The sequence below is a fragment of the Pseudomonas sp. HP_12 genome (assembly GCF_055283955.1).
Genome location: NZ_JBTOQG010000061.1, coordinates 115,343 through 172,734, shown reverse-complemented (window position 1 = coordinate 172,734; position 57,392 = coordinate 115,343). Strand labels below are relative to the sequence as shown.

Annotated in this window: 55 protein-coding genes and 1 pseudogene (2 of these 56 running past the window's edge); 31 read left to right on the top strand and 25 right to left on the bottom strand. The window is 59.8% G+C overall.

All coding sequences use genetic code 11. From position 1 onward, the window contains the following. Both ACYASU_RS25790 and ACYASU_RS25785 read right to left on the bottom strand, forming a co-directional pair. Positions 1-172, bottom strand: the start of a protein-coding gene (locus ACYASU_RS25790) for an HNH endonuclease signature motif containing protein (protein ID WP_463584502.1). It extends 608 nt beyond the left edge of the window; the window shows 172 of its 780 coding nt (coding positions 1-172); it begins with the start codon at positions 170-172; its stop codon lies beyond the left edge, outside the window. 29 nt (positions 173-201) lie between these two features. Beyond that, positions 202-462, bottom strand: a complete 261-nt coding sequence (locus tag ACYASU_RS25785) for a hypothetical protein (RefSeq protein WP_463584501.1) — start codon at positions 460-462, stop codon at positions 202-204. 97 nt (positions 463-559) lie between these two features. Between ACYASU_RS25785 and ACYASU_RS25780 the strand changes: the two genes are divergently transcribed. Beyond that, complete coding sequence (locus tag ACYASU_RS25780; protein WP_463584500.1) at positions 560-2,233, top strand: DUF262 domain-containing protein; 1,674 nt, start codon at positions 560-562, stop codon at positions 2,231-2,233. 649 nt (positions 2,234-2,882) lie between these two features. On the opposite strand, the gene ACYASU_RS25775 is transcribed toward ACYASU_RS25780, so the two are convergent. From ACYASU_RS25775 to ACYASU_RS25745, 7 genes are all read right to left on the bottom strand, one after another. Next, entirely contained in the window at positions 2,883-4,040 is a 1,158-nt protein-coding gene (locus ACYASU_RS25775; protein ID WP_463584499.1) for a glutathionylspermidine synthase family protein, read from the bottom strand. 14 nt (positions 4,041-4,054) lie between these two features. After that, a complete protein-coding gene (locus tag ACYASU_RS25770; protein ID WP_463584498.1) occupies positions 4,055-4,786 on the bottom strand; it encodes a DUF1190 domain-containing protein in 732 nt (243 codons plus the stop codon). Positions 4,787-4,814: 28 nt separating this feature from the next. Beyond that, positions 4,815-5,240 carry a DUF350 domain-containing protein gene (locus tag ACYASU_RS25765; RefSeq protein ID WP_074886933.1) on the bottom strand — a complete coding sequence of 142 codons (426 nt, stop codon included), beginning with the start codon at positions 5,238-5,240 and terminating at the stop codon, positions 4,815-4,817. Between the two features lie 13 nt (positions 5,241-5,253). Further along, on the bottom strand, positions 5,254-5,913 hold the full coding sequence (locus ACYASU_RS25760) for a DUF2491 family protein (RefSeq protein ID WP_463584497.1): 660 nt from the start codon (positions 5,911-5,913) through the stop codon (positions 5,254-5,256). A 50-nt stretch (positions 5,914-5,963) separates the two neighbouring features. Then, positions 5,964-6,527, bottom strand: a complete 564-nt coding sequence (locus ACYASU_RS25755) for a rhomboid family intramembrane serine protease (RefSeq protein WP_463584496.1) — start codon at positions 6,525-6,527, stop codon at positions 5,964-5,966. A gap of 76 nt (positions 6,528-6,603) precedes the next feature. Further along, positions 6,604-7,311, bottom strand: a complete 708-nt coding sequence (locus ACYASU_RS25750; protein WP_074886925.1) for a PspA/IM30 family protein — start codon at positions 7,309-7,311, stop codon at positions 6,604-6,606. Positions 7,312-7,326: 15 nt separating this feature from the next. Next, a complete protein-coding gene (locus tag ACYASU_RS25745; RefSeq protein ID WP_463584495.1) occupies positions 7,327-7,947 on the bottom strand; it encodes a YjfI family protein in 621 nt (206 codons plus the stop codon). Between the two features lie 168 nt (positions 7,948-8,115). On the opposite strand from ACYASU_RS25745, the gene ACYASU_RS25740 reads away from it, so the two are divergent. After that, entirely contained in the window at positions 8,116-9,162 is a 1,047-nt protein-coding gene (locus tag ACYASU_RS25740) for an FUSC family protein (RefSeq protein WP_192173121.1), read from the top strand. Positions 9,163-9,198: 36 nt separating this feature from the next. Here ACYASU_RS25740 and ppk2 read toward each other — a convergent pair whose 3' ends face one another. After that, positions 9,199-10,110 (bottom strand): polyphosphate kinase 2, encoded by a 912-nt coding sequence (gene ppk2, locus ACYASU_RS25735; protein WP_463584494.1) that lies wholly within the window; start codon positions 10,108-10,110, stop codon positions 9,199-9,201. A gap of 249 nt (positions 10,111-10,359) precedes the next feature. Here ppk2 and ACYASU_RS25730 point away from each other — a divergent pair, with 249 nt between their 5' ends. From ACYASU_RS25730 to ACYASU_RS25685, 10 genes are all read left to right on the top strand, one after another. Next, positions 10,360-10,821: an Lrp/AsnC family transcriptional regulator gene (locus tag ACYASU_RS25730; protein WP_192173123.1), complete on the top strand. Its 462-nt coding sequence runs from the start codon at positions 10,360-10,362 to the stop codon at positions 10,819-10,821. Between the two features lie 142 nt (positions 10,822-10,963). After that, on the top strand, positions 10,964-12,658 hold the full coding sequence (locus ACYASU_RS25725; RefSeq protein WP_192173124.1) for a flavin monoamine oxidase family protein: 1,695 nt from the start codon (positions 10,964-10,966) through the stop codon (positions 12,656-12,658). A 10-nt stretch (positions 12,659-12,668) separates the two neighbouring features. After that, positions 12,669-13,469 carry a carbon-nitrogen hydrolase family protein gene (locus tag ACYASU_RS25720; RefSeq protein ID WP_463584493.1) on the top strand — a complete coding sequence of 267 codons (801 nt, stop codon included), beginning with the start codon at positions 12,669-12,671 and terminating at the stop codon, positions 13,467-13,469. A gap of 93 nt (positions 13,470-13,562) precedes the next feature. Next, on the top strand, positions 13,563-15,926 hold the full coding sequence (gene pqqF, locus ACYASU_RS25715) for a pyrroloquinoline quinone biosynthesis protein PqqF (protein ID WP_463584492.1): 2,364 nt from the start codon (positions 13,563-13,565) through the stop codon (positions 15,924-15,926). A 188-nt stretch (positions 15,927-16,114) separates the two neighbouring features. Then, positions 16,115-16,186 carry a pyrroloquinoline quinone precursor peptide PqqA gene (pqqA, locus tag ACYASU_RS25710; protein WP_008365141.1) on the top strand — a complete coding sequence of 24 codons (72 nt, stop codon included), beginning with the start codon at positions 16,115-16,117 and terminating at the stop codon, positions 16,184-16,186. A gap of 93 nt (positions 16,187-16,279) precedes the next feature. Further along, positions 16,280-17,191, top strand: coding sequence for a pyrroloquinoline quinone biosynthesis protein PqqB (gene pqqB, locus ACYASU_RS25705; protein WP_463584491.1), 912 nt, complete (start codon positions 16,280-16,282; stop codon positions 17,189-17,191). Between the two features lie 139 nt (positions 17,192-17,330). Further along, complete coding sequence (pqqC, locus tag ACYASU_RS25700; RefSeq protein ID WP_065991310.1) at positions 17,331-18,086, top strand: pyrroloquinoline-quinone synthase PqqC; 756 nt, start codon at positions 17,331-17,333, stop codon at positions 18,084-18,086. Next, entirely contained in the window at positions 18,083-18,358 is a 276-nt protein-coding gene (gene pqqD / locus ACYASU_RS25695; protein ID WP_463584490.1) for a pyrroloquinoline quinone biosynthesis peptide chaperone PqqD, read from the top strand. The genes pqqC and pqqD overlap by 4 nt, the downstream gene beginning before the upstream one ends. After that, complete coding sequence (pqqE, locus tag ACYASU_RS25690) at positions 18,330-19,517, top strand: pyrroloquinoline quinone biosynthesis protein PqqE (protein ID WP_463584489.1); 1,188 nt, start codon at positions 18,330-18,332, stop codon at positions 19,515-19,517. The genes pqqD and pqqE overlap by 29 nt, the downstream gene beginning before the upstream one ends. After that, on the top strand, positions 19,483-21,309 hold the full coding sequence (locus ACYASU_RS25685; protein ID WP_463584488.1) for a S9 family peptidase: 1,827 nt from the start codon (positions 19,483-19,485) through the stop codon (positions 21,307-21,309). The genes pqqE and ACYASU_RS25685 overlap by 35 nt, the downstream gene beginning before the upstream one ends. 279 nt (positions 21,310-21,588) lie before the next feature. Here the strand turns inward: ACYASU_RS25685 and ACYASU_RS25680 are convergent. The 11 genes and pseudogenes from ACYASU_RS25680 to bioB all read right to left on the bottom strand — a co-directional run. Continuing rightward, positions 21,589-21,687, bottom strand: a pseudogene (locus ACYASU_RS25680) (EamA family transporter); the annotation flags it as partial. A gap of 85 nt (positions 21,688-21,772) precedes the next feature. Next, a complete protein-coding gene (locus tag ACYASU_RS25675) occupies positions 21,773-21,934 on the bottom strand; it encodes a YqaE/Pmp3 family membrane protein (protein WP_037019089.1) in 162 nt (53 codons plus the stop codon). 373 nt (positions 21,935-22,307) lie between these two features. Then, on the bottom strand, positions 22,308-24,086 hold the full coding sequence (locus tag ACYASU_RS25670) for an acyl-CoA dehydrogenase C-terminal domain-containing protein (protein ID WP_463584487.1): 1,779 nt from the start codon (positions 24,084-24,086) through the stop codon (positions 22,308-22,310). Positions 24,087-24,308: 222 nt separating this feature from the next. Further along, positions 24,309-25,604, bottom strand: a complete 1,296-nt coding sequence (locus ACYASU_RS25665; protein WP_463584486.1) for a GGDEF domain-containing protein — start codon at positions 25,602-25,604, stop codon at positions 24,309-24,311. Between the two features lie 177 nt (positions 25,605-25,781). Continuing rightward, positions 25,782-27,587: a phenylacyl-CoA dehydrogenase gene (locus ACYASU_RS25660; protein ID WP_423573521.1), complete on the bottom strand. Its 1,806-nt coding sequence runs from the start codon at positions 27,585-27,587 to the stop codon at positions 25,782-25,784. Between the two features lie 348 nt (positions 27,588-27,935). Then, positions 27,936-28,232, bottom strand: coding sequence for a pyrroloquinoline quinone biosynthesis protein PqqE (locus ACYASU_RS25655; protein ID WP_192173135.1), 297 nt, complete (start codon positions 28,230-28,232; stop codon positions 27,936-27,938). Between the two features lie 124 nt (positions 28,233-28,356). Further along, positions 28,357-29,037 (bottom strand): dethiobiotin synthase, encoded by a 681-nt coding sequence (gene bioD, locus ACYASU_RS25650; RefSeq protein WP_463584485.1) that lies wholly within the window; start codon positions 29,035-29,037, stop codon positions 28,357-28,359. A gap of 87 nt (positions 29,038-29,124) precedes the next feature. Further along, positions 29,125-29,985: a malonyl-ACP O-methyltransferase BioC gene (gene bioC / locus ACYASU_RS25645; protein WP_463584484.1), complete on the bottom strand. Its 861-nt coding sequence runs from the start codon at positions 29,983-29,985 to the stop codon at positions 29,125-29,127. Further along, a complete protein-coding gene (locus ACYASU_RS25640; protein WP_282368280.1) occupies positions 29,978-30,709 on the bottom strand; it encodes an alpha/beta fold hydrolase in 732 nt (243 codons plus the stop codon). Before ACYASU_RS25640 ends, bioC begins: the two co-directional genes overlap by 8 nt. Beyond that, a complete protein-coding gene (bioF, locus tag ACYASU_RS25635) occupies positions 30,702-31,892 on the bottom strand; it encodes an 8-amino-7-oxononanoate synthase (RefSeq protein ID WP_463584483.1) in 1,191 nt (396 codons plus the stop codon). The genes ACYASU_RS25640 and bioF overlap by 8 nt, the downstream gene beginning before the upstream one ends. A gap of 182 nt (positions 31,893-32,074) precedes the next feature. Beyond that, on the bottom strand, positions 32,075-33,130 hold the full coding sequence (gene bioB / locus ACYASU_RS25630) for a biotin synthase BioB (protein WP_192173140.1): 1,056 nt from the start codon (positions 33,128-33,130) through the stop codon (positions 32,075-32,077). A gap of 110 nt (positions 33,131-33,240) precedes the next feature. Here bioB and ACYASU_RS25625 point away from each other — a divergent pair, with 110 nt between their 5' ends. From ACYASU_RS25625 to rarD, 5 genes are all read left to right on the top strand, one after another. Further along, positions 33,241-33,975 (top strand): phosphoribosyltransferase family protein, encoded by a 735-nt coding sequence (locus tag ACYASU_RS25625; RefSeq protein ID WP_463584482.1) that lies wholly within the window; start codon positions 33,241-33,243, stop codon positions 33,973-33,975. A 91-nt stretch (positions 33,976-34,066) separates the two neighbouring features. Further along, positions 34,067-34,831, top strand: a complete 765-nt coding sequence (locus ACYASU_RS25620; protein WP_463584481.1) for a TOBE domain-containing protein — start codon at positions 34,067-34,069, stop codon at positions 34,829-34,831. Positions 34,832-34,934: 103 nt separating this feature from the next. Further along, entirely contained in the window at positions 34,935-36,848 is a 1,914-nt protein-coding gene (locus ACYASU_RS25615) for a PhoX family protein (protein WP_463584480.1), read from the top strand. Between the two features lie 346 nt (positions 36,849-37,194). Continuing rightward, positions 37,195-38,169, top strand: coding sequence for a serine/threonine protein kinase (locus ACYASU_RS25610; protein ID WP_463584479.1), 975 nt, complete (start codon positions 37,195-37,197; stop codon positions 38,167-38,169). A gap of 55 nt (positions 38,170-38,224) precedes the next feature. Beyond that, positions 38,225-39,118, top strand: a complete 894-nt coding sequence (gene rarD, locus ACYASU_RS25605; protein ID WP_463584478.1) for an EamA family transporter RarD — start codon at positions 38,225-38,227, stop codon at positions 39,116-39,118. A 59-nt stretch (positions 39,119-39,177) separates the two neighbouring features. Here rarD and ACYASU_RS25600 read toward each other — a convergent pair whose 3' ends face one another. Further along, the gene (locus ACYASU_RS25600) at positions 39,178-39,696 is read right to left on the bottom strand and encodes a glycine cleavage system transcriptional repressor (protein ID WP_463584477.1); all 519 of its coding nucleotides are present in this window, start codon (positions 39,694-39,696) and stop codon (positions 39,178-39,180) included. 192 nt (positions 39,697-39,888) lie between these two features. On the opposite strand from ACYASU_RS25600, the gene ACYASU_RS25595 reads away from it, so the two are divergent. Together ACYASU_RS25595 and ACYASU_RS25590 are read left to right on the top strand one after the other, a co-directional pair. Beyond that, positions 39,889-40,176 carry a hypothetical protein gene (locus tag ACYASU_RS25595; RefSeq protein WP_463584476.1) on the top strand — a complete coding sequence of 96 codons (288 nt, stop codon included), beginning with the start codon at positions 39,889-39,891 and terminating at the stop codon, positions 40,174-40,176. Next, positions 40,169-42,346, top strand: a complete 2,178-nt coding sequence (locus tag ACYASU_RS25590) for a malate synthase G (protein ID WP_463584475.1) — start codon at positions 40,169-40,171, stop codon at positions 42,344-42,346. Before ACYASU_RS25595 ends, ACYASU_RS25590 begins: the two co-directional genes overlap by 8 nt. Before the next feature lie 97 nt (positions 42,347-42,443). Here ACYASU_RS25590 and ACYASU_RS25585 read toward each other — a convergent pair whose 3' ends face one another. Further along, the gene (locus ACYASU_RS25585; RefSeq protein WP_163022123.1) at positions 42,444-42,890 is read right to left on the bottom strand and encodes a response regulator; all 447 of its coding nucleotides are present in this window, start codon (positions 42,888-42,890) and stop codon (positions 42,444-42,446) included. Positions 42,891-43,122: 232 nt separating this feature from the next. Between ACYASU_RS25585 and ACYASU_RS25580 the strand changes: the two genes are divergently transcribed. The 12 genes from ACYASU_RS25580 (at position 43,123) to ACYASU_RS25525 (ending at position 55,522) form a co-directional block, all read left to right on the top strand. Continuing rightward, complete coding sequence (locus ACYASU_RS25580) at positions 43,123-45,057, top strand: putative nucleotidyltransferase substrate binding domain-containing protein (protein WP_463584474.1); 1,935 nt, start codon at positions 43,123-43,125, stop codon at positions 45,055-45,057. Positions 45,058-45,067: 10 nt separating this feature from the next. Continuing rightward, entirely contained in the window at positions 45,068-45,787 is a 720-nt protein-coding gene (locus ACYASU_RS25575) for a 3'-5' exonuclease (RefSeq protein WP_463584473.1), read from the top strand. Positions 45,788-45,946: 159 nt separating this feature from the next. Continuing rightward, positions 45,947-46,465, top strand: a complete 519-nt coding sequence (locus ACYASU_RS25570) for an RNA polymerase sigma factor (RefSeq protein ID WP_463584472.1) — start codon at positions 45,947-45,949, stop codon at positions 46,463-46,465. Beyond that, complete coding sequence (locus tag ACYASU_RS25565) at positions 46,462-47,454, top strand: FecR family protein (protein ID WP_463584471.1); 993 nt, start codon at positions 46,462-46,464, stop codon at positions 47,452-47,454. The genes ACYASU_RS25570 and ACYASU_RS25565 overlap by 4 nt, the downstream gene beginning before the upstream one ends. A gap of 312 nt (positions 47,455-47,766) precedes the next feature. Then, entirely contained in the window at positions 47,767-50,202 is a 2,436-nt protein-coding gene (locus ACYASU_RS25560) for a TonB-dependent siderophore receptor (protein ID WP_463584470.1), read from the top strand. A gap of 81 nt (positions 50,203-50,283) precedes the next feature. After that, positions 50,284-51,423 (top strand): PepSY-associated TM helix domain-containing protein, encoded by a 1,140-nt coding sequence (locus ACYASU_RS25555; RefSeq protein WP_463584469.1) that lies wholly within the window; start codon positions 50,284-50,286, stop codon positions 51,421-51,423. Next, positions 51,420-51,611, top strand: a complete 192-nt coding sequence (locus tag ACYASU_RS25550) for a hypothetical protein (RefSeq protein ID WP_074886829.1) — start codon at positions 51,420-51,422, stop codon at positions 51,609-51,611. The genes ACYASU_RS25555 and ACYASU_RS25550 overlap by 4 nt, the downstream gene beginning before the upstream one ends. Before the next feature lie 281 nt (positions 51,612-51,892). After that, the gene (locus ACYASU_RS25545) at positions 51,893-52,381 is read left to right on the top strand and encodes an Hcp family type VI secretion system effector (protein WP_282368310.1); all 489 of its coding nucleotides are present in this window, start codon (positions 51,893-51,895) and stop codon (positions 52,379-52,381) included. A 14-nt stretch (positions 52,382-52,395) separates the two neighbouring features. Further along, positions 52,396-52,884: a hypothetical protein gene (locus ACYASU_RS25540; protein WP_192173156.1), complete on the top strand. Its 489-nt coding sequence runs from the start codon at positions 52,396-52,398 to the stop codon at positions 52,882-52,884. After that, complete coding sequence (locus ACYASU_RS25535) at positions 52,885-53,145, top strand: hypothetical protein (protein ID WP_463584468.1); 261 nt, start codon at positions 52,885-52,887, stop codon at positions 53,143-53,145. Between the two features lie 327 nt (positions 53,146-53,472). Beyond that, the gene (locus tag ACYASU_RS25530; protein WP_282368314.1) at positions 53,473-54,786 is read left to right on the top strand and encodes an MFS transporter; all 1,314 of its coding nucleotides are present in this window, start codon (positions 53,473-53,475) and stop codon (positions 54,784-54,786) included. A gap of 106 nt (positions 54,787-54,892) precedes the next feature. Then, entirely contained in the window at positions 54,893-55,522 is a 630-nt protein-coding gene (locus ACYASU_RS25525; RefSeq protein WP_463584467.1) for a glutathione S-transferase family protein, read from the top strand. Between the two features lie 182 nt (positions 55,523-55,704). Here the strand turns inward: ACYASU_RS25525 and creD are convergent, their stop codons facing one another. Continuing rightward, a complete protein-coding gene (creD, locus tag ACYASU_RS25520; protein ID WP_463584466.1) occupies positions 55,705-57,081 on the bottom strand; it encodes a cell envelope integrity protein CreD in 1,377 nt (458 codons plus the stop codon). A 142-nt stretch (positions 57,082-57,223) separates the two neighbouring features. Next, positions 57,224-57,392 carry the 3' portion of a two-component system sensor histidine kinase CreC gene (gene creC, locus ACYASU_RS25515; protein ID WP_463584465.1) on the bottom strand. 1,262 nt of this gene lie beyond the right edge of the window, so only the last 169 of its 1,431 coding nucleotides appear in the window; the start codon falls outside the window, past its right edge; its stop codon occupies positions 57,224-57,226.

The window sequence follows — 57,392 nt, the reverse complement described above, 5'->3', positions numbered from 1 at the left end:
TGTATCTCGGCCCGTTAGAGGCCTTCGAGATTATGTGAGCGGCTTCAAATACGTCGACCTGGTACGGCCCATCATCACCGGGGCCAAGCAGGTAGCAGGAGCAGCGAGGATTAGCGCATATACCACCTGTTCGTGCCGCCGCGATGAGACGGACATCAGCTTTGAAAGGCATGGGTACTCCCTAGGTAAGCGATCAATTCCTTAAGCAATTCCACGCTCAATCATACGATCCAAAAGCGCTTGGGGATGAATGCGATAGGTGCCTGCACCAACCCGCTGCGTGAAGTGGTCATAGGTTGGACTGCTCGCGCCAGTTGTCATCTCCGAATTGGATAGGATGACGCCTGTATAGGTTTCAGCCACATCGCTGAAGAGCTGGATCACAGCTTGTCTCGTGACAACAAGACCTTTGCCTAGGTGACCGTCGATTACAGCATCCAGTACATTGGTGCGCAGACTCATGTCGTGTTCCTTCTGTCAGGGAAAACTGGGCGGGGACACTAGCTATTTTTGCTGGCCAATGGCTATTCTCTCATCATTTCTACAGCAAGGAACGCGCATGAAGCTCAATCCACTGCACCTCAAGATCGCAGGTTTGCTTGAAGGCAGACTGTTTCGAATTCCAGAATACCAACGTGCCTACTCATGGACGTCTCGTCAGCGTAAAGACTTATTCGGCGACATCGAGGAGGCATTTCGATCTGGTCGGGAGCACTTCATGGCTACTTTGGTCGCCTTGGCGAAGGAGAAAGAAACCCGCCTTCTCGGCGTTGACGAGTTCAAGACCGTTGAGCTGGTTGATGGCCAACAACGTGTTACGACCCTCATCATACTTATGAAGGCGATTGAGAAGGCTCTAGATAACGACGATGCTAAGCAAGCCAAGGTGCGGCGGGAGTTGAGTGAGCTCCTTGTAAAGGGAGACGACCATTCTCTGATTCTGCTCCAGACAAACCATGATGCGAGTCAGGTTTTCACCAACTACGTCCGCAAGGGAGTGGTGGAGGAAGGCCCAGCAAAAACTGCTGCAGATCAGAACCTGGTTGAAGCTGCCCGTGACTGCGAGCTCTTTGTGAGCAAATGGTTGGCTCGTGGAGATACGATCTTTGAGCTGTTGGTGACCATCAGGAATAAGCTAACGATCATCTACCATGAGATTTCTGACGAGGCTACGGTATATCGAGTCTTCGAGGTTCTTAACAGCCGTGGGCTGGATGTGAAATGGATCGACAAGCTCAAAAGCCAGCTGATGGCACTCATTTTCGAGCACGTTGAGGGTGGGACTCGCGACGAGGCAGTGTCTGAAATGCAAGACGTCTGGAGGGGCATTTATCGCTCGCTGGAAAACAGCACACGAATCGGAGACGAAGCTCTCCGCTTTGCAGGTGCATGGGCGTGTGACGCACGACCGAATCGGATTCCCAGTGAAGCAGACTCGACCGCATTACTAACCTTGAAGGCGGGCACGCAGCTAAAAACGATTGCAGAGGTTGGTCATGAACTCGAGGCGGTCGTGCAAGCGAACCTGCGCCTGTTCCGAGATCCGCGCCTCCGGGCTGTGACGCGAATTGTTCACGCTCGATTTGTTGCCGCAGCGATCCTCCTGCGGAAATTCGACAAGAAGACGGAGCAAGAACTACTCGGCAAATGGGAGCGCGCTACTTTCAGAATCTACGAGCTGGCAAGCCGGGATAGCCGACACAAGGTTGGGGAGTACATCCGTCTTGGCTATGAAATCTACCGGAACAACCTGAGCAAGGATCAAATCCTCAGTGGGTTGGAAAAAATCTCCAAGGGTTATTCGATTGACCAAGTTTTGGACAATATTGAGTGGCTGAGCAGCTACGATGGCTGGCAAAATCAGCTGCGCTATGTTTTGAACCGTTATGACGAACACTTGGCCCAGCTCGCAGGGCAGAAGCTAAATGAGAGCCAATGGGGAAAGATCTGGGAGCAGGATGCCGCTAGCTCAATAGAACATATCGCACCGCAGAGCAGTGGCGTTGAGTGGATGCACCATCTGGGGAATCTGACGATGCTCCCGCCTGGAACAAACTCTTCACTAAAAGCTAGGCCTCCGGTTGAAAAGATAGACGTCTATCGAAGCTGCGGACTGATTGCCACGATTCATGTCGGCCAACAGATTCATGAAGCTGGTTCTTGGACAGAAGACATGGCTTTAGCTCGAACAAAAAGCATCGAGGATTTTATAAGGCATGAATGGGCGGACTGAGCGACAAGTGGGTGGTGACTGTAGTTGATGGCGGCGCCAAAAAACGGCCGATCACTATTTTGCTCAAGGCGTGCATCCTGGAAACTCCGAGCCACACCGGCTTAGCGCCTCAGCGTAGCTGGAGGATGGCTATAGCTACCGCCTTCCCTCAGTGCAATTATGGCGGACATACTCAGCCTGTATGCCAGGCGGAGCCCGAGTCTTCGATTTGAAAGAGACGCAGGCCCATTGGCACCTTTGGAAACCCCCAACCCGCCCGGAGACTTTCGGATCATGTCGTTCATCGCCGGATTGCGCCCCGCCAACGCAAGCGTGCGCTCAGGGTTTGCGCAATCAGTTTCTCCAAGAACGAATGCTGCGTGGTGATATACCCAGTTCTAGCATCGGTAAGGTGGACGTACGGCAACAGTTATTCCAAATACAACACCGGTGTTGTATTAAAGAAATTGTGGAGAACGGGGCGACATGTGGTCACAGCACCCCGTGCTTACTGGAATCTGCTCATGTAGAACCGGACGGACAGTAGCCGAGCGACAAGTTTGAGTACCACATAATGGTTCGAGTCCGTGTGGGCCCACCAAATAAAAAGCCGCGCATTGCGCGGCTTTTTTCGTTCTTGCGCGGCACCCACACCGGGCTCATCACGATCTCAGTCAATCACCACATGCGGCAAAAACCGGCTGCTGTCCTTGGTGATCAAACTGTCATCTTCACGAATCCCGATCCCCGAAGCCGTATCACCCACCACCCAAGACCCGATCAGCGTGTAGCTGTCTCCAAAACGAGGCAGTGGCGCGAACTCTTGAAGGATGTAGGGCGCATCGTTGTAGGGCCCGTCTTCGAAAATGACCTGGTCAGTCGGGGTGCGGATTTCGATGTTGGCGCCTTCGCGGGAAAAGTAAGGCTTGCGCACCCAGCCTTTTGGCACCGCAGATTGCGGGTGCTTATCCACAAAGGACGGCAGCAGATTGGGATGTCCTTCGTTGAATTCCCAAAGCAGCGGCAGGATGCCTTTGTTCGAAATAATCGCCTTCCAGGCAGGTTCGATGAACTGCGTATCGCACTGGGGGATGGCCTGGCCGTGGGGCTCATGAAAGACATGCTCCCAAGCGTGCAGCTTGAAGATGCGTTCGATCCAGCGGCCTTCAAGATCGACGAATCTGCCATGGGCATTAAGGCCAATGTCTTCGATGTCGATGTGGCGGGTGTCGATGCCGACATGTTCAGCCATTTTGCGCAGGAATTCCGTCGTACCCCGGTCTTCGATGGAGCCTGACATACACGAAAAGTAGAACGGCCCGCCTTCCTTGATCGCCGCAAAAGCCCGGACCAGATCCTCCGCTATCGAGTTGAATTGCGAAGCGTGGGCCGGCAATACGCCGCGCTGGATCTGCTCTTCAAGCCAGATGAGCTGAAACGCGCCCGCTTCATACGCTGACGTAGGCGTGTCCATGTTGGCTTCCAGCAGCTTGGCCGGGTTTATGCCGTCATAGCTGAAGTCAAAGCGGCCATACAGATGCGGGTGGCCTTCCTTCCACGAGGTGCGAACCAGATCGAAGAACGCCGGCGGAATGGCCAGCCGGGTCAGCAGCTCTTCGCTCTCGACGACCCTTTCCACAACGTCCAGGCACATGGCATGAAGCTCCTGGGTCGGCGCTTCAATGTCGCGTGTGATCTGCGCTTCGGTGAACTGGTAGTAGGCCCGCTCATCCCAGTAGCGCTCGCCGTCGATGGTATGAAAGTTGAAGCCTTCACGCTCGGCGGTCTGGCGCCAGTCAGGACGTTCCTGGATGCTGATCCTTTTCATGGGTAACGTCCCTGTTATCCGCCGAAGCTTGAACCGCTGCTTTTGCCACCCCAACCGCTGCGAGCGGTGGCCTGGCTGCCGAAACCGCCACGCGAAACAGAAGAAGAGACGGAGGAGTTACGACCAAGGGTGCTTTTGCTGTAAGTGCCGGTCGAGCTGCTTCGCGCCTGGGTGGAGTTGCCGAAGGTTTTGCCCTGCTCGATCTGGCGCGACAGTGTGGAATACCCATACCCACCCCGCGAGTCCCGCTCCTGGTAGATGGGCTGAGCGTAGTAACGACCACCACCGCCGGTGAATCCGTTGACCATGTTGCTGACGAGCATGCCCATCAGGAATCCGTTCACCCCGGAACCGAAGCCACCGCCACCGCCACCGCCACCCGACTGGTTAGCCTGAGCCTTCGCTGCATCAACCTGTGACTTGGGAAGCTCACCGGAAACTTCCAGCTGAAAACCGCCGAGCTTGGGCGTGAACTTGCCATCGGCATTCTGCTGGCAGTAATCGGGGACGAAATCTGCTTCGCAAGCCGTCTTGTCGTCGTAGGTCGGGGCAATGCGGCGGTGCTCCGCCAGGGCGCTCATGTAAGCGTCCGAGCAGATGTCGACCGGTACTTTCTGGTCAACGCAGGACTGAACCGACGGATAGGTCTGCTGCGCGGAAACCTCGACGGTATCGGACTTGCTGCATGCGCTGATCGCTAACGGCAGGGTGCTGGCCAGGACCAGCTTGAGGGAACTACGTCTCATCGATAACTCCTTTTTCGATAACGGGCGATCAGGTCGACGGCGTCATGCAGGCCGAATTAAGAAAACCGACACTGATCGAGACGCTGGCGGCGTAGATGGCCGCGGCAAGCTCGCCTCGGGTGATGCGTGCGGACAGATCCTTGAGCACCATGCTGGTGGCGGTGAAGGCCAGCAGCTGTACGACTGCTGCGATTACTGCCCAGATCACCACATCCAGCACGCTGATGCTGTAGGTGATCACGTTGCTGGCAGGAAGAGCGAAACCGATCAGCGCACCGCCGAGGGCGACGGCGGCGGCAACATTGCCCTCACGAATCTGGGCAAATTCCTTGTGGGGGGTCAGACGCGTGTAGGCCATCTGAAACAACGAGAACAATCCGCCGGCCACAATGATGTAGACCACAAAACTCAGCAACGACTGGAAGCTGACAGACATACGAAGCGCTTCAAGCATTTTTTACTTCCTTTTAAATGACGGTGAAATCAGTGGACTGCAGGGTCACGCCGACCGACGTGGTGAAGGAGACAACGCCCTCCTCGTCCTCTTCAACGGACAGCAACAGAAACTCGCGACGATCCACCAGTTCGGTGTCCCGCGCGTACAACATGCTCAGGTGCTTGATGCGGTAGGCACCGTCAGGACTGACGACGTGCTCGTCCATGGGCGTGAGCTCGGTCTGGCCTTGTTCCGTGCCCCACTGACGACCGTACTCCCAGCCGTCATGCTCGAATACCGGCAGACCGACTTTGGACGCAGGCCCCACCAGACGCTTGAGCTCCGCCTCGCTGTTGATCGTGACGGCGCTGCTGTAACCGAACAGGATAATGTCCTGGACGTCTTCAGCGGCAGGCCCGTTCATCATGACCTGCAGCCAGTAATCTTCGTCCTCGAAGTAGAAGCGCACCAGACGGACCGATTGCCCGAGGTCAACCTGACCCACCGCCCAGACCACTTCTTCGTCAGGTACCACCAGCTCCGAATGGCCGTCGAGCATCAGCTTTAGCGAGTCGTCTAGGTCGAGCATACGACCGGTCGCCAGCCCGAACGGGTTAGCCAGGCTTGGATTGCCGAGACCGCCCGGTGGAGTGGGGGACTCCAGGCCTAACGCGCGTTTGATCCAGCTCATGTTTCATCTCCTTTGAATTCGCGCCGAGGCGATGTAAAAAATTTTTAAATTCACTGCGCCGGACCTCGCTCGAGAAGCCGCCGCGAGTGCATCAGCCAGGCCGTCACAATACCGGCAAGCGCGCCACACAGGTGTGACTCAATCGATACGCCCGGCACCGGAACGAACCCAAAAATCAATCCGCTGTAGCCCAGCAGGGTCACCAGTGCAATCGCGAAACTCGCCAGGCTGCGCTGGTACCACGCGCGGGCCAGCAGATACGCCCACAAGCCAAAGATCAGACCGCTGGCGCCCACATGGATGACCGGCCGGCCGACCGCCCAGACCATCAGCCCGCCGAGGACAACGATGAGCAGCACCACGCGGACGTAACGTTGAAGCCCCTCGGTCGCAACCAGCCAGCTCAGCACCACAAAAGGCAGCAGATTGCTCAGCAGGTGACGGACAGAGCCATGGAGAAACGGGGAGAAAACGACGCCTTGGAGTCCTGATACCGTTCTGGGCACCAGGCCGTGGAACAGCAGGCTGTTGGCGGTCAGGGAGTTAACCATCTGCACAACGATCATCACAGCGGCAAGGCAGAGTATCGTTCGTAGTCCATTTCCGATATTCATCTACACACCGCTGGAGCCCAAAAAACTGAAACCGAAAAAAGGCAGACGGAATCCGGCTGCCTATTTTTAACGGTGCTTATTGCCCAGCGTTACCGCTCTGGTTTTGCGCTTTCAAGCGGGCCAGAACATCAGCCGCGCCGCCTGTTTTTGCGCCGATCCCGGCATCCTGAAGACGCCGCTCCAGATCGCCGCCATTGGCAGCCTCGGTCAGCTCGTCGGCCGCTTCAAGCCTCGCGTCCTGCTCATCCTGACGCTGCTTGATACGGGCCAGCGAACCCACTGCGGTTTCGAGTCGGCCGTTGGCACCACCGGTTGCGGCAGCGGCGTTGATCTGCGCCTTTTGCACGCTGTCGCGGGCCTTGGCCATATCGGTCTGCTGACGCAAGCCTTTGATCTGACTTTCGGCCTTGATGACTTGCGCGGTCAGCTTGGCCACATGGACGCCAAACTGGTCGGCTGCAAGCTTCTCCTGATCACGCAGGGCCGTCAGCTCGGCCACTTTCTCAGCACACTCGAGGGCGAGGGCTTCTTCGCCTTTGTTCATCGCGGCGAGGGCTTTCTGCTCCCAGTTGGCGATGTTCTTGTCGTGCTCTTCGACGCGTTGCAGCGAGAGCTTGTGCTTGGCTTTGATCTGAATCAGCTGGTTGCGCGCCGCAAGCATAGAGGCGTCGGCGTCACGGATTTCCTGGTCGAGGATTCGCAGTGCCTGAGCATCGACGATGGCTTCACCTACCTCGGAAGCCCCACCACGCAGCGCTGTGACCATTTTTTTCCAAAGGCTCATTGATGTGTCTCCCGATTACTGTGAATCAACTGTTAGAAGGTCTTCGTAGGCATCAGCCGCACGAATCACGTTGTCTGCCAGCGTGAGGACTTCGTGGACGATGACCGTCAGCGAAGAGGCGGCACTCAGGGAGCCGAACATGCTGTAGACGATTTCGCCGTTTGGCATGGTCTCGATGCCGATCGACGACAGCGGGAAGAGATCCCGACTGCGCAACACTGTCTCGTTGAAAGACGTTGGGTCTTTGACCTGAGAGGCGTAGACCAGGACGGAATCAACCAGGATCTGGTCGCCCGCAATGGCAATGATGATGGGCAAGCCGCCGAACTGGTTCATCACCAGGCTCAGACTCGGCTCGGCGCCGTGGATAAGGGTCAGTTTGATGTCTTCGTTCTTCACCACGTCCAGTTCGGCGAAGGCCGAGTGAAGCGTGTCGATGGTCCAATTGGTGTTCTCAGTCATGAATCCCTCCAGTTTGATCCGGTTACCCAAGTAGGGCTGGCGCAGCACTTTTTCGATGTCTCTCAGCACTTCCGCGTTTTCTGGAAGTACGTACAGCTCTCGTTTCACGTACCCGGCAGCCGTCAGCCGAGCGCGCATTTCGCGCATGTAGTCGGTTGAAGTTTTCCGAGCCATTGAGGTTTTTCCTGAACATCACATGTGATAGCAACGCACCCTACGCGCAAGCATCCCGATACGCAACATCTCACATGTGATGATTTGGTGAATGAGGCAATGCCGGTGGTGACGCGCCGCGTTCGCCGGGCTTCGGATATATTCATCATCCCCATGGTCTGTAACCCCATGAACTCAGCCTCCCTCCCCTCCTGGCTTCGCCGCGCCTTGCGTCCACTGCTGGACCCATACCGCCGCTATCGCCATGCCCGCTACATTCACGCCGGCCGCATCGTGGTCGGACTGCTGGTGTCGATTCTTTTGACGACCGGTATCAATCTGCCCCACGGTGAGTGGGCGTCGGTCACGATGCTGATCGTGATCGGCGGGTTGCAGCACCACGGCAACATCGGCAAGAAGTCGGTAGAGCGGGCCTACGGGACGTTGATAGGGGCGGCCTTGGGCCTGGCGATCGTGGCGCAGGAAAGCTATCTGGGCATGCCGTTGTTGACTTACGTGATCATGTCGCTGATCTGCGGCTTTTTCGCATATCACGCCATCGGCAAGGGCGGCTACACGGCGCTGCTGTCGGCGATCACCCTGTTTATCGTGGCGGGCCACGGTGATAACCCGATCACGGACGGGTTGTGGCGGACGGTGGATATCCTGATCGGCATCGCCCTCGCCCTGGCGTTCTCATTCGCGCTGCCGCTGTACGCCGTGTATTCGTGGCGCTACAACCTGGCAAGTGGCCTGCGGGACTGTGCCCTGGCTTACGATCGCATCGCCAGCGGGCAGTCGATCACCGCAGATGAGCACGTGAAGCTGACGGCACGGATGGGCGCGACGTTGTTGCAGCTGCGTTCGCTGATGCCGTCGGTGTCCAAGGAAGTGAAGATTTCGATCGTTGAGCTGGACGCTATTCAGAGCCACTACCGAATGTGCCTGAGCATCCTCGAGATTCTTTCGAACCTGCGTCCGGCAGACGCTGGCAGCACGGGCGTGACGGCGGAGCAACGGCGCATTCGTCGCATGCTGATCGGCATGGCCCGTGCGCTGCAGACCGGTGCGACCGAGCGTTTGCAGCGGCCGACCGAGAGCTTGACCGTCGGGCCCGACGTTCCAACCGCCTCGACCGAGGTGCTCGGTTATCAGCTGATGACCCGCCAGTTCACGCAGAATCTCGAAAGCCTGCAACAGCGACTGGCGAAAACAGCGCCGGCGTGGAAAATCTGAACCACGCCAGCGCTGTAATCACATATCGGCAGAGGATCAATAAACCGGCGGAACAACCATCTCACGCGGTACCGGTGCCCGTAGGTAATTGGCGTTGTACTCGCGCTCCGGCAGCACCACTTGCGGTGTCTCGGTATCGCCGCGCGGGATCTGCTCCAGCAGGTGGTGAATGCAATTCAAGCGCGCGCGTTTCTTGTCGTCGGCCTCGACAATCCACCACGGCGCGACGTCAGTGTGAGAACGCGTGAGCATTTCTTCTTTCGCGTTGGTGTAGGCCTCCCAGCGACGACGGGATTCGAGGTCCATGGGCGAAAGCTTCCACTGTTTCAGCGGGTCATGGATGCGCATCAGAAAGCGCCGGTACTGCTCGTCATCGGTGATGGAGAACCAGTACTTGATCAGGATGATGCCCGAGCGCACCAGCATTTTTTCGAACTCGGGGACGGTGCGGAAAAACTCTTCGTACTCCTCGTCATTGCAGAAGCCCATGACCCGCTCGACGCCGGCCCGGTTGTACCAACTGCGGTCGAACAGCACCATTTCGCCAGCCGCAGGCAGGTGCGCGACGTAGCGCTGGAAGTACCACTGCGTGCGCTCGCGCTCACTCGGCGCGGTCAGTGCAGCAACCCGGCAAACCCGCGGATTGAGCCGCTGAGTGATGCGCTTGATCGCACCGCCCTTGCCTGCCGCATCCCGGCCTTCGAACAGCACGACCACCTTGAGCTTCTGGCTCACCACCCAGTCCTGCAGTTTCACCAGCTCGCCCTGCAGGCGCAGCAGCTCACGGAAATACAGGCGGCGATCAATCCCTTTGGGCACCTCCTCACCTAAGTCAGCCAACACGCCATCCAGGCGCGCGTCGTCGTACTCCATTTCCAGTTCTTCGTCGAAGCTGTCGAGGATATCGGCCTGGATGTAGCGGGCGGTTTCGGAGAAATCCAGAGTCATGACGAGGCTCCCGGCGTGGATTCAAAGGGGGTGGGGAGAGAGTTTAGGCACGCCAGGGGTGACAGAAGAATGACAAAAGCCTTACAGCGCGGAAAAGTCCTACATGACCGACGCAGGTTCTCTGACGCCCATCTCTGGTGGACGATCAACGCAGAATGCTTGGGCTTTCGCGTCGCCTTGCCATTCGAATATCACCCAAACCCCTACGGAATCTCCTAACATGCCCCGCTTGCCGAAGGAGATCCGCCCTTGCCTGACACCCGCCCACCAGCGCTCGACGACATCGACCGCAAACTGATCGCCGCGCTGCAAATCAACGCCCGGGAACCGGTCGCCAATCTGGCTCGGCAATTGGGCATCGCGCGGACGACCGTAACCTCGCGACTGGCGCGCCTGGAAAAAGCCAAAATCATCACCGGCTACGGCGTGCGACTGGGTCAGCGGCTGGTAGATGGAGGTCTGCAGGCTTACGTCGGCATAACCGTGCAGCCTCGCTCCGGCAAGGAAGTGCTGCGGCGGCTGAGTGCGCTCGCCCAGGTGCAACAGTTGTGCGCAGTGAGTGGCGAATTCGATTACGTGGCGTGGCTGCGCACGGACTCGCCGGAGCAGCTGGATCAGATGCTTGATCTGATCGGCAGCGTCGACGGGGTCGAAAAGACCACCACGTCGATCATCCTGAGCAGCAAGATCGATCGCGGTCAGCCTTCCTGACGTGCCATTTCCGACAATATGACGAAAAGCTCCGTCACTTTGCTGGGGTTCTCGACACAACGACGGCACTCTGCGTCTTATTAACGTCCCAACTGTTATCTAGACTTGTTCACTTTCGCGCCTCAGTCGAACAAGGTCAGTCATGAAGAACAATCGCCACCCCGCCAACGGAAAAAAACCGATCACGATTTTCGGCCCGGACTTCCCGTTTGCCTTCGATGACTGGATCGAACACCCAGCGGGCCTTGGCAGTATTCCTACGGAAAACCTTGGCAAAGAGGTCGCGATTGTCGGCGCAGGCATCGCCGGGCTGGTGGCGGCTTATGAGCTGATGAAGCTGGGCCTCAAGCCGGTCGTCTATGAAGCCTCCAAAATGGGCGGCCGCCTGCGTTCGCAACAATTCGAAGGCGCTGAAGGCATCATCGCCGAGCTGGGCGGCATGCGCTTCCCGGTGTCCTCCACCGCTTTTTATCACTACGTCGACAAGCTCGGCCTGGAATCCAAGCCCTTTCCCAATCCACTGACGGCTGCGTCGGGCAGCACAGTGATTGATCTGGAAGGCAGCACTCACTACGCACAGAAACTGTCGGATTTGCCTGCGCTGTTTCAGGAAGTGGCTGACGCCTGGGCGGACGCGCTGGAGGACGGCTCGCAGTTCGCCGACATCCAGCAAGCCATCCGCGACCGCGATGTGCCTCGGCTGAAGGAGTTGTGGAACAAGCTGGTGCCGTTGTGGGACGACCGCACGTTCTATGATTTCGTCGCCACGTCCAAAGCCTTCGCCAAACTGTCGTTCTATCACCGCGAAGTGTTTGGGCAGGTCGGTTTCGGCACCGGTGGCTGGGACTCGGACTTCCCGAACTCGATGCTGGAGATCTTCCGCGTGGTCATGACCAACTGCGACGATCACCAGCACCTGATCGTCGGCGGCGTCGCGCAAGTCCCTATTGGCATCTGGCGCCACGCCCCCGAACGTTGCGCCCATTGGCCCGAGGGCACCAGCCTGTCGACGCTGCACCGAGGCGCCCCGCGCACGGGCGTCAAAGGCATCAGCCGCGCCGCCAACGGCCAGTTCGCGGTCACGGACAATCTGGGTGACGTTCGCCATTACGATGCGGTTTTGGCGACGTGCCAGACTTGGTTGCTGACCACCCAGATCGAGTGCGAAGAGTCGCTGTTTTCCCAGAAGATGTGGATGGCACTGGACCGCACGCGTTACATGCAGGCGTCGAAAACCTTCGTCATGGTCGACCGGCCGTTCTGGAAAGACAAAGACCCGGAGACCGGCCGCGACATGATGAGCATGACCCTGACTGATCGCCTGACCCGTGGCACCTATCTATTCGACAACGGCACCTATTCCAACGGCGTCGAGAAGCCGGGGGTGATTTGCCTGTCGTACTCGTGGATGAGCGACGCGCTGAAAATGCTCCCTCACCCCGTGGAAAAACGCGTCAGCCTGGCGCTCGGCGCGCTGAAAAAGATCTACCCGAAGGTCGATATCGCCGCACGCGTCATCGGAGACCCGATCACCGTGTCGTGGGAATCCGACCCACACTTCCTCGGTGCTTTCAAAGGCGCGCTGCCGGGCCACTACCGTTACAACCAGCGGATGTACGCGCACTTCATGCAGAAGGACATGCCTGACGAGCAACGCGGCATTTTCATCGCCGGTGACGATGTGTCCTGGACGCCGGCCTGGGTTGAGGGCGCTGTGCAGACGTCGCTGAACGCGGTGTGGGGCATCATGACCCACTTTGGCGGCAAGACTCACGCCGAGAACCCGGGCCCGGGTGACGTGTTCCACGAAATCGGCCCGATCGTTTTGCCGGAATAAGGAAGCCACTATGCGCGTCGCCCTCTACCAATGCCCGCCGCTGCCGCTGGATGTCAGCGCCAACCTCATGCGCCTGGAAGCTCAGGCGATCAAAGCATCGGCCCAGGGGGCGAAGCTGCTGGTCTTCCCGGAGATGTTTCTCAGCGGGTACAACATTGGCGCCCAGGCCGCGCGGGAGTTGGCACAAGCAAGCAACGGCCCGGCTGCGCTGAAGATTGCCGAGATCGCTCAGGCCACGGGCGTCGCGATTCTGTACGGCTATCCGGAGTTAAGCGTCGACGATCAGGTTTACAACGCCGTGCAGTTGATCGACGCGCAAGGTGTTCGGCTCTGCAATTACCGTAAGACCCATCTGTACGGCGACCTGGACAACGCGATGTTCAGTGCGGGCGATGAGCACTTTCCGGTGATGGAATTCGGAGGCTGGAAACTCGGCTTTTTGATCTGCTACGACGTCGAGTTTCCCGAGAACACACGGCGTCTGGCCCTGGCCGGCGCCGACCTGATTCTGGTACCGACCGCCAACATGGCGCCCTACGATTTCGTCGCGGAAGTCACCGTGCGGGCCCGCGCCTTCGAGAACCAGTGCTACCTCGTTTACGCCAATTACTGTGGCAGTGAGGGCGAGATCCATTACTGCGGTTTGAGCAGCATCTGCGCGCCTGACGGCCGGCAAATCGGTCTTGCTGGACAGGATGAGGCGCTGGTGATTGCGGATCTGGACCGTGAATCGATGAGCGAATCTCAGGCGATCAATACGTATTTCAAGGATCGCCGACCGGGGTTTTATTCCGGCCTGGGTAAACCGTAAGGTAATTCTCCTGCGCCGCCCCTGCGCACGTCCCACACCTGCACGCCCGTAATCCGCTAGCATGGCCGCTCAGTCATCAAACCTCACAGCGCCATGCCCAACCCCATCAGCCAGCGATCCCTGACCCTGCCCATCGGCCTGAACGTGGTGCTTGTTTCGGCCCCACGTTTGAAGCGTTGCGCGGCGGCATTGCGGGTGGCGGCAGGCAGTCATGATGTTTCGGCCCGCTGGCCGGGCCTGGCGCATTTTCTTGAGCACTTGTTTTTTCTCGGCACCGAGCGCTTTACGGCCGACGAAAAGCTGATGGCGTTCGTGCAGCGTCATGGCGGGCAAGTGAACGCCAGCACACGCGAGCGCACCACCGACTTTTTCTTCGAGCTGCCGTGCGCCGTGTTCCCCGACGGTCTCGAGCGGCTGTGCGAAATGCTCGCACATCCGCGTATGACGATTGCCGATCAGCTGCGAGAACGGGAGGTGCTGCACGCGGAATTCATCGCCTGGTCGCGGGACGATGCCTCTCGTGACCTGCTGAAGCGCCTGCAGCCCTTGTCGGCCTTGCATCCGATTCGATGGTTTCATGCCGGCAATCGCTTCAGTCTTCCGGTTCCCCGTCAGGCATTCCAGCATGCGCTGCAGGATTTCTACCGACGGTTCTATCAGGCCGGACAGATGACGTTGAGCCTCGCGGGGCCTCAGTCGCTGGATGAACTGGAACAATTGGCCACGCAGTCTGGCGGGTGTTTCGCTCAAGGTATTCGGGTTGAGCAACAGCATCCGCCTGCGCTGCTCACTCATGCACCGAAGCCAATCGGCGAGGCTGATCAGCGTCGGATGCATCTGACGTTCGCATGCGAAGGCTTACCGGCAGGGCAGGAACAGGCCGCGGCGTTTCTCTGCACCTGGATGAATGACGCGCAAGGGGGCGGGCTGGTGGCGGAGCTGCGTGACCGAGGCTTGATTGAGTCGCTGAAAGCCGAGGTCATGTATGAGTTTGGCGGCCAGGCAGTCATCGACATTGAGGTCGCACTGGCCGCGAAGACACCCGAGGCGTCATCGCGCGTATCAGCAATGGTGTTCAGTTGGCTCGCCTTTTTCAAATCCCATTACCACCCGTTGCTCGAAGAATACGCACGACTGGAACAGCGGCGTCTGACCGTCAGCGGCGCACTTTCGCTGGCGCGGTATTTCAGCGCGGAAGCTAATGCGGCGGGCCTGTCGGTAGATGCGGTCGACGCACTGCTCAGCCAGCTCACACCAGACGCGCTGTTGCAGGCGCAAGCCGAATCTCCGGCGTACGACGCCTCAACCGTCCATTGGCGGCTGCCCGACCCCAATCCATTTTTGAACCAGACAACGCCGGCCACGGCGCCGACCGTGCCGCTGCCCGCGCTGACATTCAGCGACGCGCTGCCAGAAAACGGCGAAGCCGCTCTGTACCTGCGATGGGCGTTTGCCACGGCGCAACCAACGCTTGCACGGATGTTGGGTGAAAGCCTGAAACCGCTAACGGCCCAAGCCTGTCAAGCGGGGGTCACGCTGGCATTCAGTGCCTACGGCAGATTCTGGCAGTTGAAAGTCTCAGGCCTGGCGCAACCGCTGCCCGCCGTGCTGGAGCAGGCTCTGCTTTTGCTCGGCAAGCCGGATGCTCAGACCTTGGCGCGCTACGGTGCGCCAGCTAATGAACCGGCCCTCATCCCGATACGTCAGTTGTTGAAGAATCTGCCTGATCATTATTTGAACAACCCAATCACACATCAGACCGACAATCTGCAGCGCGCGTGGGCTGAGGCTACTTGGACAGGGTTTGCCACGGGTTTCACACCCTCAGCGCAACAGTTGTTGAGTCACGCCGCTCGGCTCATCCCCGGTCTCCCGGAGCATTCAGCACTCACAGCACCTCGGGCCACAGGCACACGGTGGGAAATCGAACCGTCAGAATCTTCCGAAACTGCGCTGCTGATCTTCTACCCAACGCCCTCCCACTCCCTTGACGACGAAGCCACGTGGCGACTCTTCGCACAGCTGATGCAGGCTCCGTTCTACCAGCGCCTACGGGTCGAGTTGCAGTTGGGTTACGCCGTTTTCAGTGGTTTTCGACAGATCGCTGGCCAGGGCGGTCTGCTGTTCGGCGTGCAATCGCCCGGCGCGAGTGCGGAGCAACTCGTTGCGCACATTGAGACGTTCATCAAGGGTCTGCCCACATTGATTAACGCCGCAGACTTACCCGGGCAGGTAAAAATCCTGCGGGATCAACTCGAAACGGCTGACATGGAGCATCTGCAAGCGGCTGATCTGCTCTGGCAAGCGCATTTGGCAGGGCACGGCAGCGACTACAGCGCCTGCCTGCAACATTCCCTTGCACATCTCCAGCAAGCCGCTCTGCTCGAAACCGCTCATCGGCTGGCCCAGCCCGACAGCCCCAGACTCTGCCTATCGAACCGCCCAAACGCCCTCTAGCCCGCCCCGACCGCAGGCCACAACCAGCTGATCATTGCCCGTTGTGCAAGGATCTTTATCGGATATTTCATCATTGGCTGTTCGATAATTTTAGTAACATAGCACCCTAAGCATTTGAACGTCTCCGCTCGCAGGAGCACTAACGAATGTACTCACCCACCGCTGCACTAACCCAGAAGGAGTCAATTATGTGGACTAAACCTGCTTACACTGATCTGCGTATCGGCTTTGAAGTCACCATGTACTTCGCAAGCCGTTGATTGTTGCGCGGTGAGAAGCCTCGGTTCGCCGGGGCTTTTTTATTAACGCGATTCTGATTCAGGGCCGGCCTGGCCCGTTGCTACGGGGTTTACATGCACATCCAGATTCTCGGTTCCGCCGCCGGCGGTGGTTTCCCTCAGTGGAACTGCAACTGCGCCAATTGCGTAGGCTTTCGCGACGGCAGCTTGCGGGCGCACGCGCGCACCCAGTCGTCCATCGCGCTGTCGGACGACGGGGTGAACTGGATCCTGTGCAACGCCTCTCCCGACATCCGCGCCCAGCTTCAGGGGTTCGCCCCGATGCAGCCCAATCGCGGCCTGCGCGATACAGGGATCAGCGCGATCATTCTGATGGACAGCCAGATCGACCACACCACCGGTTTGCTGAGCCTGCGTGAGGGCTGCCCGCATCAAGTCTGGTGCACGGACATGGTTCACGAGGACCTGAGCACGGGTTTCCCGCTGTTCAACATGCTCACCCACTGGAATGGCGGCTTGACCTGGAATCGCATCGAGCTGGAAGGCAGTTTTGTCATTCCCGCCTGCCCGAATCTACGCTTTACGCCATTTCCACTGCGCAGCGCGGCACCGCCCTACTCGCCACACCGATTCGACCCGCACCCGGGCGACAACATCGGCTTGATGGTCGAGGACCTGAGCACGGGCGGCAAACTGTTCTACGCGCCGGGCCTGGGCAAAGTCGATGACGCCCTCATGGAGAAGATGAGCGGCGCCGACTGCCTATTGGTCGACGGCACGATGTGGGACGACGATGAGATGCAGCGTCGTGGCGTCGGCACCCGCACCGGGACGGAGATGGGTCATCTGGCGCAAAACGGCCCCGGCGGCATGCTCGAAGTGCTGGAAAAGCTGCCGCAACAGCGCAAGGTGCTTATCCACATCAACAACACCAACCCTATCCTCGACGAAGACTCGCCCGAGCGCGCCGAACTGGCGCGGCGGAACGTCGAAGTGGCATTCGACGGGATGAGCATCGAGCTTTAAGAATGCTGAATAACCGACTGTAGGGTGAGTTTGCTCATGAAGGTGTCAGGTCAGCCAGCCGATGAGGCACAGGTAGATCGCCTTCGTGAGCAGCTCACGCCCACGGGATCTGCGGAAATTCTTGACGAGAACTGCCGACATGAACGATGCAACGCCGCTGTCCCCCGCTGAATTCGAACAGGCCCTGCGCGCCAAGGGCGCGTATTACCACATCTATCACCCTTTCCATGTGGCGATGTACGAAGGGCGCGCGACCCGCGAGCAGATTCAGGGCTGGGTCGCCAACCGGTTCTACTATCAGGTGAATATCCCGCTGAAGGACGCTGCGATCCTGGCCAACTGCCCGGACCGGGAGATCCGCCGCGAGTGGATACAGCGCTTGCTGGATCATGACGGCGCCCCCGGTGAAGACGGTGGCATTGAAGCCTGGTTGCGTCTGGGTCAGGCCGTGGGACTGGACCCTGACCAGTTGCGCTCGCAGGAGCTCGTCCTGCCGGGCGTACGATTTGCCGTCGACGCCTACGTGAACTTCGCCCGCCGCGCCAACTGGCAGGAAGCAGCGAGCAGTTCGCTGACCGAGCTGTTTGCGCCGCAGATCCACCAGTCGCGCCTGGACAGCTGGCCGCAGCACTACCCGTGGATCGACCCGACCGGCTACGAATACTTCCGCACCCGCCTGGGTCAGGCCCGCCGCGACGTCGAGCATGGTCTGGCGATCACGCTGCAGCACTACACCACGCGGGAAGGCCAGGAGCGCATGCTGGAAATTCTGCAGTTCAAACTCGACATTTTGTGGAGCATGCTCGATGCCATGAGCATGGCCTACGAGCTGAACCGCCCGCCCTATCACAGCGTGACCGACCAACGCGTCTGGCACAAAGGAATCGCCCTATGAGCTTCAATCGCGAACAGGTGCCCAGCTGGCGCCGCGGTTATCGTTTCCAGTTCGAGCCGGCGCAAAACGGTTACGTGCTGCTCTACCCCGAGGGCATGATCAAGCTCAATGAAAGCGCGAGCGCGATCGGTGGCCTGATTGACGGTCAGCGCAGCGTCGACGCCATCATTGCGTTGCTCGACGAAAAATTCCCCGGCGTCCCCGAACTCGGCACTGACGTCGAGCAATTCATGGAGGTCGCCCGTGCAGAGCTCTGGATCGAATTTGCCTGACTCAGTGAATACTCAGTCCGATGTCTACATTCCGCCCACGCCCCCGGTTGGGCTGCCGCTGTGGCTGCTTGCCGAGCTGACCTATCGCTGCCCGTTGCAATGCCCGTATTGCTCCAACCCGCTGGATTTCGCCAAGCAGGGGCAGGAGTTGAGCACCGAGCAGTGGTTCAAAGTCATGGCCGAAGCCCGGCAAATGGGCGCAGCCCAGATCGGCTTCTCGGGCGGCGAGCCGCTGGTGCGTCAGGACCTGGCCGAGCTGATCGCCGAAGCGCGGCGGCTGGGCTTCTACACCAACCTCATCACGTCCGGCATCGGCCTGACCGAGCAGAAGATCATCGACTTCAAGGAAGCCGGGCTGGACCACATCCAGATCAGCTTCCAGGCCAGCGACGAGCAAGTGAACAACATGCTCGCCGGCTCGAAGAAGGCTTTCGCGCAAAAGCTGGAAATGGCCCGCGCCGTGAAGAAGCATGGCTATCCGATGGTCCTCAATTTCGTGACCCACCGGCATAACATCGACAAGATCGACAAGATCATCGAGCTTTGTGTGGCGCTGGAAGCTGACTTCGTGGAGCTGGCGACCTGTCAGTTCTACGGCTGGGCGCACCTGAATCGTGTGGGCTTGCTGCCGACCAAAGACCAACTTGTGCGCGCCGAACGCATCACCAACGAATACCGGGTCAAGCTCGCCGCGGAAAACCACCCGGTGAAGCTGATCTTCGTCACCCCCGATTACTACGAAGAGCGCCCAAAAGCGTGCATGAACGGCTGGGGCAATCTGTTCCTGACCGTGACGCCGGACGGCACTGCGCTGCCGTGCCATGGCGCGCGGCAGATGCCAATCCAGTTCCCCAACGTGCGCGATCACACGATGCAGCACATCTGGTATGAGTCGTTCGGCTTCAATCGCTTTCGCGGTTACGAGTGGATGCCAGAGCCTTGCCGTTCCTGCGATGAGAAGGAAAAGGACTTCGGTGGCTGCCGCTGTCAGGCATTCATGCTCACCGGCGATGCGAGAAACACGGACCCGGTGTGCAGCAAGTCGCCGCAGCATCACTTGATCACCCAGGCCCGTGATGAAGCCGAGTATGCTAGCCAGACCATCGAGCAACTGGCCTTCCGCAATGAACGAAACTCACGCCTCATCGCCAAGTCCTGATCTTCTTTCTGCCGCCCAGGCTGTGGCGGCAGGCACCGATTTCGCCGAACTCAGCGTCAGCCCTGCGGGGCTTTTCTGGAGTGAATTCCGCCCGCAGGATGCCGCGACGCGCATCTGGCGCTGGCACGACGGCGCGACTGCTTGCCTGACCCCCGAGGGTTTCAGCGTGCGCAGCCGGGTGTATGAATACGGCGGCGGTTCGTTCTGCCTGACTGACGATGCCGTGGTGTTCGTCAACGAAGCGGACCAGCAGATTTACCTCCAGCCCTTCGATTCCCAAACGCCTCGACCCCTGACCCAAGGCGACAAGCTCTTCGGAGATGTCCGCTATGCGCGTGGGCAGATTCTGGCAGTTGAGGAGGATAAGGACACTCACCGGTTGGTCGCGATCGACGTCGCGGACGGCCGCCGGCATGTATTGGCGGAAGGTGCCGACTTTTATGCATCGCCCACCGTCAGTCCGGATGGCAGTCGGCTGGTGTGGATCGAGTGGTGGCGGCCCCATCAGCCCTGGACGTCCTCGCGACTGATGAGCGTCGAACGCCAGCCCGACTTCTCATGGGGCAGGCCGCACTGCCTCGCGGGCGGGTTGGGACTGGAATCGCTGCAGCAACCCCGCTTTGATGAAACTGGCCGCTTGTACTGCCTGACTGACCGCGCCGGCTTCTGGCAGCCGTGGGTTGAGACGCTGGATGGTTTTGAAGCACTTCCTGCCGCCCCTGCCGACCACGCATCGGCGCCGTGGCAACTGGGCGCGTCAACTTGGGCGCCGCTCGGCGACAGTGCGTACCTCGCCGCCTGGTTCGAAGACGGCAAAGGCCTGCTCGGCGTGCGCTCGGCGCAGGGCTCAGTTGAAGATTTCAGCGGCGATTACAGCCGTTTCAGAAGCCTCGCGGTGGACTCGGACTATGTCTATTGCATCGCCGCGTCCCCCGTCAGCCCCTCTGCTGTCATTGCCATCAGTCGTGCTGACAAGCGCGTTCAGGTGCTGGCCGGCGGCGTGAGCCCGCTCCCCATTGAGCGCATCAGCCAGCCGCAAACCCTGCGTTATCCGAGCGGCTCCAGCGAAGCGCACGGGTATTTCTATCCGGCCATGAATGGCGACGACAAGCCGCCGCTGGTGGTGTTTATCCACGGCGGCCCGACCTCCGCGTGCTACCCCGCACTGGACCCGCGCATTCAGTTCTGGACGCAGCGGGGCTTCGCCGTCGCCGACCTCAACTATCGCGGCAGCACCGGTTACGGCCGCGCCTATCGCCAGGCACTGTTTCTGGAATGGGGCGTTGTCGATGTCGAAGACGCCTGCGCAGTGGTTGAATACCTGGGCAATCAGGGCCTGATCGATCCAGAAAACGCATTCATCCGCGGCGGCAGTGCCGGTGGCTATACGACGCTGTGTGCGTTGGCTTTCAAGAATGTGTTCCGCGCAGGAGCGAGCCTGTACGGGGTGAGTGACCCGCTGGCACTGGCGGAAGCCACGCACAAGTTCGAGGCGGATTATCTGGACTGGCTGATCGGCGACCCCGATGTCGACATGGCGCGCTACCGGGAACGCACGCCGCTGCTGCATGCTGACCAGATCAAGGTCCCGGTGATCTTCTTCCAGGGCGAACTCGACGCCGTGGTCGTCCCCGCCCAGACCCGCGACATGCTCAATGCATTGCTGGAGAACGGCATCCCGGCGGAAGGGCACTTCTACCCCGACGAACGCCACGGCTTCCGCAAAGCCGCCAACCTGGCCCATGCACTGGAAACCGAGTGGGCGTTTTACCGGAAGGTGATTGATGGGTGAGGTGTCAGACGTTTTGCGCGTCAGCCACTGACGCACTTGGCCAACGCGATCATGCTTGCTCACGAAGAAGGCATTTCAACCGCTGGAATTTTAGCGGTTGTACCGGCCCCTTCGCGAGCAAGCTCGCTCCCACAGGGTATTAAGGCGGATTCAAATTTTCCGAAAGGCGACGCCAACCTCACGGGTGACGCAGTCCCTCAGAAGGAGCGGTTTCAGCCGGGAAGAGGCCGGTGGATGCAACCATCAATTTGCCGTGTGACCTTTAAAGCCGTTCCCGGCTAAAGCCGGTCCTACAGTGGCAGCACGGGCATTGAGCCCTACCAGAAAATCTGTGCCGCCCCAGAACAGAGCGGCGAGTAATCCCAAAACAACGTCCATCCCTGACCTTCCTGATCATAAAGTCCGACGTCGGACTGTATGTCAGCTGACCTGAGACAGGAAGCGCGGTGTTTAGCGGATTGAGTTACTTGCGACTGACAATGATGTAGATCGCGTGGATGATCCCCGGGATGTAGCCCAACAGGGTCAGCAGGATGTTCAGCCAGAAGGCACCGGCGAAGCCGACTTGCAGGAACACGCCCAGGGGTGGCAGCAGGATGGCGATGATGATGCGAATGATGTCCATGGGTGAAGCTCCTGGTTAATGGCCCAATGGGGGCCGCACAGCTAATCGACCTTGGGCCGTTACAGGGGTTCCGCAGCGCAATCATCAAGCCATTACCTTCTCGCGCAGCCGCGCCAAGCGAAGCGGTCGAAGGAGTAGGTATTTTCCAAGACGCAGAAAAAAGAAAACCCCGCCTAAGCGAGGTTTTCCAGACTGTTTCCCATGACTTCCATTTCTCCCCGCCGTCCTGGCAGGCAATCCCTTACGTGTCCCTGTTATCTGTTGCGCGTCCTGCGCTACGTCCATGTGAGTAGATTAAACTTGGATCCACTGGAGCGATAGAGCCGAATGCCACCACGTCATGTAAGCAAATGCTTACATGATTTTCGTGGTGTCAGAACTGTGACGCCTCCAATAGGTACAGCGACTCACTGCCAGCCCTCACCGACGCTGAAAGGGACTGAATCCGAGGCAGCAGACGCGCAAAGTAGAAACGCGCAGTGCCCAGCTTACTGGCGTAGAAATCTTCCTGAGTTTCCTTGCCCCACGCCGCGTTTGCCATCATCGCCCACATGTAGGCGTACGCCGTGTATCCGAATACATGCAGATACTCGACGGAAGCGGCACCGATTTCATTCGGGTTGCTACGCGCCCGGTCCAGCACCCAGTCGGTCAATTCGTCCAGCGTGGTCAAGGCAGCGGCCAACGGCTTGGTGAACTCGGCCTGCGAGCTGTCAGACGACGCAATGAATTCACGGACTTCGTCAGAGAACAGCTTGTAGTACGCCCCGCCACTGGCGACAACCTTACGACCCATCAGGTCCAGTGCCTGAATGCCGTTGGTGCCTTCGTAGATCTGGGTAATGCGCACGTCACGCACCAGTTGTTCCTGGCCCCATTCGCGAATGTAGCCATGACCGCCGAACACCTGCTGACCGTGCACGGTGGTGTCCAGGCCCATGTCGGTGAGAAAGGCCTTGGCAACAGGCGTCAGCAGTGCAACCAACGCATCGGCGCGCTGACGCACGTCGGCGTTTTCGCTGTACTTGGCGGTGTCCAGTTGCATGGCCACGTACGTCGAGAACGCGCGACCGCCTTCGTTCAGCGCCTTCATTGTCAACAGCATGCGGCGCACATCGGGGTGAACGATGATCGGGTCGGCAATGGTGTCTTTGGACTGCGCGCCTGTCGGGGCCCGGCTTTGCAGACGGTCGCGGGCGTACTCGATCGCGTTCTGATACGAACGCTCGCCGGACGCCAGGCCCTGAATGCCTACACCCAGGCGCTCGTAATTCATCATGGTGAACATCGCCGCGAGGCCTTTATTCGGCTCCCCGATCAGGTAGCCCTTGGCCTGATCAAAATTCAGCACGCAGGTGGCCGACGCCTGAATGCCCATTTTGTGCTCAATGGATCCGCAGAACACCGTGTTGCGCTCACCCAGGCTGCCGTCGTCGTTGACCATGATTTTCGGCACGAGGAACAGCGAAATGCCCTTCGGCCCGGCCGGTGCGTCGGGCAGTTTGGCCAGCACCAGATGGATGATGTTCTCGGTGAGGTCGTGTTCGCCGCCGGTGATGAAGATTTTAGTACCGCTGACCTTGTAGGACCCGTCGGTCTGCGGCTCCGCTTTCGTGCGGATAATCCCGAGATCCGTGCCGGCGTGGGCTTCGGTCAGGCACATCGAACCGGCCCATATGCCGGCGTACATGTTCGGCAGGTATTTGGTTTTCAGCGCTTCGCTGGCGTGGTTATTGATCGAGACGCAGGCGCCGGACGTCAACATCGGGTACAGCCCGAAGGCCAGGCTGGCGGAGTTGACCATCTCTTCAACTTGAGCAGAGACCGCCTTGGGCATGCCCATGCCGCCGAATTCCGGATTGCCGCCGACGCCGACCCATCCCCCTTCCGCATACGTTTTGTACGCTTGAACGAAACCTGCAGGTGTGGTGACAACGGCGTCTTTCCAGTGGCAGCCTTCCTCATCAGCCGCGCGGCTCAGCGGTGCGACGGATCTGCCAGTGACTTTGCCCGCCTCTTCGAGAATCGCCTCGACGGTCTCGGCGTCCACGGTTTCAGACAGTTCGGGAAGCGTGGCCCAAAGTCGGGAGACTTCGAACACTTCATTGAGGACGAAGCGCATATCGCGCAAGGGCGCTTTGTAGTCAGCCATGGCAAACCTCGTTTCAGCGGCAAAGAGCTCGGGGGAGGAGCGGCACAGCACGGAGATTGCGGCGCCGATGTGTCAGTGGAACGAGTGTACCTGAACACCATTTGCGACACATAGGGTCAACGCGTGACTATTACCAAGGATTCGGTCACGATCGAGCGACAGTCGAGCTATCACCTTGCACGGCTGCGTGTGAGTTCGTTGGGTGATGAAAAGGAGTAGGTTTTAGCCGGCTGCGGCCATGCGAACAGCGCCGCGCTTGCTGGTTTGCGCATGGCTGATTACGCAGTTACGGCCAGCGCCTTTGGCGGCATACAGCGCCTGATCGGCGGATTTTAGGACCTCTTCCGGATTGCGGTGCTCGGGCAGGCGCTCGGCCACGCCGATGCTGACGGTCACCGAAACTGTTGATGCCTGAGAGCCCGCTCGACGCTGACGCCCTTGCAGGTCATCGTTTGGACGATTGTCCTGGTTGCGCAGGTGAATCTGATAGCTGGCGATGGTTTCACGAATGACTTCAAGGTGCGGCAGGCACTCTTCCAGGGTTTTGCCGGCAAACACGATGGCGAACTCTTCACCGCCATATCGATAGGCGCGCCCGCCGCCGTTGGTGATCTTCGACAATTTGCTCGCCACCAGACGCAGCACCTGATCGCCGACATCATGACCGTGTGTGTCGTTGAATTTCTTGAAGTGATCGACGTCGCTCATCGCCAGCACGTAATTGCGGCCCAGTCGCTGCATCCGCTCATTGAGCGCGCGTCGGCCTGGCAGCCCGGTCAGTTCGTCGCGGAACGCCATTTGATAGGCCTCGTGCGCGACCGCTGCGGCAATCATCAACATCACCTGGCTGCACATGATGTTCAGGGTGAACGGCAGGATGAAGGTTTTCGGCAACGCCCAGAACATTCCGAGCAACCCCACCAGTTGAGCGGCATGCAGGGGGCGCGGCTTATAGAGGTACTGGGTGATCAACACGGCGAACGCGATGAAAAACGTCACGTAGGACAACTGGATGAGGCTCATCCAGTCTCCGTGCAGCGCCGGCCAGCGGATGTCGGCGAGCCAGGCGAGCAGCACGGCGGGGAAGCTCTGTTCGAGTCCCAGCGCGACGCTGCCGACGGCGACCAGTACCGCCAGTCGAGCGACAAGGTCTTGAAACAGATGGGTCCGCTCTTCCCACGCGGCAAACAGGCCGAACATGACCGGGAGCAACAGGCAGCACAGATGAAACACCACGGCGGCGTCCTCTCGGACTTTTCCGTTATCGCGGTAATAGTCGGTCTGTGTGTCGAGCAGGAAATAGGCGATGTACACCGTGATCATCAGGAACAGTTCACGCTGCCGCTTGTAAACCCCGCAATACGCGCCGCCCAGCAAGAGCACCAGCGTGGGCAGCACGTTGAAGAGTGAGGTGAAGAAGACGTTGAGGTCTTTCACGTACGCGGCCGCCAGTCCGGCAATCAGCAAAGCCAGAGAGGGTAAAAAATGACTGAGCCGTGCGGCAGAGGGGCGCAGCAAAAGGACTATCTCCTCACCGAAAGATGCGAGCGCTGATTAAATGGCATTGTGCCTGTATCGGCCGCGTCATGCATAGGATGAGGAAGAATGTGCATGGTCTTGGGGCAAGGATCGGCAGGCACAAAAAAGCCGCTTGTCCCTGAGGACAAGCGGCTTGAGGGAAACGCTCGCGGTGACTTAGTAAGCCAGGCCGAAGTGTTCTTCGTTCATGTCCATCAGGTTGCTCGCGCCCGACAGCATGGTTGCCACGTGAGTGCGGGTGCGCGGCAGGATACGCTGGAAGTAGAAGCGCGCTGTCTGCAGCTTGGCGGTGTAGAAGGCTTCTTCGCTGGTGCCGGCCGCCAGTTTCTCGGCTGCCACACGAGCCATGTCAGCCCAGAAGTACGCCAGGCAGGCATAACCGGAGAACATCAGGTAATCCACCGAAGCGGCACCGACTTCTTCGCGGTCTTTCATGGCGGCCATGCCGACCTTCATGGTCAGTTCGCCCCATTCTTTGTTCAGCGCAGCGAGCGGCGCCACGAATTCGCTGATCGCTTCGTTGCCTTCCTGGGACTGGCAGAACTTGTGGACGATCTTGGTGAAGCCCTTGAGCGCCTCGCCCTGAGTCATCAGTACTTTACGACCCAGCAGGTCGAGCGCCTGAATACCGGTGGTGCCTTCGTACAGCATGGCAATACGGGCGTCGCGAACGTTCTGCTCCATGCCCCACTCGGCGATGAAGCCGTGGCCGCCATAGATCTGCACGCCGTGGTTGGCGGCTTCGAAACCGACTTCGGTCATGAACGCCTTGGCGATCGGGGTCATGAACGCCAGCAGGCCGTCAGCTTGCTTCTTGGCTTCGGCGTCGTCGCTGTATTTGGCGATGTCGACCTGCTTGGCGGTGAAGTACACCATCGCACGAGTCCCCTCGGCGAAGGCCTTCATGGTCAGCAGCATGCGACGCACGTCAGGGTGAACGATGATCGGGTCAGCGGCTTTTTCCGGCGCTTTCGGGCCAGTCAGCGAACGCATCTGCAGACGCTCGCGGGCGTATTTCAGGCCGCCCTGGAAACCGATCTCGGCGTGGGCGAGGCCTTGCAGCGCAGTGCCCAGACGTGCGGTGTTCATGAAGGTGAACATGCAGTTCAGGCCCTTGTTCGGCGGGCCGATCAGGAAACCCGTGGCGCCGTCGAAGTTCATCACGCAGGTAGCATTGCCGTGAATGCCCATCTTGTGTTCCAGCGAACCGCAGGTCACAGCATTGCGCTCGCCGACGCTGCCGTCAGCAGCCGGCACGAATTTCGGCACGATGAACAGGGAAATGCCTTTGGTCCCGGCTGGTGCGTCGGGCAGGCGGGCCAGCACGATGTGGACGATGTTATCGGCCATGTCGTGTTCGCCAGCAGAAATGAAGATCTTGGTGCCGGACACTTTGTACGAGCCGTCAGCCTGAGGCTCGGCCTTGGTGCGCAGCATGCCCAGGTCAGTGCCGCAATGAGGTTCGGTCAGGCACATGGTGCCGGTCCACTCACCCGAAACCAGTTTGGTCAGGTAAGCGTCTTGCTGCTCAGGGGTGCCGTGCTCGGAGATGGTGTTCATCGCACCATGGGAAAGGCCCGGGTACATGCCCCACGACCAGTTGGCTTCGCCGACCATTTCACTGACCGCCAGACCCAACGACTCGGGCAGACCCTGGCCACCATGGGCGACGTCGTGGGCCAGGCTCGGCCAGCCGCCTTCGACGAACTGTTTGTAGGCTTCCTTGAAACCGGTCGGCGTTTTTACGCCGGACTCGCTCCAGGTGCAGCCTTCGGTGTCACCCACACGGTTCAGCGGGGCCAGGACCTGCTCACAAAACTTGGCGCCTTCCTCGAGAATGGCGTCAACCATGTCAGGCGTGGCGTCCTGGCATGCTGGCAGACTCTGATAGTGCGCTTCGTAGCCGAGCAGCTCGTCACGGACGAAGCGAATATCACGCAAGGGGGCCTTGTAGTCAGGCATAGCGATAAACCTCTGCTGGTGAATCCTGGAATTGGATGACCGTGTGGTCACTGTGGGGCATTGCCCCGGCGCCGGCGTTTGGGATCACGCGGCGATCAAACAGGTGTTTGAAACATACGTTTACGCCTATACCTTGTCAAGGGACGCCCTGCACCTTTCATCACCTCCCGGTGTGCGAGATGCAGGCGCGCGCGTACGCCGCCATGCGGTTCAGACCGGTGCGTTGAGTCTAGAGAGCGTGAGGGAAATACAGGGGACAGCGCTCGGAGGATGGGCGCGTGAATGAGGCATTATTCAGGAAAGGGGGAGCGAACAGCGACGTGCGCCGCAGCGCACGAAGAGAGGGGATCAGGCGAAGGTATCGATCAACGTGCCGAGTGCTTCATCGCTGGCTTTTTCAACTTTGACGCCAGCTTGGACTTGAATCCGGCCTTGGGTCAGTTCAACCACATTGGTAGCCATGTCGGAGCGTTGCGGACGATCCACGGAGCGCAGTCGCTCAAGCTGGAAATCCGAAGACTGACTGCGCCCGGACACTTCAGTCGCGGGACTGGCCAGCTGCGTCGCAGCCTGATCGACACGGCTCTGCCCGACCTGCATTGCGCTAAGGCCCGGGTACAGCGTGTTGTTCAGTGAGATTTGCATGAGCACGATACTCTGTTCGGAGCGAACACAGCGATTAAAGCAGCAATGCGCCCGGATTACTCGGCGACGCGACTAGTGGCATTGCGCCTTGTGACGCACCTCACACTGGGCGACGCCCTAACCGTTAATCCAGCAACTCCAGATGCAGATGCTCGGCGATCATTTCCGCGGTTGCCTTCTTTATGAACGGCACGCGCCCCAGACACGGCGCCGGCAGACGCTCAGCCAGCGTGGCGAGGTTCTCTTCAAGCCGAGACGTTTTGGGATCGATGATATTCGCCACCCAGCCCGCCAATTGCAGACCGTCGTTGGCGATGGCTTCGGCTGACAGCAACGCATGGCTGATGCAGCCCAGGCGCACGCCCACCACCAGAATCACCGGCAGGTTGAGCGCGATGGCCAGGTCAGACAGATTGGCCTGATCGGCCAGTGGAACGCGCCAGCCGCCAGCCCCTTCGATCAGCGTGAAATCAGCCTGCTTATCGAGGATATGCCGCATAGGGCCGAGCAAGGACTGCACGGTCAGCGCGACTCCTGCTTCCCGCGCGGCCAGATGGGGCGCGATGGCAGGCTCGAAGGCCACCGGGTTGACCTCGTTGTAGGTCAGCTGAATCGAACATTCGGCACGCAAGGCAACGGCGTCCGAGTTGCGCAACCCCTTGGGTTTGACGTCGCAGCCGGAGGCGACCGGCTTGCCCGCCGCCGTGCTCAACCCCGACTGCCGCGCCGCGTAGAGAAGCCCCGTGGCGATGGTGGTCTTGCCGACGTCGGTATCGGTTCCCGTGATGAAATACGCAGCGCTCATCGTGGCGACCATCCGTTCAGATATTTCAAACTATTCCCTGCTTACTATAGCGCCCGTCTAACAGACGCCGACTAAATAGATCATTCTTTAATCAATGCCGGATTTCGCCAGAATGCCGTACACCACCTGATACGTGGCGGGCAGGCCGTCTTTCTGACGAAACCTTTCGTACGCCTCCATCAACGCCTGGATTCGCGCACGGCCAGTCAGGCCTCCCGGACGACCCGGATTGATGTTGTGCGCGCCCAGTGCCTTGAGTTCATGGGTCAGGCTGCGCACGTCGGGATAGTGCAACACGTGGGGCAAGACTTCGAGGCTGCGCACGTTCAAACCGCTGGCAGTGCAGAGTCGTTGATAATCGTCGCGCTCGCGGAAGCGATTGACGTGGACCATGCCATCCACCGCCTGCCAGCTGTCGCGTAGTTCGGACAACGTCCCGACGCAGAGGCTGGCGAAGGCGAATACGCCACCCGGTTTGAGCACGCGACGCGCTTCGCTCAGCACCGCGGAGAAATCCGGGCACCATTGCACCGCCAGGCTGGAGAACATCAGGTCAACGCTCGCGTCGCGCAGCGGCAGGTTCTCGGCGTCGCCAGCCACGTAATGAACCGCGCCACCCAATGGCCGTGCATAACGCAGCATGCCTTCGGCGAGGTCCAGCGCAACCCCTTCGCTTTGGGGAAACTGCTGCGCCAGCGCGCGGCTGAAACACCCTGTTCCGCTGCCCAGGTCCAGCCACCGGGATGGCGCTGTCTTCGGCATCTGAGCCGGCAGCCGTGTCATCAGCTCGATGCCGACGGCGCGCTGCAAATCGGCCACGCTGTCGTAGCTGGTCGCGGCCTTCGAGAAGGACGCCGCCACCTGACGCTTGTCAGGTAGTGCCTGTTGCCCATTAACCTGTTGCTGTTTCACGGCCTTCAGCACCGCGCAATGGGAAAGATCAGTCATCACCGGACTCGTGTAAAAACGCATGAACTGCAGCGGCGACGCCGTGCGGGTTTTCCAGAATGAAAGCGTGACTGGCCTGCTCGATCACGCCGACTTCGATGTCAGGCTGGAAGGTCAGAACATCCGCCGATGCTTCTGCCGGCACCAACGCATCAAGGCCACCAAACAGGTGCAATTGAGGGCCGCGAAACGCTTGCAGCGCTTTGCGCGTGTCCATTTGCTCGAGCAGCTTCAGGCCTTCGATCAAGCCGGCGCTGGTGCCGTGGGGCGCGCAGGCTTTTAACTGTCTCGACAGCGCCCGTGGCTCTTCGGCGCCTTGCACGCACAAAAGACTGAAACGCTTGAGCGTTCCGTCCAGATCGGCTTTGCAACCGGCGATAAAGGCGTCGAAATCAGTTTGCGGCATCGCGTTGGGCCACTCGCTGCGGGCCACAAAGCAGACGTTGCTGGCGAACGTCGCCAGACCACAGCAGCGCTCGCCCCTGCGCGCGGCCAGTTCGGTGGCCAGCATGCCGCCCAGCGACCAACCGCCCAGCCAGACGTTGTCGGGCAATGTCGAATCCAGTTCATCGAGCCAGTCGTCGAGGTTGTCGGTGTCCATGTCAGGCAACGGCTCGATCACCACCCGCAAATGTTCGTCGAGCCCTCGCAGCGCTGCCGCCAGCGGTTCAAGGGGCGAGACGCCAAGGCCCCAGCCCGGCAACAGGATCAACTGATCACGCATGGTCCAGCTCCGAAGATTCGTCTACGCCCAGCAGCGGATAACACTGCTCCAGTGCCTGCAACAATAGCTGCACCTGCGCTTCGCTGTGGGCTGCCGACAATGTCACGCGCAAACGCGCACTGCCCGCAGGCACCGTCGGCGGTCGAATGGCGGTGACCATCACGCCGCGCTCTCGCAGCAACTGCGACAGCCGCAACGCGCGACCGCTGTCGCCGATCAGGATCGGCTGGATGGGCGTGAAACTGTCCATCAGCTCAAGGCCAAGGGCTTCAGCGCCGGCGCGAAACTGTTTGATCAGTGCCGCCAGGTGCTCACGCCGCCAGTGTTCAGTGCGCAGCAGTTCGAGGCTTTTCAGGGTCGCGCACGCCAGCGCCGGCGGCTGGCTGGTGGTGTAGATGTAGGGGCGGGCGAACTGGATCAGCGTCTCGATCAACTCTTCGCTGCCCGCAACGAACGCGCCCGCGGTGCCGAAGGACTTACCCAGCGTGCCGATCAGCACCGGGACGTCATCGATGCCAAGGCCGAAGTGCTCGACGATACCCGCACCGTTTGCACCCAGCGGGCCAAAGCCGTGTGCATCGTCGACCATCAGCCATGCGTTTTTGGCTTTCGCCGCCTTGGCCAGCGCGGGGAGGTCAGCGACGTCGCCGTCCATGCTGAACACACCGTCGGTGACTACCAGCGTGTCGCCCACCGCTTTGTCCAACCGGCTGGCGAGGCTGTCGCAATCGTTGTGCAGGTAGCGGGCGAAACGGGCGCCGCTAAGCAGGCCGGCGTCGAGCAACGAAGCATGATTGAGGCGGTCTTCCAGCACGGTGTCACCCTGGCCCACCAACGCAGTAACGGTGCCGAGGTTGGCCATGTAACCATTAGAAAACAACAGCGCGCGGGGCCGACCGGTGAACTCGGCGAGGGCTTCTTCGAGCGCATGATGGGGCGTGCTGTGGCCGATCACCAAATGCGAGGCACCACCGCCTACGCCCCAACGTTCGGCGCCGGCCTGCCAGGCCGCGATGACCTCGGGGTGATTGGCCAGGCCCATGTAATCGTTGTTGCAGAACGCCAGCAGCGGCTTGCCGTCGACAATGACTTCAGGGCCCTGCGGGCTTTGCAGCAAGGGCCGCTGACGATAAAGGTGCTCGGCACGACGGGCAGCGAGACGTGCGTTCAGATCAAAAGACATGCGGGCCTCGTGAGCGGATTTATGACTACGCCGTTATCTCCCGCTCGGACGTAGACCTGTGGGAGTGAGCTTGCTCGCGAATAGGACGGCACATTCAGCATGGATGCCGCCTTACCTGACGCATTCGTGAGCAAGCTCACTCCCACAGTGTGTTGCACTCCGACCGGAGGATCGAAGGCGCATCAAACAGCCGCGTCGTAAAACAGCTCGCTGCTTTTCTGCTCGATCAGCGCTTGTTCGATGGCTGCCTGATGCACCTCGTCCGAGTGCTCTTCGCGCGCTTCGGGCTGAATGCCCAGACGCGAGAACAGCTGCATGTCCTTGTCGGATTGCGGGTTGGCGGTGGTCAGCAGTTTGTCGCCGTAGAAGATCGAGTTGGCGCCGGCGAAGAACGCCAGGGCCTGCATCTGGTCATTCATGGCTTCGCGGCCTGCGGACAGGCGCACGTGGGATTGCGGCATCAGGATGCGCGCGACGGCCAGCATGCGGATGAAATCGAACGGGTCGATATCCTCGGCGTTTTCCAGCGGGGTGCCGGCCACTTTCACCAGCATGTTGATGGGCACGGATTCCGGATGCTCTGGCAGGTTGGCCAACTGGATCAGCAGATTGGCGCGGTCGTCCAGGGATTCACCCATGCCCAGGATGCCGCCGGAGCAGATCTTCATTCCCGAATCACGCACGTACGCCAGCGTCTGCAGGCGCTCGCTGTAGGTACGGGTGGTGATGATGCTGGTGTAGAAATCCGGCGACGTGTCGAGGTTGTGGTTGTAGTAATCGAGGCCAGCGTCAGCCAGCGCCTGGGTCTGGTCCTGGTCCAGCTTGCCAAGGGTCATGCAGGTTTCCAGGCCCATGGCCTTGACGCCTTTGACCATCTCCAGCACGTAGGGCATGTCTTTGGCCGACGGATGTTTCCACGCCGCGCCCATGCAGAAACGGGTCGAACCAATCGCCTTGGCGCGTGCGGCTTCTTCCAGCACTTGCTGGACCTGCATCAGCTTTTCTTTTTCCAGACCGGTGTTGTAGTGGCCCGATTGCGGGCAGTACTTGCAGTCTTCCGGGCAGGCGCCGGTTTTGATCGACAGCAGGGTCGAGACTTGCACGCGGTTGGCGTCGAAGTGAGCGCGGTGCACGGTTTGCGCCTGAAACAGCAGGTCATTGAATGGCTGTGTGAACAGCGCCTTGACCTCGGCTAGATTCCAGTCGTGACGCAGGTTGGCATTGATGCTGGCGCTCATGGGCGGCTCCTTGATGTTTTCTGGACGATGACCCGGGCGGCTTTGCCCAGCGGCAAAACCGGAAAGCCCACAGGCGCAACACGGATGTTCGGCATATTTAAGGAAGCGACATGCGCTGTCAACCACATAACGGGCACCAGGTTTACATCTGGTTAAAAAACGAACAGACGTGTCTGTTGTGCGATGAAGCGACTGATTCAAGTACCCCGATCTGCATGCCCTGCGAGCGCGAACTCCCGTGGCTGATTGACCAGTGCGACCGTTGCGCGCTGCCCATGCCGATGTCCGGCCTGACCTGCGGCGCCTGCAATCGCCATCCTCCCGCCTTTAATGACGTCGTCGCTCCGTGGCTTTACGACTTCCCGATCGACGCGCTGGTCACACGCTTCAAGCATCAGCGGAAATGGCCGCTCGGCCGACTGCTGGCGGAGCTGTTGGGCGAGACCCTGCAGCATCGCTTCAACGATGGCATGCGCCGACCCGATTGTCTTATCCCGGTGCCGCTCGCCAAAAAACGGCTGCGCCAGCGAGGCTTCAATCAAGCGGCGATGTTGGCGAACTGGCTCGGCGCGCGGTTGGACTTACCCGTCGATGAGCGCGTTATTCGCCGCGTGAAAGAAACACCTTCGCAGCAGGGTCTGGATGCAAAAGCCAGAAAGCGCAATCTGGCGTCTGCCTTTTCGCTGAGGGACGCCACGCCGATTATCGGCAAGCACCTTGCACTGATCGATGACGTCCTCACCACCGGCTCGACGGCGAATGCGCTGGCAGCACTGTTGATCAAGGCCGGCGCCAGATCGGTGGATGTGTATTGCCTGGCAAGAACGCCGAAGCCCGGGGACTAGCCAGCCAGGAGATCAGGGAATCCGCAGCATTCGGGAGCAAGCCGTTTTGGCTTACACTCCGGCGTCATCACTTCCAGCGCATCCGACCCCTATGTCACTACCGCCTTCCCTCACCCAGCACATGGTCCGTCGCCCGCATCGCATTGCGCTGTTGCAGCACATTGCCGAGCAGGGCTCGATCACCCGAGCGGCGAAAAGCGCCGGTCTGAGTTACAAGGCGACGTGGGACGCCATCGATGAGCTGAACAATCTGGCGCAGAAACCGCTGGTCGAGCGCAGCGTTGGCGGCCGTGGGGGTGGCGGCGCCAAATTGTCGGCCGAAGGCGAGCGGGTGCTGCGGCTTTATCAGCGCCTGCAGGCGTTACAGACTCAGCTGCTGGAAACCTCGGAGGAATCTGACGACCTCGCCCTGCTCAGCCGCTTGATGCTGCGAACCAGCGCTCGGAATCAGCTGCATGGTCAGGTCAGCGGCGTTCGTGCTCAGGGCCGCAACGACATGATCACGTTGCAGCTCGCGGGCGGCTTGTCGATCGAGGCGCAGATCACCCACGACAGCACGCTCCGACTGGGCCTTGAGATCGGCACGGATGTGTTCGCCCTGATCAAGGCCGGCTGGCTGGAGTTAATAGCGCCTGACCAGGCTGAAACAACCGGACACAATTGCCTCACCGGTAATATCGAGGAAATTCTCGACGCCGAGGATGGCCCGAGTGAAGTCAGAATTGTCCTTCCCAGCCACCAGATTCTCTGTGCGGTGGTCGACGCGGACCGGCTGCATGCCTTGCAGCTCAAGGTCGGCGGTGAGATCAAGGTTCAATTTGCGCCCTCAAACATTCTGCTCGGCACGCCGCTTTAAGCGCCGCTTGCACGCAAGACCGACGCCCGACTCGTCATTTGACCGACACAATAACGTCATGAGCACTGCATAGGGTTTTGCCCTAAACCGCAGGGAGCCCGTGATGACGCTATTAAAAGATAACCAATCCACCGACCTCGAAAATATGGTTGGCCTGACCCGACGCGGATTCATCAGCGCGGGCGCCCTGTGCGGCGCGGCGATGTTTCTCGGGGGCAACCTGCTCAGCCGCAGCGTCATGGCCGCCAGTGTCAGCGCTGCCAACGGGACGCTGCTCGGCTTCGACAGCATCCCCTCCTCCACCGCCGACAGCATCAGCCTGCCGCCGGGCTATCGTTCCTCGGTCCTGATCAGTTGGGGCCAGCCGCTGCACACCAACGGCCCGGCCTTCGACCCCAGTGGCAAGGGCACGGCGAAGATGCAGGAGCTGCAATTCGGCGACAACAATGACGGCATGAGTCTGTTTACCTTCCCCGGCGACACGCCGGACACCGCCAGCCGCGCGCTGATGGCGATCAACAACGAATACACCAATTACCGATACCTGTTTGATCACGGCAAAGACCCGCAATCGGCCGAAGACGTGCACAAGGCCCAGGCCAGCGAAGGTGTTTCGGTGATCGAGGTCAAACGCGAAGGTCAGCAATGGGCGTTCGTCCAGGGCTCTAAATACAACCGGCGCATCCACGGCAACACGCCGATTCATCTGAGCGGCCCGGCAGCCGGCCATGAGTGGTTGAAAACCGCCGCCGACAAGACCGGCAAGAACGTCCTCGGGACCTTCCAGAACTGCGCCAACGGCAAGACGCCGTGGGGCACCTATCTGACCTGCGAAGAGAACTTCACCGACTGCTTCGGCAGCAGCGATCCGGCACAGACCTTCGACGCCGCAACCAAACGCTATGGTGTGACGTCCGCCAGCAAAGAAGTGAACTGGCACCTGCACGACCCGCGTTTCGACGTCGCGAAAAACCCCAACGAACCCAATCGCCATGGCTGGGTGGTGGAGATCGATCCGTTCGATCCGAAATCCACGCCGGTCAAACGCACCGCCCTGGGCCGTTTCAAACACGAAAACGCCGCGCTGACCGAAACCAAAGATGGCCGCGTCGTGGTGTACATGGGCGACGATGAGCGCGGCGAATTCATCTACAAATTCATAAGCCGGGACAAGGTCGACCACAAGAACCGTAAGGCCAACCGCGACATCCTCGACCACGGCACGCTGTATGTGGCGCAGTTCGACGCTGGCGACAGCAACCCCGATCACCCGAAAGGCCAAGGCAAATGGATTGAGTTGAGCCACGGCAAGAACGGCATCGACGCGGCCAGCGGTTTTGCCAATCAGGCCGAAGTGCTGATCCATGCGCGCCTGGCGGCAAGCCAGGTGAAAGCGACGCGCATGGACCGCCCTGAGTGGATCGTTGTCAGTCCCAAGGACGGCCAGGTCTATTGCACGCTGACCAACAACATCAAGCGTGGCGATGAAGGGCAGCCAGTGGGCGGGCCAAATCCCCGGGCGAAAAACCAGTACGGGCAGATTCTGCGCTGGCAGGAAACCGGGTCAGATGCAGCCGCCATGGATTTCGCATGGGACTTGTTCGTCGTCGCCGGCAACCCAGGTGTGCATGCAGGAACGCCCCAGGGCGGATCAACCAATATCAATCCGCAGAACATGTTCAACAGCCCGGATGGCCTGGGTTTCGATGCTGCCGGGCGGCTGTGGATTCTGACGGATGGCGACGCCACCAATGCGGGCGACTTCGCCGGCATGGGCAATAACCAGATGCTGTGCACTGACCCGGCCAGCGGCGAGATCCGCCGATTCATGGTCGGGCCGGTGGGGTGTGAAGTGACCGGCATCAGCTTCGCGCCCGACCAGAAAGCGCTGTTCGTCGGCATTCAGCACCCTGGCGAAAACGGCGGCTCGACCTTCCCCGAGCATCTGCCAAACGGCAAGCCGAGGTCCTCGGTGATGGTGATCACGCGGGAGGATGGCGGCGTGATCGGCGCCTAATTTTTGGGAGATCTCCCGTTGTCCAGGCGAGGCGCTATCTCGCTGCAAACACAGCCTCTGTGGGAGTGAGCTTGCTCACGAAGACGGCGATTCAGGCGCTAAAGATGCAGCGGGTGTCCTGGCCTCTTCGCGAGCAAGCTCGACTCCCACATGGACGGTGTTTGCTGCGCGACAGCGCGGCGTTTGGTCGCCGGCATATCTCCCACAACGATCGCGGTCGTCTGTTGATGCAGCCTTCCAATCCGCATCGCAGTTGCGGAAGTGAGCTTGCCACTGTGTCAGGTGTAACACGCCTGAGTTACCATGACTGGCCCGACGCGGCAGCCTGCTGCGCGCAGGAGTTAGCATGGCCCACCCGTTCGCAACACTTACACCTGACCTGGTGCTGGACGCCGTCGAGAGCATCGGCTTTGTCACCGACGCCCGTATTCTCGCGCTCAACAGCTACGAGAACCGCGTCTATCAGGTCGGCATCGATGAACAGCAGCCGCTGATTGCCAAGTTCTACCGGCCCGATCGCTGGACCAACGACGCCATTCTCGAAGAGCACAGCTTCACCGCCGAGCTCGCCGACGTCGAAATCCCGGTCGTCGCGCCCCTCGTGCACAACGGCGAGACCTTGTTCGAGCACGCCGGTTTTCGTTTCACCCTCTTCCCCCGTCGTGGCGGCCGCGCGCCAGAGCCCGGCAACCTTGATCAGCTGTACCGTCTCGGCCAGTTGCTCGGGCGCATTCACGCTGTCGGCGCCACGCGCCCGTTCCAGCACCGCGAAGCCCTTGGCGTGCAGAACTTCGGCCACAACTCGCTGAACTACCTGCTGGACAACAACGTGATTCCCCGCAGCCTGCTGCCGGCCTATGAATCCGTTGCCAAAGACCTGCTCAAGCGCGTGGAAGACGTCTACGCCGCCACGCCCCATCAGAACATCCGCATGCACGGCGATTGCCACCCCGGCAACATGATGACCCGCGACGACATCTTCCACATCGTCGACCTCGACGACTGCCGCATGGGCCCGGCGGTGCAGGATGTCTGGATGATGCTCGCGGGTGATCGTCAGGATTGTCTGAGTCAGTTGTCGGAATTGATGGACGGCTACAACGAGTTTCACGACTTCGATCCCCGTGAGCTGGCACTCATCGAACCGCTGCGCGCGCTGCGCCTGTTGCATTACAGCGCCTGGTTGGCCCGTCGTTGGGATGATCCGGCGTTCCCACACAGCTTTTCCTGGTTCGGCACCGAACGCTATTGGGGCGACCAGGTGCTGGCGCTACGCGAGCAGTTGGCCGCGCTGAACGAAGAGCCGCTGAAGCTGTTCTGAAAACGCTGAACACCCTGCAAGACACCACAACAAGAAACTTGCCGAAGGACCACTCATGCAAGCTGCCAACCCGCGTCGCGGGTACATTCTGGGCCTGAGCGCCTACATCATCTGGGGACTGTTTCCGATCTACTTCAAGGTGCTTGCCAGCGTTCCCTCGCTGGAAATCATCGTCAATCGGGCGATCTGGTCGGCCATCTTCGGCTCGCTTCTGCTGCTGGTCTGGAAGCATCCCGGCTGGTGGCAAGAGCTACGGGATAATCCCAAACGCCTCGCCATTCTCGCCTGCAGCGGTACGCTGATCGCCGCCAACTGGCTGATCTACGTCTGGGCCGTGAACAACAACCACATGGTCGAAGCCAGCCTGGGTTACTTCATCAACCCGCTGATCAACGTGATGCTCGGCATGGTGCTGCTGCGGGAAAGATTGCGCCCATTGCAATGGGTAGCGGTGATGCTGGCGTTGATCGGCGTGCTTCAGCAGGTCTGGCAAGTGGGCAGTCTGCCGTGGGTGTCGCTCGCGCTGGCATTCACCTTTGGGTTCTACGGCCTGATTCGCAAAAAAGCGCCGGTGGCGGCGTTGCCCGGGCTGGTGGTGGAGACCTGGATTCTGGTGCCGCTGGCCGTGGGCTGGCTGATGTTCAACCCGCTGGCCCACAGCGCACAGCCGGCGTTCTGGACCACATCGCAAGCGCTATGGCTGGCGGCGGCCGGACCGGTGACCCTCGTGCCGCTGGTGTGTTTCAACGCTGCAGCCAGGCATTTGCCCTACGCGACACTGGGCTTTTTGCAGTACATCGCGCCAACTCTAGTGCTCGCATTGGCGGTTGTGCTGTACGACGAACACATGCCCTCGGCCACCTTGGTGACCTTCGCCTTCATCTGGGCCGGGTTGATCATTTACAGCGTTGACGCCTGGCGCTCGCTACGCAAACGCGCCCAGGCCTGAGCAGGCAAGAGGAATCGCAGCAGGCCCGCCAAAACCGGAGCCTGCAGCGGTGACATCAATTACTCGTCTGTGGGCAGATGTAATTCCACCATCAGGTCATCCGCCAGGGTTTCCAGCCGCTGCTGCAGCACATCCAGTGAAAGATCCATCGGCAATCCCAACTCGGCATGGGCGCGAAACAGCGTTTCGCTGCTCATGGGTGCTGGCTCGACGCTGGTCACCAGATGCTCCAGGTTGACGCCTTGCTCGGTCAGCACGCGAGTGACGTCGCGCACGATCCCGGATCGATCATTGCCCACCAGATCCATGGTGATGTGCCTCCACTCCGGCAAGGATTCCGGAAGGACTTCGGCGAACAGGACGCGGATGCCTTTTGCCGAAAGCCCTTCCAGCGCGCTGCGCAGGGGCTGATGCGCGTCGACCGGTGCGCTGACCCGCAGGATCCCGGCGAACTGCCCGGCCATGTGTGACATACGGCTTTCCAGCCAATTGCCACCGTGATCGGCAATGCAGGCCGCGAGCTGCTCGACCACGCCTGGCTTGTCTGGCGCAGACACCGTGACGATAAGATGATCCACAAACGACTCCTTTTATCCGCAGCGAGTGAGGCCTGTTTAATACCACGCCCCATGGGTTGTGGGGGAAGTATAGGCACGTCTGCCCGGCGCGCAGTGCCGTCACCGTTTCACGAATTTTTGTGTACGATCTTGATAATTATCTGGAACAATCTGCACGTTCTTTGAGAACATCCGACACCGCCGCGTGACCGAATGCCCAAGTCCGGTCGCTCGATGCACATTCAGTCTGATTTTAATGCCGCAACTCATCATGTAGTATCGCTTCGCGTTCACTACATAGATGTCGAATCCAGGCCTGATCCGATGTTCCTGCAAGGCCAAAACCTGTTTAAGCGCTTCATCTCAGGTGCCCGCCGCCCCGCCCAGCCGCCCGCAACGGCATGTTCTGGAAGGGCACGCAGCGACGTCGATGGCTTTAACAAGAAAGCGCTCATGATTGAAGCGCAGATAGCTGAGCAGAGTGAGGCAAGCAATGACTGAACACGTTCAAGTCGGTGGCCTGCGGGTCGCCAACGTCCTGCTGGATTTTGTGAACAACGAAGCCATTCCCGGAACCGGCCTCGACGCCGCTGCATTCTGGGCCGGTGCCGATGCGCTCATCCACGAGCTCGCACCCAAGAACAAAGCCCTGCTCGCCAAACGAGACGAATTCCAGGCGCGTATCGACGCCTGGCATCAGTCCAATGCCGGCAACGCCCACGACGCAGCCGCCTACAAGGCGTTCCTGCTGGAGATCGGCTATCTGCTGCCAGAAGCGGCGGACTTCCAGATCTCCACGCAAAACGTCGACGAAGAAATCGCCCGCATGGCCGGCCCGCAGTTGGTGGTGCCGGTAATGAACGCGCGTTTCGCGCTCAATGCCTCGAATGCCCGCTGGGGCTCGCTGTATGACGCGCTATACGGCACCGACGCCATCAGCGAAGCCGGCGGCGCGGAAAAGGGCAAAACCTACAACCGGGTCCGCGGCGACAAAGTCATCGCCTTCGCCCGAGCGTTTCTGGACGAAGCGGCTCCTCTGGCGGCGGGCTCCCACGTCGACTCCACCGGCTACAAGCTGGTCGATGGCATGTTGATCGTCAGCCTCAAGGGCGGCAGTAACACCGGCCTGCACGATGATGCCCAACTGATCGGTTTTCAGGGCGACGCATCGGCGCCGACCGCGCTGCTGTTCAAGCATAACGGCCTGCACTTTGAACTCCAGATCGACGCGGCGAGCCCGGTCGGCCAGACCGACCCGGCCGGTGTCAAAGACGTGCTGATGGAAGCGGCGCTGACCACCATCATGGACTGCGAAGACTCCATCGCTGCCGTCGACGCCGACGACAAGGTCGTGGTGTACCGCAACTGGCTGGGGCTGATGAAGGGCGATCTGTCCGAAGAAGTCTCCAAAGGCGGCACAAGTTTTACCCGTACGATGAACGCCGACCGCGTCTACACCTCGCCCACCGGCGAACCCGTCACGCTGCATGGCCGCTCGCTGTTGTTCGTGCGCAACGTCGGCCACCTGATGACCATTGATGCGATCCTCGACAATCAGGGCAACGAAGTGCCGGAGGGCATTCTCGACGGCCTGCTGACCAGCCTCGCGGCCATTCACAACCTCAAGGGCAATACCTCCCGCGCCAACAGCCGCACGGGCTCGATGTACATCGTCAAACCGAAGATGCACGGCCCTGAAGAAGTGGCGTTCACCAACGAATTGTTCGGGCGCATCGAAGCGGTGCTGAACCTGCCGCGCAACACGCTTAAAGTCGGGATCATGGACGAAGAGCGTCGCACCACGATCAACCTCAAGGCCTGCATTCAGGCGGCGAGCGAACGTGTTGTGTTCATCAACACGGGTTTCCTGGACCGCACCGGCGACGAGATCCACACGTCCATGGAAGCAGGGCCTGTTGTACGCAAGGCGCAGATGAAAGCGGAAAAGTGGATCGGCGCGTATGAAAATTCCAACGTCGATATCGGTTTGAAATGCGGCCTGCAAGGGCGCGCGCAGATCGGCAAAGGGATGTGGGCGATGCCTGACTTGATGGCCGCGATGCTCGAACAGAAAATCGCCCATCCACTGGCCGGCGCCAACACTGCGTGGGTGCCATCGCCCACTGCCGCTGCGCTGCACGCGTTGCACTACCACAAGGTCGATGTGTTCGCGCGTCAGGCTGAACTCGCCCAACGCGCGCCGGCCTCGGTCGACGACATTTTGACCATCCCGCTGGCACCGAACATCGACTGGACGGCGGAAGAGATTCAGAACGAGCTGGACAACAACTCACAGGGCATCCTCGGGTATGTGGTGCGCTGGATCGATCAGGGCGTCGGCTGCTCGAAGGTGCCGGACATCAACGACATCGGCCTGATGGAGGACCGTGCCACGCTGCGGATTTCCAGCCAGCACATCGCCAACTGGCTGCGCCACGGCGTGGTCAGCGAGCAGCAGGTGCTGGAAAGTCTGAAGCGCATGGCGCCAGTAGTGGACCGTCAGAACGCAGGCGATGCGCTGTATCGCCCGCTCGCGCCGGACTTCGACAGCAACATCGCGTTTCAGGCAGCGGTTGAGCTGGTGATCGAAGGCACGCGGCAGCCCAATGGCTACACCGAGCCGGTGCTGCATCGTCGCCGTCGGGAGTTCAAGGCGAAACACGGGGCGTAATCAGCGCCCAAACAAAAAGGCGGTGTCCACGTAAATGGACACCGCCTTTTTTATTGCACAACTTTCATTGCTTCAACGCAGCCCGAAGGCGGCGTTATCAGGCCATTTCCAGTTCCCGCTTCACCAGTCGCAACAGCTGCTTGGTGTTGATCGGCTTGAGCAGAAAATCCACCACGCTCAGGTGCATGGCATCGATGGCGTCGCGTACGTTGGCGTCGCCGGACACGATAATGATCGGCAACTCCGCACGGTCCGATTCGCGAACCCGACGGATCAGATCCAGCCCGTCGCACGGCGCCATGCGCAGATCGGTGATCAGCAGCGCAATGGACGGCCGGGTCTGCAGCAAGTGCATGGCGCTGGTGCCGCCGGCGGCGGTGATGCAGCTGATGTCATTGAGACTGAGAATTTCGGCCAGAACTTCCCGAGCATCCTTGTCGTCATCGACGATCAACACCCGTTGTGGCGATTGGGACGCAGGCGCGAGCATCACCTCATTGAGGGCTTCGCGCTCTTCATCACTCAAAATACTGTGATCGAACATACCCGTCTCATCTTCCTGTCGACTCCAATTCTGACAGCGCAAGCGATAGATACGCTGCACATCCTGTCGGCTTCATGCCGGGCCCTTGAGCCTCGCGCTAACTGCATCGCTGCGGTATTACACCTTGGTTCGATGCGATTCAACGCCTTCACAGTCACCTAAGACTTACGTCCAATGGGCACTGCCCGATAAGCGGTCGACCATGGGTCAATAAAAACAAGCGGTATCGGTCATGAGCAAAGCGGACGCTTTTACCCAGGCAGGCAAAACAGCCGTTCTGCAGAACATCCACGGCACGATGCAGTTCCTGCAAAAATTCCCGCCCTTCAACCAGATGGAAAACGCCCACCTGGCCTACCTTGTGGAACAGTGTCACCTGCGTTTCTACGCTACAGACGAGAGCATCATCAAGCCTAGCGATGGGCCAGTAGAACATTTTTACATCGTCAAACAAGGCCGCGTAGTAGGCGAGCGCCCCCATTCGGCAAAAGGCGGCACCGAGACCACGTTCGAAATCACCACCGGCGAGTGCTTTCCCCTCGCTGCGCTGCTCGGCGAACGCGCCACGCGAACCGAGCATCTGGCGGCCGAAGACACCTTCTGCCTGCAGCTGAACAAGCAAGCCTTCATCAAGCTGTTCGAGCTCTCGAATGAGTTCCGCGACTTCGCTCTGCGCGGTGTCAGCAGCCTGCTCGATCAGGTGAATCAGCAAGTAAAGCAGAAGGCGGTGGAAACACTCGGCACGCAATACTCACTGAATACGCGACTGGGTGAACTGGCGATGCGTCATCCGGTGACATGCTCCCCCGACACGCCGCTGCGGGAGGCCGTGCGGCAGATGGACGAGCAGCAGGTCGGCAGTATTGTCATCGTGGACGAGGCCAAGGCGCCGCTGGGGATTTTCACGCTGCGCGATCTGCGCCAGGTCGTCGCAAACATCGACGCCGACTTCGGCGCGCCCATCGAACGCAGCATGATTCAGGCGCCGTTCTACCTGAGCCCGGACGCCAGCGCCTTTGATGCCGCCATTGCCATGACCCAGCGGCATATCGCCCACGTCTGTCTGGTCAAGGATCAGCGCCTGTGCGGCGTGGTCTCCGAGCGCGACCTGTTCTCGCTGCAGCGCGTGGACCTGGTGCATCTGGCGCGCACCATCCGCAGCGCGCCGCGCATCGATTCGCTGGCCAACCTGCGCGGCGACATCGTTCAACTGGTGGACCGAATGCTCGCCCACGGTGCCTCGTCCACGCAGATCACTCAGATCATCACGCTGCTCAACGACCACATGGTCTGTCGCGTCATCGAACTTTCGCTGGAAGACAAAGGCGATCCGGGCATAGCTTTCAGCTGGTTGTGTTTCGGCAGCGAGGGTCGGCGCGAGCAGACGCTGTACACCGATCAGGACAACGGCATTCTGTTCGAAGCCAGGGACGCCGCCGAGGCCGCCGAGATTCGCGGCCGGTTGCTGCCCCTCGCCGAGCGGATCAATCAAAGCCTGGCCGTATGCGGATTCGCGATGTGCAAGGGCGGGATCATGGCGAGCAATCCGCAGCTGTGCTTGTCGCGCATCGAGTGGGCGCGGCGCTTCGGCTCGTTCATCCGCGAAGCCACGCCGGAGAACCTGCTGTCGTCTTCCATCTATTTCGATCTACGCGTGGTCTGGGGCGATGAAAGCGGGGGCGATCAATTGCGGCAGAGCATTCTTGCCCAGGTGGCAGACAACGCGTTGTTCCAGCGCATGATGGCCGACAACGCCCTGCGTCAACGGCCGCCGGTGGGCCGCTTCAAGGATTTCGTGGTCGCCCGCAAGGGCAGTGAAAAAGATACGCTGGATCTGAAAACCCAAGGCCTGACGCCATTCGTCGACGGGGCGAGATTGCTGGCGCTGGCCAACGGCGTCGAGGCCTGCAACACCCTGGAAAGGCTGCGTCAGCTGGTGGCCAAAGAGGTTATCGACCCGCTGGATGGTGCGGCGTATGAAGAGGCCTACCACTTCATTCAGCAAACCCGTATGCAGCAGCATCAGCAGCAGAACCGGCAAAACCTGTCGTACTCCAATCGCATCGACCCGGATGTGCTCAATCATCTGGACCGACGCATTCTGCGTGAGTCGTTCCGTCAGGCGCAGCGGCTGCAGACCAGCCTCACCGTGCGCTACCAACTGTAAGCGACTGATCATGAATTTGTTCCGCTGGCTCAGGCCATCCAAACGCGCCGTTGCCCCTGAGCTGACGCCAGAGCAGCAACAGCGCCTGCGCGCCCTGCCCGGCCCGGGCGCGTTGGATCAGAACACGCTGCGCCAGCAACGCTGGGTGGTGGTGGATCTTGAAACCAGTGGGCTGAATCTGCAGCGGGACGAGGTGCTGTCGATCGGCGCAGTGGTCATCGAAGACGGTGCGATCGATCTGGGGCAGCAATTCGAGCGCACGCTGATGCGCAGCGATCACAAACTCAGCCCGAGCGTGTTGATTCACGGGCTGGGGCCCAGCGCGATCGCCGCAGGGAGCGAGCCGGTGGACGCACTGCTGGATTTCATGGCGTTCGTGGGCGACAGCCCGCTGCTGGCGTTCCATGCGGCGTTCGACGAGCACATGCTGGGCCGCGCATTAAAGGAAAGCCTCGACTATCGCCTGCTGCACCCTTTTATTGACGTCGCTCACATCGCGCCTTTCGTTTGCCCGAACGCGAATCTGCGGCAGGCAGGCCTGGACGACTGGACTCGATTCTTCGGGCTCCACGCCGAAGAGCGCCATCACGCCAGCGCCGATGCCCTGGTAACCGCCGAACTCGCGATGATCCTGTTCAGTCACGCCAAGCGACAAGGGATCGAAACCCCGGCACAGCTGGAGCAAGGCGTGGCGAAATGGCGACGGCAGCAGCAATCGCATTCGTTTTAGCGTTTCTCCTCTGGATCCCGTCTCGCCTCACAAATCCAATGGTCGATTCGTACATCAACCGTTCGGCTTCTTCCTACAAGGACCAATTGCCAGCATTGGGCGGCTCTGACACAATCGCGAACAATTCTCGTTAGCCCCTTTGTTCTCCTCGGTGCGCTTGTGTCGTCACTTCAAAGTCCCCAGCAGCAGCTCGTCGGAACGCTCTATCGCGACCATCGCGGCTGGCTGCTGGGCTGGCTAAGACGCAACGTGGCCTGCCCCCATCGCGCCGAAGACCTTAGCCAGGACACGTTCATTCGCTTGCTGGGCCGCGAGCAAATGCTTGAACCCCGCGAGCCCAGAGCCTTTCTGGTTTCGATCGCGAAGGGCTTGTTGTTCGACCACTTCCGTCGGGCCGCGCTGGAACAAGCGTATCTGGACGAGCTGATGCTGATTCCCGAAGGCGAACAACCTTCGCTTGAAGAACAGCAGCTGATTCTCGAAGACCTCAAAGCCATTGATCGCCTGTTGGGCAAGCTGTCCAGCAAGGCGCGCGCCGCCTTTTTGTACAACCGCCTGGACGGCATGCCCCACGCGGAGATCGCCACGAAGCTCGGCGTCTCGGTGCCCCGCGTGCGTCAGTACCTGGCCCAGGGTTTGCGCCAGTGCTACATCGCGCTGTATGGCGAGCCAACATGAGCCGCCTGTCCACCCGACCTGTTTCGTCCCATGTGCTGGACGCCGCCATCGCCTGGCAACTGTGCCTGGACTGCGGCCGGGGCAGTGAGGTCGAGCGCGAAGAGTTCGCCAAGTGGTACGCCGCCAGCGACGAACATGCCCGCGCCTGGATGCAGTTGGGCATGGTCGATCAGCGTTTCGCCGGGACCACTGGCCCGGCACGTTCAGCGCTTTTGCGTTCCCGTGATGGCATGGGCTTGCGGTTGCGCAAGCTGGGCCGCGGGGTGGCAGGGGTCGCGCTGGCGCTGGGCTTGACGGTTTTTCTGGGAAATCGACTGCTGCCGGTGGATTACTGGCTGGCGGATCTGCGCACCGCCACCGGCGAGCAGCGCACCATTCGCCTGTCGGATAACACCCTGATCCGGCTCAACACTCACACCGCGCTGGACGTGCGATTCGACGCCACACAGCGACGGATCGTGCTTCAGGAAGGCGAAATCTTTGTGGAAACCGGGAGCCACAACGACATGCGTCCGTTCATCGTCGAAACCCCCGAAGGACAGATGCGCGCCCTGGGCACGCAGTTTCTGGTCAAACGGCAGACTGACGGCACGCTGTTGAGCGTGCTGCAGTCAGCCGTCGCCGCTCATCCGCAGGCTTCCAGCCACGAACTGGTGCTGCACGAAGGGCAGCAGATGTTGATTCATCGCAACAGCCTCGGTCCCATGCTCGCCCTTGCGCCCGGCACCGGCGCCTGGATGCGCGGCATGCTGGTGGTCGACAACGCCCGCCTGGGAGACGTGGTCGCGGAGCTTGCCCGTTATCGTCAGGGCCATCTCGGCGTGGCGAAGGACGTCGCCGACTTGCGCATTACCGGCAGCTTTCCGCTGACCAACACCGACCTGGCGCTCAAGGCACTGACGCCCACGCTGCCGGTGCAGATCGAGGCGCGGACGCAGTGGTGGGTGACGGTGGTCGGCAGCGAGAAGAAGCCGGCGACTGCGCTGTAATTCGGGTGCCCTCGTGGATGCATGCGATCGCCTGGCCACAGAACTTGTGGGAGTGAGCTTGCTCGCGAAGAAGTCAGTACATCCGCTAAATCTTCCGTAGCTGAAACACCGTCTTCGCGAGCAAGCTCGCTCCCACATGGACCATATTTGATGCGCGAAAGCGCCGCTGTCTGGCAAAGGGTAACTTTCACCCAAGGTCATTGATCACGACCTACTTAGCGCCTGCGCAAATTATTTTCGCCCGGCCCTATCACTTTCCAGATCTCGTCCGGCACATAGGCATTGAGAACCATTTCCATCGAGGTGCCGTTCATGTCCCGCACGCTTCAAACCCTCCTGCGACCGAGTCTGCTGGCTATCGCCGTCGCCATTGCCGCACCGATGCTCAGTGCGCCGCTGATGGCCGCTTCCCAGGCTTCCAGCGTTCGCGCCTACGATCTGCCGGCCGCGCCGTTGTCCACGACGCTGACGCAGATCGCCAGTCAGGCAGGCCTGGCCCTGTCGCTGGATCCGGCACTGGCCGCGGGCCACACGTCGGCGCCGGTTCAGGGTCAATTCGACGCATCAGGCGCGATGGGCCAGGCGCTGCGTGGCACCGGCTTGCAATTGAATCTGACCACGGCAGGGACCTACACGCTGATGGCTGCGCCTGAAGGTGCGATGGCGTTACCGGCGACCAGCATTCAAGGCAGTCAGGAAAGTTTCGAAAGCGCGTGGGGGCCGGCGCAGGGATACGCCGCCAGTCGCACCGCAGCGGGCACCAAAACCGATACTGCACTGGTCGAAGCACCGCGCTCGATTTCGGTCGCGACCCGGCAGCAGATGCAGGATCGCGGCGTGCAAAATCTTGATGATGCTGTGAAGTACATGCCAGGCATTGTTTCCAGCAGTTTCGGCAGTGACACTCGCGCCGACTGGCTGCGCGTGCGCGGTTTCGAGCCGACTCAATTCCTCGACGGTCTGCCCATAGCAAAAGGCGTGTACGCCAATCCCAAACTCGATACCTGGAATCTGGATCGCGTTGCTTTGTTAAGGGGCCCAGCGTCGTCGGTGTACGGCCAGACTCCACCTGGCGGTCTGCTGGATATGGTTAGCCGCCGTCCCCAAGCCGAAGCCAGCCATGAGGTAGAGGTTCAGTATGGCAGTGACAACCATCGCCAGATCGATTTCGCGACCACGGGCAAAATTGACGATGATGGTCAGTTTCTTTACAGCTTAAGCGGTGTAGTCCGAGACAGCGGAACCCAGATCGATCACATCGACAACAAGCGCTATAACATCGCCCCAAGCCTTACATGGAACATCGACCCGGACACCAAGCTGACATTCCTCAGCCAGTTCACGCGTGACGATACGGGCATCACCAGCCAGTTCCGTCCTATTCAGGGTACGAAAATCAGCATGCCCTTCGGCGATATTTCCCACCATAAGAACTTGGGAGATCCTGACTGGGAGTACTACGACCGCACGTTTTACGCGCTAGGTTATGCATTAGAGCATCGCTTCAATGACACATGGCAGTTTCGCCAAAATCTACGCTACACAAAATCAGATCTGTCATTCCAGTCCATCACCCCGGGCTCCTACCCGTTTACCCAAGTTGATGACCTAGGCAATCTGGGATCACGTACTACCACCAGTACGGATGAGGACATCTCCCAGTTCGCCGTGGACAACAACTTGCAAGGTGATTTCACTACCGGAGACGTAGCTCACACCTTGCTGATTGGCTTGGATCAGCAGCGCAGCAACACCAACTACACCTCGATCTTTGGTAGTGCGCCGGGCATCAATGTAAACAACCCTGTGTATGGATTACCCATCACCCGCCCGCCTCGTTCCTCTGCGTTTTACGACTACGATCAGAAAACCGTTCAGACAGGCGTCTATATTCAGGACCAGATGGCTCTCGACCATTGGCGTCTTACCCTCGGTGGACGTGAAGACTGGGTTCACACTGGCACGAAGTTCTTCAATAAAGACGATGCAACCAACACCGAGCGTGACAAAGCCTTCAGCGGGAATGCGGCAATCAGTTATGTGTTCGACTCCGGTTTTGTACCGTACCTGTCTTATGCCGAGTCCTTTCAACCCACCAGCAACGCCACCGCTTCGCCGACTGACTCGTTCAAACCTACGGAAGGAAAGCAATGGGAACTGGGTATCAAGTACCAACCTCCAGGCAGCAATACGCTACTAAGCGCTGCGATCTACGATCTGACACAGAAGAACGTCGCAGTCACAACTACCAACAGTAGTGGGGTCTCGATCACAAGTCAGACGGGAGAGGTGAAGGTGAAAGGCTTAGAGCTGGAGGCAGTCTCCGACCTTACCGACAATTTGAAATTGATTGCCGCTTACACGCTTGCCAAGTCCGATGTGCAAAAAGGTGACTTCAAGGGAAACCGCCTTCAACTGATGCCTAACCAACAAGCCTCGCTATGGACGGACTACACATGGCATGAGGGCGCGCTGGACGGTTTCGGTATTGGCGGCGGAGTGCGCTACACCGGTAACACCTATGGTGATCAGGGCAATACATGGCTTGGCAAGGCTGACGCCTACACGGTGTTCGACGCCGCTGTACATTACGACCTTGGACGACTGGTCAACACGCTCAAGGGCACGACCGTTGCTGTCAAAGCCACCAACCTTTTCGACAAAGACTACATTTCCACCTGTGACAGCTTTTATTGCTACTACGGAGACCAACGAAGCGTGGTTGCCAGCGTGAACTACAAATGGTAATCGTTTAAACTCTCATTACCTGAAACAAGGGCCGCTCCCACACAGCGGCCTTTGTTGCTTTCGCTGACTCCGGATTTCCACATGAAAAGCCAAACCATCCGCCGCTGGTCTTTCATCCACACGTGGACCAGCCTGATCTGTACGGCATTCCTGCTGATGCTGGCGATCACTGGCTTGCCGCTGATCTTCAGTCACGAGATCGCTCACCTGACGGGCGACGCGCCGGAATTCAAGGAAATGCCCGCCGGCACCCCGCATCTGGACCTTGAACAACTGGTCCGCTCAGCCGAGGCCCATCGCCCCGGCGACGTGATGCAGTATTTCGGCTGGGACGACGATGACCCCAACGGCGTCTACGCCATCATGGGCAAGACTGCCGGCGGCGACCCGAACGAATCCCACAGTTTCATGCTCGACGCGCGCACCGGCGAGGCGATGGAAACGCCGAGCGCCAATGGCGGTTTCATGATGATCATGCTGCGCCTGCACGTGGACATGTACGCTGGGCTGCCGGGCAAGCTGTTGCTGGCGTTCATGGGACTGCTGTTTGTCATGGCGATCGTGTCCGGCGTCGTGTTGTATGCGCCCTTCATGCGCCGACTGGATTTCGCCACGGTGCGCCCGAATAAATCGAAGCGAGTGCGTTGGCTTGATCTGCACAACCTGATCGGCGTCGTCACGCTGACCTGGGCCATGGTCGTCGGCTTGACCGGCGTGCTCAACGCCTGCGCCGATCTGGTGATCGCGCAATGGCGCACCGACGCGCTGATGACCATGATCGCGCCGTACAAGGACGCCCCACCCCTGGCCGAACGCGCACCGGCGACCCGATTGATCGACATTTCCAAAGCCACTGTCCCCGGCGCCGAGCCGAGCTTCATTGCCTTTCCCGGCTCGCGCTTTTCCAGCGAGCATCACTACGCCGTGTTCATGAAAGGCGACACGCACCTGACGTCCCACCTGCTGACCCCTGTCCTGATCGACGCTCAGGACCTGCACGTCACCGCAACACTGGGACGCCCGTGGTACATGGACGCCCTGCTGCTGTCGCAACCGCTGCACTTCGGCGACTACGGCGGCATGCCGATGAAAATCCTGTGGGCTGCACTGGATGTACTGACGATCATCGTCCTCGGCAGTGGCTTGTATCTGTGGTGGGTCCGACGTCGCGCCACAGTCGCTGCGGCCAAGAACGTCGCAGTCGAGGCAGAAGTCGCATGACCCGGCACAAGAAGCATTCGGCGTTCTGGAAGACATTCGGCACGCCCGGCTGGATCGCCCTGCTGACCGCAGTCGGCCTGTTCGCCGCACTGCTCGGCGACGGTGCGTGGGATGTACTCGCCTGGGTGGGCATGGCCATTCCGACCTGGTACAGCTGCAAAGGATTGATGGCGCGCAAGCGGGTTTGATCCACCGAACCCCGCTTCTGCATGATTGACATCGAACCGTACCCAATGAACCGGTTTGCTTTGACGATGGCAGGGGCGCGCGCATCCGCAGTAAAACATCGCATCCTGCCTGGCCTCCCTTGGTTATAAGTCGAACAAGTCCGTAAGAAACTTCCCTCGCAACAACACTAAGCGTCCTACACGCTCCGACTCCCAGGCTGGCCTCCCCTGCGAGTCACCCTCCCGATAATCGATATTCCGCCCTGGCAGGGCATCCACACTATCCATCGGGAAGACCCACAATGGCGCTCGACGCATTTTTGAAGATTGAAGGCATTGCTGGCGAAGCACTGGATGAGCAGTGCAAAGACTGGATTGAAATCACCGGATATTCGTTCGGCACCTACCAGAGCGCGTCCGTTACAGCCAGCACGGCTGGCGGCGCAACTTCCGGGCGTACCACGCTCAGCAACCTGACGCTGACCAAGATGCTCGACAAGTCGAGCTGCAAACTGATGGCAGCCAACTGCGCCGGAGAGCACTTCAAGGAAGTGAAGCTTTCCGTACACCGTGCAGGGGGCGACAAAATGAAGTTCTACGAAATCATTCTCGAAGAAGTGATCATCGCCGAATACAACCAACTCGCCAACGACGGCATTCCCACCGAACTCATCCAGCTCAACTACGGCCGTATCCGCTCGACCTACACCCTGCAAAACAGAAACGACGGGAGCGCGGCCGGCAGCGTAACAGGCGGATGGGACAGGATCGGCAATAAGCAATATTGCTGAGCGAGGGACATGTCATGGACTTCGAACGTACCCAACATGTCGGCCATTACGGTGTCGTGTTTACGCTTATTCACTTCACCGTGCAGCCGGACGATGCCGCATCGTTGAGAACGATCAACCTACCGGAAATAACCAAGGGTCATTTTGAGGTCATCCGGTTGATTGAAGAAACCTACGAGCGAATGCTTGCACAGGGGCGGCCTTGCCGGATGGTGCTTGCGGTGTCTAATCGCCTGAGCCGGAATACTGCCGATCTATTAAATGATCAACGAGTGAGAGTGGGTGGCGCCATATCCTCGCTGAGCGGCAAAGCTGTTACAGAGGTGTTCGGTCCGATAGTAGGAGGGATGGCGGGCATGTTCTCAGGAGGGAAGGCCAAACAAGGAATTCCGACCTACCACGTCGGTGATGTAATAGTCAGTATCGACGCACAAGTTGCGGGAGGTATTGGCCCTCAGAGGTCCTCGTCAGCATTGCTGCTTAAAAACAACGGTGATGGCTAGATGGCGTTTTATATCTCGTTAGTCATCGTCGCGGCTGCCATCTGGAGCGCCTGTCGAGTCACAAGACGATGGCGCTATCAGTGGGTGCTTGGCCTCGCCATCATCGTCTTTTGGTTTGCTTACGTTGTCCCTTGGGTCGTGAGAGCGGAAGCAATTGAAGATGAGCAGTTTCTTGATTATGAAATATTGCTCGAAGGCCTGCTCTATGTAGGGTTGGGATTACTGGGCGACAACTTGTGGCGTGACGACGAGCCAAAGTAGCGAATCGCATCGCCTCACCCACCAACTGGCTTGTCCCACGCGCCTCCTCGCGCGGGGCAAGCACGTTCCGCCATCCTGGTCATCACATAACCTCCCGCCATTTACACATCCAGCAGGCCCGCGTTCTGCCTCCGAATCTCACGCCTCCATAGGCAATCGATCACCCCAAAACCCAGCGCAGCCGGTGACAATCCAGTTACATAAAGAAATACAATGGCGATTTACGGGTATTTCAATTGACAACAAAACGTGCGTTTGACTAAATCCAGTCATACGACGACGTATAACGATCGCCGCTAAATAAAAACAATACCCAGAGTGGACTCGATGAAAATCAAAGGCATCCGTTGGTGGATGGTCGCGCTGATAACCGGCGGGCTGATCGTCAACTACCTCGCGCGCAACACCCTCTCCGTCGCCGCTCCCACCATGATGAGCGAGCTGAACATTTCCACCGAACAGTACTCGCACGTCGTCATCGCGTGGCAGATGGGCTATGCCTTCATGCAGCCGGTTGCTGGCTACGTGATCGACGCCATCGGGACCAAAATCGGCTTCGCGGTTTTCGCCATTGCCTGGTCGGTGGCGTGCGCATCGGCGGCCATGGCCACCGGCTGGCAGAGTCTGGCGTTCCTGCGCAGCTTGCTGGGCATCACTGAAGCGGCGGGTTTTCCTGCGGCGATCAAAGCGACCACTGAATGGTTTCCGGCCAAAGAGCGCTCGGTCGCCATCGGCTGGTTCAACATCGGTTCGTCGATCGGCGCGTTGCTGGCCCCTCCCCTTGTGGTCTGGGCGATCCTGCACAGCGGCTGGCAGATCGCGTTCGTCATCGTCGGCGGGCTGGGTCTGCTGTGGAGCGCAGGCTGGCTGTTCTTCTACAAGCACCCGCGCAATCAGCGTCTGCTGGGCGATGAGGAGCGCGATTACATTCTTGCCGGTCAGGAATCCCACCTGAAGGACGCGCCGACCAAGCACGCCAGCTGGAAGAAGATCGTCGGCACCCGCAATTTCTACGCAATCGCTTCGGCACGCATGCTGTCGGAGCCGGCCTGGCAGACGTTCAACGCGTGGATTCCGCTGTACCTGATGACCGAACGCCACATGAACATCAAGGAAATCGCGATGTTTGCCTGGCTGCCGTTTCTCGCCGCCGACATTGGCTGCGTGTTGGGCGGTTACCTGAGCCCGTTCTTTTACAAGCACTTCAACGTCTCGCTGCTGACGTCGCGCAAGATGGTGATGGTGTTCGGTTCGCTGTGCATGATCGGCCCTGGCTGCATCGGTCTGGTGGACAGCCCTTATGTCGCCATCGCGCTGCTGTGCGCTGGCGGTTTTGCGCACCAGACGCTGTCGGGCGCCTTGTACGCCATCACGTCGGACTCCTTCGGCAAGAACGAAGTGGGTACGGCAACTGGCCTGGGTGGCATGTTCGGGTTTCTGGGCGCGGCGCTGTTCACGCTGGTGCTCGGGATCATGGTCACCAAGGTTGGCTACAGCCCGCTGTTTGTGGCCCTGGCCGCTTTCGATCTCGTCGCCGCCACGATCATCTGGTTTGTCGCCAAGCCGCTGTTGACCGGCACACCTTCGGCGCAATCCGGAACGGCATCGGCAGACTCGGCAGACGGGGTCCCTACTGTCTGACATTCAGGTCCGGGCCGTTGCAAATCGGCCCGGCATCTCATCGGGATATTGCACAGCGTCCGTGCCCTCACTAGTCTGGAGGGCCAGTTCGATCAGAGGAATATCCATGTCTGCGCCCAGCATGACGCTCCATTACAACGCCGCTTCACCCTTCGCGCGCAAGGTGCTGATCCTGCTTCATGAAACCGGACAGGCAAGCCGGGTCAGTCTCAAAGCGGTTGCGCTCACCCCCGTCAGCCCCGACGCCGAAGTCTGCCGCGACAATCCGTGCGGGAAGATTCCGGCGCTGTGCCTGGCCGACGACAACGTGATCCATGACAGCCGGGTCATTCTCGAATACCTGGATCAACAGCACGTCGGCAACCCTCTCATTCCCAAAGAAGGCTCGGCGCGCTGGCGGCGATTGACGCTCGCGTCACTGGCCGATGCCCTGATGGACGCTGCGCTGCTCATCCGTTACGAGACCTTCCTGCGGCCCGAGGAGAAACACTGGGCGGAATGGCTTGACGCCCAGCAAGAGAAAATCGCTCGCACGCTGGCCTACTTCGAAGCCGAAGCCGTCACTGAACTGAGTACGCATTTCGACGTTGCGTCGATCAGCGTGGCCTGTGCGCTGGGTTATCTGGATTTCCGCCAGCCAAATCTGGGCTGGCGCAGCAGCTACCCGCGATTGGCGATCTGGTATTACGAAGTCAGTCAGCGGCCATCGATGCTGGAAACCCAGCCGCCCGCCTGACTGCTTTCAAATCACAGGTATCAACGAAGCCGGATTCATTCGCGCGACGCGAATCGGTCCGCTTCGGTGAGGGCTGCGCCGTCGGACCGCGACGGAATCTGCTTTCGTCAGCCCACAACCAGTTTGCTATTTCCACTGCAAGCGCGTGCCCGATCTGCTGGTCTTCACGCAGTCCCACCCGACTACTCATGACTCGCCTCGACCACCAGCGCGGCAGGTTTTGCGGGACGTTGCGCCAGCGCATACCAGTCCAGCTTGCGCGTCAGCACCATGAACACGCCGAGGACACCGAACAGTAGCAGAGCGCCCATCAGCAAGGCGTAGTCTTCGGCACCGAGCAGGCCGTAAAGCAATGCATACAGGATTCCCAGCGCCACGCCGAATGACAGTCCGTGACGAACGCTGCCCAGCACATGGCAGACGTAGAACCCGATCAGCCCCACACAGGCACTGGCCGATAACAAATACGCGAGCGTGAAGCCCAGGTGTTCGGACAGCGACAACAGCAGCAGATAGAACAACGCCAGCGACGCACCGACCAGAGCGTATTGCACCGGGTGGACCGCCAGCCCTTTGAGCACTTCGAACAGCAGGAAGCCCGCGAAGGTGAGCGTGATGAAGAGCAGCGCATATTTGATCGAGCGATCACTCTTGAGGTACTGGTCGACCGGCGATATGAAGCTCACGCCGAAACTGCGACCGGCGAACTCGGTACACACTTCGCTGGATGAACAGCGGTTGAGAATTTCCTGCAGATTGGTTGCAAAGAAAGAAGTCTGCCAATTGGCGCTGAAGCCCTGCCCGGAAACGTCGCGACTGGCGGGCAGGTAGTTGCCAATGAAGCTCGGATGCGGCCAGTCAGCCGCCACCCGTACAACACTCGATTTGCCCACGGGCGTGATCTGCAACTGTCCAGTGCCCTGCAGACGAAGATCGAACGCGAAATTCAGGCGCTTCTGCTCCACGCCGGTTTCCAGCGGCAGCACGACGCTCACGCCCTCCCCCAACAGCGCCACGTCGGTACCTGGAACGAAGTCCAGTTGTTCGCCATTGAGATCAAGCTTCAGCGCGCTTTCGATGCCACGAACATCTGTAATGCCGACAGCCAGAAAAGGGGCATCGAACCGGTAGTTCTCGAAATCATTGCCCAGGCCAAAGTGCTCGGGCAGCACAAACTGCCCGCTCAGCGTGTTATCGGCGTGATAAAGGCGAGCCTCGTAAATGCCGCGCGAACGCACTTCGGTCTGGACCTTGCCGTCCAGTTCAAAGCGTTCGGGAAGGAAGTACAAGCGGCCCTTTTCCTCAACCGTTTCCTGATAGCGCTCGCGCGACTCCGCGTTGAGCTTCCAGATCCGGGTCAACTTGCGATACGGCACGATCAATAGCGGCCCGCTGATGTGCTGGCTGTAACTGGAGCTGCGCGCGATGTCTTCGACCACTTCGTCGCGCCTGCTCTGTCGATCCTGGATAAGCCCATTGATCATCATCAACGGGATCATCAGCGCCAGTATCAACAGACCGATCATTCCCACCTTGTAAATCGACATGCCCTTGTTCATCGAACTCTCCCGGTTTTTGATGGGGAGATTCTGAAAAGTCTGTGTGGAGCAATCGTGGGGGAAGTGTGGAGATTGTGTGGAATGTTTCGGACGATGAAACCCTTCCATCTCCAGGTCTACAACGTTAACGGACCGGCTTGTTTTATCGCAGCGTTACTCGCAGCTGCAACACCACCATCACCCCGCCTGCAACATTCCGTATCTGCATTTCCCCTCCATGCAACTGAATCACTTCTTCAACGAAGTTGAGCCCAAGGCCAGTGCTTTTGCGGCCACTGTCGGGCCGGGGCAGGGAATAGAAGCGCTCGCTC

Bases quoted from the DNA above. Each gene is read 5' to 3' on its own strand.
- ACYASU_RS25540 (WP_192173156.1), top strand. From the start codon at position 52,396: ATGGACTTCGAACGTACCCAACATGTCGGCCATTACGGTGTCGTGTTT.
- ACYASU_RS25530 (WP_282368314.1), top strand. From the start codon at position 53,473: ATGAAAATCAAAGGCATCCGTTGGTGGATGGTCGCGCTGATAACCGGC.
- ACYASU_RS25620 (WP_463584481.1), top strand. From the start codon at position 34,067: ATGTCACTACCGCCTTCCCTCACCCAGCACATGGTCCGTCGCCCGCAT.
- ACYASU_RS25575 (WP_463584473.1), top strand. From the start codon at position 45,068: ATGAATTTGTTCCGCTGGCTCAGGCCATCCAAACGCGCCGTTGCCCCT.
- ACYASU_RS25765 (WP_074886933.1), bottom strand. From the start codon at position 5,240: ATGCTTGAAGCGCTTCGTATGTCTGTCAGCTTCCAGTCGTTGCTGAGT.
- ACYASU_RS25610 (WP_463584479.1), top strand. From the start codon at position 37,195: ATGGCCCACCCGTTCGCAACACTTACACCTGACCTGGTGCTGGACGCC.
- ACYASU_RS25595 (WP_463584476.1), top strand. From the start codon at position 39,889: ATGCCCAAGTCCGGTCGCTCGATGCACATTCAGTCTGATTTTAATGCC.
- ACYASU_RS25655 (WP_192173135.1), bottom strand. From the start codon at position 28,232: ATGCAAATCTCACTGAACAACACGCTGTACCCGGGCCTTAGCGCAATG.
- pqqB (WP_463584491.1), top strand. From the start codon at position 16,280: ATGCACATCCAGATTCTCGGTTCCGCCGCCGGCGGTGGTTTCCCTCAG.
- pqqC (WP_065991310.1), top strand. From the start codon at position 17,331: ATGAACGATGCAACGCCGCTGTCCCCCGCTGAATTCGAACAGGCCCTG.
- ACYASU_RS25640 (WP_282368280.1), bottom strand. From the start codon at position 30,709: ATGCGTGATCAGTTGATCCTGTTGCCGGGCTGGGGCCTTGGCGTCTCG.
- bioF (WP_463584483.1), bottom strand. From the start codon at position 31,892: ATGTCTTTTGATCTGAACGCACGTCTCGCTGCCCGTCGTGCCGAGCAC.
- ACYASU_RS25685 (WP_463584488.1), top strand. From the start codon at position 19,483: ATGAACGAAACTCACGCCTCATCGCCAAGTCCTGATCTTCTTTCTGCC.
- ACYASU_RS25560 (WP_463584470.1), top strand. From the start codon at position 47,767: ATGTCCCGCACGCTTCAAACCCTCCTGCGACCGAGTCTGCTGGCTATC.
- ACYASU_RS25625 (WP_463584482.1), top strand. From the start codon at position 33,241: ATGCGCTGTCAACCACATAACGGGCACCAGGTTTACATCTGGTTAAAA.
- ACYASU_RS25555 (WP_463584469.1), top strand. From the start codon at position 50,284: ATGAAAAGCCAAACCATCCGCCGCTGGTCTTTCATCCACACGTGGACC.
- ACYASU_RS25535 (WP_463584468.1), top strand. From the start codon at position 52,885: ATGGCGTTTTATATCTCGTTAGTCATCGTCGCGGCTGCCATCTGGAGC.
- ACYASU_RS25725 (WP_192173124.1), top strand. From the start codon at position 10,964: ATGAAGAACAATCGCCACCCCGCCAACGGAAAAAAACCGATCACGATT.
- bioD (WP_463584485.1), bottom strand. From the start codon at position 29,037: ATGAGCGCTGCGTATTTCATCACGGGAACCGATACCGACGTCGGCAAG.
- ACYASU_RS25565 (WP_463584471.1), top strand. From the start codon at position 46,462: ATGAGCCGCCTGTCCACCCGACCTGTTTCGTCCCATGTGCTGGACGCC.
- ACYASU_RS25580 (WP_463584474.1), top strand. From the start codon at position 43,123: ATGAGCAAAGCGGACGCTTTTACCCAGGCAGGCAAAACAGCCGTTCTG.
- ACYASU_RS25750 (WP_074886925.1), bottom strand. From the start codon at position 7,311: ATGAGCCTTTGGAAAAAAATGGTCACAGCGCTGCGTGGTGGGGCTTCC.
- ACYASU_RS25720 (WP_463584493.1), top strand. From the start codon at position 12,669: ATGCGCGTCGCCCTCTACCAATGCCCGCCGCTGCCGCTGGATGTCAGC.
- ACYASU_RS25585 (WP_163022123.1), bottom strand. From the start codon at position 42,890: ATGTTCGATCACAGTATTTTGAGTGATGAAGAGCGCGAAGCCCTCAAT.
- bioC (WP_463584484.1), bottom strand. From the start codon at position 29,985: ATGACTGATCTTTCCCATTGCGCGGTGCTGAAGGCCGTGAAACAGCAA.
- ACYASU_RS25755 (WP_463584496.1), bottom strand. From the start codon at position 6,527: ATGAATATCGGAAATGGACTACGAACGATACTCTGCCTTGCCGCTGTG.
- ACYASU_RS25660 (WP_423573521.1), bottom strand. From the start codon at position 27,587: ATGCCTGACTACAAGGCCCCCTTGCGTGATATTCGCTTCGTCCGTGAC.
- rarD (WP_463584478.1), top strand. From the start codon at position 38,225: ATGCAAGCTGCCAACCCGCGTCGCGGGTACATTCTGGGCCTGAGCGCC.
- ACYASU_RS25670 (WP_463584487.1), bottom strand. From the start codon at position 24,086: ATGGCTGACTACAAAGCGCCCTTGCGCGATATGCGCTTCGTCCTCAAT.
- ACYASU_RS25740 (WP_192173121.1), top strand. From the start codon at position 8,116: ATGAACTCAGCCTCCCTCCCCTCCTGGCTTCGCCGCGCCTTGCGTCCA.
- ACYASU_RS25545 (WP_282368310.1), top strand. From the start codon at position 51,893: ATGGCGCTCGACGCATTTTTGAAGATTGAAGGCATTGCTGGCGAAGCA.
- pqqF (WP_463584492.1), top strand. From the start codon at position 13,563: ATGCCCAACCCCATCAGCCAGCGATCCCTGACCCTGCCCATCGGCCTG.
- ACYASU_RS25675 (WP_037019089.1), bottom strand. From the start codon at position 21,934: ATGGACATCATTCGCATCATCATCGCCATCCTGCTGCCACCCCTGGGC.
- ACYASU_RS25760 (WP_463584497.1), bottom strand. From the start codon at position 5,913: ATGAGCTGGATCAAACGCGCGTTAGGCCTGGAGTCCCCCACTCCACCG.
- ACYASU_RS25745 (WP_463584495.1), bottom strand. From the start codon at position 7,947: ATGGCTCGGAAAACTTCAACCGACTACATGCGCGAAATGCGCGCTCGG.
- creD (WP_463584466.1), bottom strand. From the start codon at position 57,081: ATGAACAAGGGCATGTCGATTTACAAGGTGGGAATGATCGGTCTGTTG.
- ACYASU_RS25785 (WP_463584501.1), bottom strand. From the start codon at position 462: ATGAGTCTGCGCACCAATGTACTGGATGCTGTAATCGACGGTCACCTA.
- ACYASU_RS25780 (WP_463584500.1), top strand. From the start codon at position 560: ATGAAGCTCAATCCACTGCACCTCAAGATCGCAGGTTTGCTTGAAGGC.
- ACYASU_RS25615 (WP_463584480.1), top strand. From the start codon at position 34,935: ATGACGCTATTAAAAGATAACCAATCCACCGACCTCGAAAATATGGTT.
- ACYASU_RS25770 (WP_463584498.1), bottom strand. From the start codon at position 4,786: ATGAGACGTAGTTCCCTCAAGCTGGTCCTGGCCAGCACCCTGCCGTTA.
- ACYASU_RS25775 (WP_463584499.1), bottom strand. From the start codon at position 4,040: ATGAAAAGGATCAGCATCCAGGAACGTCCTGACTGGCGCCAGACCGCC.
- ppk2 (WP_463584494.1), bottom strand. From the start codon at position 10,110: ATGACTCTGGATTTCTCCGAAACCGCCCGCTACATCCAGGCCGATATC.
- pqqD (WP_463584490.1), top strand. From the start codon at position 18,083: ATGAGCTTCAATCGCGAACAGGTGCCCAGCTGGCGCCGCGGTTATCGT.
- ACYASU_RS25525 (WP_463584467.1), top strand. From the start codon at position 54,893: ATGTCTGCGCCCAGCATGACGCTCCATTACAACGCCGCTTCACCCTTC.
- bioB (WP_192173140.1), bottom strand. From the start codon at position 33,130: ATGAGCGCCAGCATCAATGCCAACCTGCGTCACGACTGGAATCTAGCC.
- ACYASU_RS25590 (WP_463584475.1), top strand. From the start codon at position 40,169: ATGACTGAACACGTTCAAGTCGGTGGCCTGCGGGTCGCCAACGTCCTG.
- ACYASU_RS25550 (WP_074886829.1), top strand. From the start codon at position 51,420: ATGACCCGGCACAAGAAGCATTCGGCGTTCTGGAAGACATTCGGCACG.